Here is a 57671-nt window from a genome sequence, read left to right on the forward strand (position 1 = left end):
CTAGATGACACGACTCTTAAGCTCAGTTTTGGTTTACCCAAAGGGTGTTTTGCCACCGCGTTATTACGTGAGCTGGTGGACTATAAAGATGCAAGTCCCAAAGAGCGAAAAGAAAAGGATGATGGCATAAATGAAAATACTGTTAAGTAACGATGATGGCGTTAATGCTAAAGGCATAGCGGTTTTATATAACGCACTTACGCAAATTGCAGACGTCACTTTGGTGGCACCAGACCGTAATTGCAGTGGTGCGAGTAACTCGCTAACATTAATGAACCCATTGCGGGCAACACCGCTAGAAAACGGATTCATATCGGTCAATGGCACACCTACCGATTGTGTGCATTTAGGTGTTAATCAATTGGTTTCAGAAAAACCAGATTTAGTAGTGGCAGGTATTAACCATGGTGCCAACTTAGGTGACGATACGCTTTACTCTGGCACCGTTGCCGCTGCTACTGAGGGGCGTCATTTAGGGTTGCCTGCAATTGCGGTTTCCCTTTGCTCACACCATGGCGAGCACTTCGAAACAGCTGCAGCGGTCACAGTCAATATTATTAAAGAGCTTGCATCGCACCCATTACCAAAAGATCAAATCATTAATATTAACGTGCCTGATGTTCCGCTAAGCGAGTTAAAAGGTGTGCAGGTTACGCGTTTAGGTGCTCGGCATAAAGCCGAAACCATGACCAAGCAAACCGATCCATGGGGACGAAGTATCTATTGGTATGGCTCGCTTGGCACAGAGAGTGATGCAGGCGAAGGAACAGACTTTTATGCCATTAATAATGGCTTTGCATCTGTAACACCTTTAAGCGTTGATATGACAGCGCACGACAGCATAAATGCCCTTGGAAACTGGTTATCTGATTTGGAAATAAACCGTGCTTGCTAATTACACACGCAGCGCGAAAGTATTATCAGATTTACTTAAACGTGAAGGCGTTGAGGATCAAGGTGTACTTGATGCTATTGCAAATATACCGCGTCATTTATTTATTGATGATGTGTTGCAACATAAAGCTTATGAAAATACTGCGCTACCTATAGGGCAAGGACAAACTATTTCACAGCCCTATATTGTTGCCCGTATGACTGAGCTACTAAGACTTGCGGGTGTGCGCGATAAAGTATTAGAAATTGGCACGGGCTCTGGCTATCAAACAGCGGTGCTTGCTAAAACGTTTACTAAGGTTTACTCGGTAGAGCGTATAAAAGCACTGCAATGGCAAGCAAAACGTCGCTTGCAGCAGCTTGATTTATACAATGTAACAATGAAACATGGAGATGGCTGGCAAGGTTGGCAATCTCAAGCACCATTTAACGGTATTATTGTTACGGCTGCGGCTGCTACCTTACCTCAGGACTTGTTAAGTCAATTAGCCGATGGCGGTGTATTATTAGCGCCGATTGGTGAAGTTGAGCAAAAGTTAACAATGGTTATTCGAAAGGGCGAAAGCTTTACAGAACATGTTATTGCACCAGTAAGATTTGTACCTTTGGTACCTGGTGATATTGAATAGGAATTCACTTTGAAGTTGTTTACTAAGTTGTACGATATGGCCCTAGTATGGGCAAAGCACCGTCATGCGGAGCGTTATTTAGCAGGAATGAGTTTTGCTGAGTCTGTTTTTTTTCCAATCCCACCAGATGTAATGTTAGCGCCAATGTCGCTGGCACAACCTAGCAAGGCGTGGCGTTTTGCAAGCTTTACTACCATTGCTTCTGTCTTGGGCGGTGTAATTGGTTATTTACTTGGGTTTTGGCTTTTTGAACCTGTTGTAGAGCCGCTAATTGCACAAATGCATTGGCAAGAAAAGTTTGATGTAGCGTTAAATTGGTTTAAAGAGTATGGCGTTTGGGTGGTATTTTTAGCTGGCTTTTCACCCATACCTTATAAAGTATTTACAATTGGTGCTGGCGTTTTACAGATGGCATTTTTCCCTTTTTTAATCGCTTCAGCAATTGGGCGCGGCGCCCGATTTTTTCTGGTTGCAGCGCTTATGAAATGGGGTGGAGCGCAAATGGAGAAAAAATTACGTCAATATATTGAAGTGCTTGGCTGGGCATTAGTGGTATTAATTGCTGTTGCGTACTTTTTATTGCGTTAAGCTACATAAAATAGCGTTATTTAAACATGGAGAAAAGTACGATGAATAAACAATTTATACTTTATGTTGCTTTGTTCATTAGTGTTTTTCTCTTTGGTTGTTCATCTCGCCACGTTCCGGCTCCTGTTAGTAGTTTAAATAATAATGTTAATGGCTCAAATCATTTAATTAACATTGCGGGTGGCAAATACACAGTACAAAAAGGCGATACGCTTTATTCTATCGCGTTTAGCGCAGGGAAGGATTTTAGAGAAATTGCTGAAAATAATTTAATTTCAAGCCCTTATGTTATATACCCCGGCCAGTCAATATCCCTGATATCCACGAGCAAAAAAATAAAAGGCTCAAAAAATTATACGAATTTGAGTAAAAAGTCTAGAAAAAACACACAAAATAATAACAAAAAATTAAAGAAAGGACTTGATCAGCCAAAAAAACGAGAGTATGTTCAAAAACAAGCCAGTAATAAAGTTAGTAACCAAAAGCAGTTATCGAGCGGTAAATTAGCGTGGTTTTGGCCAGCAAAGGGCAAAATTACCAAACGCTTTTCTAATAAGGAAAACGGCTATAAAGGCTTACAAATTACTAATAAAATGGGGGCTTCAGTTTTAGCCGCTGCACAAGGAACGGTGGTGTATGCGGGTAACGCGCTTCGAGGGTACGGTAATTTAATCATTTTGAAACATAATGATGATTATCTAAGTGCTTATGCACATAACTCGAAATTACTTGTAAAAGAAAAGCAAAAAGTTAAGGCAGGACAAAAAATAGCAGAAATTGGAAATTCAGAGTCTTCGGTTACCGCGCTTCGCTTTGAAATTCGTTACCGGGGGAAAGCTGTCAACCCTGCTAAATACCTTCCTTAGATTTTAGGTATTGATAATTGCTCTGGAGAAGGCTTATGGCTAATGCAGCAAAAATTGAAAAAAATATTAGCAATGACGACAAGTTTGATGAAAACACCGTTGAAGAAGCAACACCGTTACTTGAAAAAGTAGATGACGAAGACATATTTGCAAAAGAAGAAGTTACTAAAAACCTTGATGCCACACAACTTTACTTAGGTGAAATAGGTTTCTCTCCATTATTAAGCGCAGAAGAAGAAGTATTTTTTGCTCGCAAATCTTTAAAAGGCTGCGAAGCCTCTCGTAAACGCATGATTGAAAGCAATTTACGTTTAGTTGTTAAAATTGCCCGTAGATACAATAACCGTGGACTTGCACTACTCGATTTAATTGAAGAAGGTAACTTAGGGTTAATTCGCGCTGTTGAAAAGTTTGACCCTGAGCGCGGCTTTAGATTTTCAACTTATGCAACATGGTGGATACGTCAAACAATTGAACGTGCCATTATGAACCAAACACGCACCATTCGTTTGCCTATCCATGTAGTGAAAGAGCTTAATGTTTACTTACGTACAGCACGAGAGCTAACCCAAAAGCTCGACCATGAACCAACTGCTGAAGAAATAGCTGAGTGCTTAGATAAGCCAGTTGAAGACGTAACCAAAATGCTACGTTTAAACGAAAAAATAGCCTCGGTTGATATGCCTATTGGTGGCGAAAACGATAGCGTTCTGCTAGATATTTTACCTGACGAAAAAGGCAATGGTCCAGAAGGTGAAGTACAAGACAACGAAATTAATAAGCACATTGTTGATTGGTTAGGAGAGTTAAACCTCAAGCAACGTGAAGTGCTCGCTCGCAGGTTTGGGTTACTCGGCTACGAGCCATCTACACTTGAAGATGTAGGCCGGGAAATAGGCCTAACACGAGAGCGAGTAAGACAAATACAAGTCGAAGCACTACGTCGTTTAAAAGATATTTTGCAACAAGAAGGGTTAAGCACTGATAGCTTATTTAACCAATTTTCTTAATAGTAAATGTAAGGCCTTACTGGGCTGGAATAAAAAAGCCGAAAAAATTAATCTTCGGCTTTTTTATGTTTTTTACAAGGCAAACTTAAAGCAATGTTTTTAATTTATAAAGCAATTCGTGAGCTTGTCTGGGTGTTAAGTTATCTGGATCAATTGACTTTAACTGTTCTTCCACTTGTGAAGGCTCAATAATCGCTTCGTTATTAAATGAAAATGTTTGTTGTTCTGTATTAGGCGCCGTTACACTTTGATGGTTTTCGAGTAGCTTAAGTTTTTGTTTAGCTTGCGCAATTACAGCTTTAGGTACGCCTGCAAGAGCGGCGACTTGTAGACCAAAGCTTTTGCTTGCTGCACCGTCTAGCACGGTATGCATAAATGCGATTGTGTCATTATGCTCTATTGCATCTAGGTGAACGTTTACAAGGCCTTGAGTTTGCTCTGCAAGCTCTGTAAGTTCAAAGTAGTGTGTTGCAAATAGTGTTTTAGCTGAAATTTTTGATGCTAAATGATCGGCCGTGGCATACGCAAGCGAAAGCCCGTCGTAGGTGCTTGTTCCTCGCCCAATTTCATCCATTAACACTAACGACTGCGCTGTCGCATTATTTAAAATAGTGGCGGTTTCGGTCATTTCAACCATGAAGGTTGAGCGGCCAGAGGCTAAATCATCACTTGCACCAATACGCGTAAATATACGGTCTATATTACCTATTTTCGCGCTATCTGCAGGCACATAACTGCCAATGTGTGCCATGAGTACAATAAGCGCTGTTTGGCGCATATAGGTTGATTTACCACCCATATTTGGACCTGTAATAATCAACATTTTGCGCTGGCTATTAAGCTCTACAGGATTTGCAATGAAGGGTTCTTTCATTACTTGCTCTACAACGGGGTGACGGCCTTGTTTAATGCTAATGTTGTCGTTGTCGCATAACTCTGGTTTAGCATAATTAAGCGCAAAGGCGCGCTCTGCTAAGTTGTTTAGCACATCTAAGTCAGCAAGCGATGCGGCCATTATTTGCAGCTGTTCAATGTGAGGGGCTATAAATTCAAATAACTCTTCGTATAGTAGTTTTTCAAGCGCGAGTGCTTTTGATTGGCTGCCAAGTACTTTGTCTTCATGCTCTTTAAGCTCAGGAATAATATAGCGCTCATTATTTTTAAGCGTCTGGCGACGAATGTAATCAGCTGGTACTAAATGAGAATTAGCACGGCTTACTTCTATAAAAAAACCGTGCACTCGGTTATAGCCAATTTTTAATGTGCTAATACCTGTGCGTTCACGCTCGCGTTGTTCAAGCTGCTCAAGTACATCTGTGGCACCTTTACTCAGGTTACGCCACTCATCTAATTCACTATTATAACCAGGTGCAATTACGCCCCCATCACGAATAAGTACTGGTGGATTATCAATAACAGCACGCTCTAGTAATGCTTGTAATTCAGGTAGTTCTGGCGAGTGTTTGATAATACTCGCTATGCGCGGGTCGCTCGCATCATTTAATAAGTTATGTAGTGGTGCAAGTGCCTGTAGTGCACTGCGCAAGCGTGTTAAATCTCTTGGGCGTGCAGTGCATAGTGCTAAACGCGCTATTACACGCTCTATATCACCAATATCTTTTAATGATTCATGTAATTCGCCGTAAAGCTGTACGTCTAAAATTGCGCTAATGGCATTTAAGCGAGAATTAAGCTCATTTTTATTACGAACTGGCGTATGGATTCGGCGTTTTAATAAGCGCGATCCCATTGCTGTAGCGGTTTTATCAAGTACTTGGGCAAGCGTATTTTCAAACCCGCCAGATAGGTTAACAGTAAGCTCTAAGTTTTTACGGGTTGCGGCATCTAAAATAACAGCATGCTCGTTATGTTCAAGCGTAATGGCGCGAATGTGAGGTAAAGCAATTCGTTGTGTATCTTTTACGTATTGCATTAAACAGCCGGCGGCTACGAGTGCAGTATGTGCTTTATCTACACCAAAGCCGACTAAATCTTTTGTACCAAATTGATCGCATAATAAGTGCTGGGCCGTATCTAAGTCGAACTCCCATTCAGGGCGGCGACGAGCGCCTTTGATATGCTCAATCAAATGGGTGTTTTCAAAGCTTTCGCTATATAAAAGTTCTGCTGGTGACAAACGCTGTAGAGTTGAACAAAATGCCTCATCGGTACTTACCTCTACAATGTTAAAACGACCAGAATTTATATCAAGGTAAGCGATTCCGTATTGGCCCTTTTTATTTTGCCAAACACTGGTCAGTAGATTGTCTTGTCGCTCTTGTAGCAGCGCTTCATCCGAAATGGTGCCCGGTGTTACAATACGCACTACTTTTCGCTCAACAGGACCTTTACTGGTTGCGGGGTCGCCAACTTGTTCACAAATAGCAACAGATTCGCCCATTTGTACTAAACGAGCTAGGTAGTTTTCTACGGCATGATAAGGCACACCTGCCATAGGAATTGGGTCGCCACCGGCTTTGCCGCGCTGGGTTTGCGAAATATCGAGTAATTGCGCTGCACGTTTTGCGTCGTCAAAGAAAAGCTCATAAAAATCACCCATACGATAAAACAATAAAATATCGCGATGCTCTGATTTTATTTTTAGATACTGCTGCATCATAGGGGTTTGTTGTTTTATAGTGTGTGGTGCAAAAAGATCAAACGACATGTATTTACCCAAAGGCTGAATATGGAATTACATCAAGAGATTAAAACACTTGCTGCGCAATTAGGTGCTATTTTAACGGATAAATGCTTATGGATCACTACTGCTGAATCATGTACGGGGGGAGGGGTCAGTTATGCCCTCACAGATACCCCCGGTAGCTCTGGATATTTAGGGCGCGCATTTGTCACATATAGTAATGAAGCGAAGCACGAATTACTCAATGTAGCGACGAATACGTTAGAGCAATATGGTGCTGTGAGCGAGCAAACAGTAAAAGAAATGGCGCTGGGTGCAAAAAATATCGCTAATGCTGACGTTGCTATTGCTATATCGGGTATAGCTGGGCCGGGTGGAGCAACACAAGATAAACCTGTAGGTTTTGTATGGTTTTGCCTACAAATTGCAGATAAACAATTTACATTTAAGCATATATTTAGTGGCGACAGGGCAAGTGTAAGAGCTCAAGCTATTGAATTTTCATTAAAAATTGCGATTGAAAAGATAAAGTTATAAATTTTGCTTGATACTGTGATTTCATACAGTATACTTGTTCGCATTAGCCGGATTTGGAGAACAAAATGAACGATAATAAACAAAAAGCGTTAGATGCAGCCCTATCACAAATTGAGCGTCAATTTGGTAAAGGATCAATCATGAAGTTGGGTGACAACAAAGCCCTAAATATTGACGCCGTATCTACAGGTTCACTAGGGATCGACATTGCTTTAGGCATAGGCGGTTTACCAATGGGTCGTATTGTAGAAGTGTACGGTCCTGAATCATCAGGTAAAACTACGCTGACTTTGCAAGTTATCGCACAGGCTCAAAAAGAAGGCAAAACATGTGCCTTTGTTGATGCTGAGCATGCTCTAGATCCAGTATATGCACAAAAACTAGGTGTTAACATTGATGAGCTTTTAGTATCTCAACCAGATACGGGTGAGCAAGCGCTAGAAATTTGTGACATGTTAGTACGTTCAAGTGCGGTTGACGTGGTTATTGTCGATTCTGTTGCTGCACTTACACCAAAAGCTGAAATTGAAGGCGACATGGGCGACTCGCACATGGGCTTACAAGCACGTTTAATGTCGCAAGCATTACGTAAGCTTACGGGTAACATTAAACGTTCTAATACGTTATGTATTTTCATCAACCAAATTCGTATGAAAATTGGTGTAATGTTCGGTAACCCTGAAACAACAACCGGTGGTAACGCACTTAAGTTTTACGCGTCAGTTCGTATTGATATACGCAGAATTGGTTCTGTAAAGGAAGGCGATGAAGTTGTTGGTAATGAAACGCGTGTTAAAATTGTTAAGAATAAGGTAGCGCCTCCGTTTAAACAAGCCGAATTTATCATCATGTATGGTGAAGGTATTTCTAAGCAAGGTGAACTAATTGATTTAGGTGTTAAGCACAAAATTGTTGAAAAAGCAGGTGCTTGGTACAGTTACAATGGCAACAAGGTAGGCCAAGGTAAAAATAATTCGATCAAATTCCTAAAAGAAAATGTAGATATTGCGAACGAAATTGAAGGCAAACTACGCGATATGTTATTGCTTAAAGCGACAATTGAGCCAGAAGACGGTGAAGATGTGCTAGGTGATGAAGGCGACCTTTAAGCTTTACAATGTTCTCTAAGCTTGATTTGACCCGAGCTTTATAAAAACGCTAACCAGTAATGGTTAGCGTTTTTTTATGTTTAAACATCTATTAAATGAATAATAACGATTCGTTTAACTAGCTGAGCTATGTTTGTGAAAGGAAGTCCAAATAGCATCAGGTTGATTTCTTAAATTATTATTGCGGGTGCTATTACAAATTAAAAAAAACGACACAGAGTATGTGTCGTTTAAATTAAGTTATAAAAAGACGTTTAATTTGCTTTATAACTGCCAATTAACCGATAGGGCGTAGTTGCGTGGCGCGCCATAGTAACCTTGCGCCCAATATAGGCTATGTAAGTATTTTTCGTCAGTGGTGTTATTAATGTTAAAAGTAATCCCTACGTTTTGAGTGATTTTGTAGTTAGCCATTAAATCAAGAATACCGTAAGCACCTTGGTTTGTTGTTACAAGCGCTGCCCCCGTTGGATCTGATACTTGCACTCGGCTAACGGAATCTTGCCAGCGGTAGTTTGCGCCAAATGTTAAACCCTCAACAAGCGGTACTTGGTAAGTAGCGGCCACCTTTAATTGGTTCTCTGGGGTGTAGTCTTTTACTAGATCATCACCTTCAATACTCAGGTTACTAAAGCTTATGCTTGCACTTAAGTCTTCGGTAAGTTTCCCACTTAGTTCTATTTCAAAGCCGTCGCTGTTAATACCTTCGGCACCGTAGTAGCGTGTATCACTTGGTAGTGAATCAGGAAGTGCGACTGCAAGCCCTTCTTGCTTAGCATCAAAATACGCTAAAGTTAAAAACACTTGATCGTCTAAAAGCTGTGCTTTTAAACCTATTTCACTACTTTTACCTGTAATTGGCGCAAGTTGTTCTGCGTTTATATCAAGTTCGTTTTGTGGCACGAACGTTTCGGTGTAGCTTGCATAAGCCGAAAGTGACTCAGTAAAGTCGTAAACAGCACCAACATAAGGGATTACTTCGCTGTCATCACGTGTTTGCGCTACACCATATGCTGTGCCTTTTGTTTCCCAGTCTGTATAACGAACGCCCGCAAGTATACTTAGTGGTGCACTTAGTTTTATACGAGTTGAGACATAAGCTGATTGTTGTTTGTTTTCAATGTCACTACCGTTTAAACCGTCTGCAAGTGTTGCCTCTGGGGCTACTCCATCCCATGAATCAAGTGACGGCATGGCAGGAAAGCCATTGCCTGTAGTATAATCGTAGAGTGACTGTTCGGTATAATCCATATTGGCTTGGCTTACCCCAAACGATAGGTCGTGCTCTAAGCCAAATAAATCAAACTTACCACTGGCGTATAAATCAAACAGATCGTGTTTATCTTCGTAATCATAACGACTAGCGTAACCCGTTAAGCCAAGTCCTGTTTCTTTATCTGGTGTACCGTATACATAAAAAAGCTCTGAGTCCTGCTCGTTTTTAATGTGTGCATAACGAGCAGTTGCAACCCATGTAGTCGACAAATTTTGTTCAAGGGTTACATAAACTTGCTCAGCGCTATTGTCCCAGTATGACCAGTCAGAAGCGGTGCTGGTAGATGAATCGTAATCTGTGGCTGAGCCATCAGTATAATAAAGTGGTAATGCTCCCCAAAGTGGGCTGTCGGCATCTTTTTGTTGATTAACGTAGTTAAGGCTAAGCGTTGTGTCATTTGTTATTTTGCCTTCGTAGGCTAAATAACCAATTGTTTTATCTGTTTCGTAACGATCTAAGTATGACTCGGCTTGTTGCTTAGTAAATACAGCGCGTACAGCGTGCTCATCGTTTATAGGTGTTGAAACATCAAGCTCTAAACGCTTGTTATTCCAAGAACCATAAGATGCAGATGCATGAGCTTGTGTTATGTAAGTTGGCTTTTTAAGTACCATATTAACGGTTGCGGACGGGTTTCCTGCTCCCGTCATTAAGCCGTTGGCACCACGAACTATTTCTACACGGTCGTATATAGACGTATCTAAAGTCCCTTGAATTGAACCTGAGCTTTGTGGAATACCTAAACCATCTACCTGAAAGTTAGTTATTTCAAAACCACGAGCTTTGAAGTAAGTTCGGTCTGTTTCTATTTGTTCTACTGTGACACCCGGTGTACTTTCAAGCACAGCGTTAATGTTGTCTAGTGAAAAGTCGTCCATTAATGCACGTGATACAACAGATATGCTTTGTGGTGTTTCTTTGATTGAAAGGCCTAATTTTGTTGCAGACTGTGCTTCTTCGGTAATGTAATTTTTATGATGTTGACCGTATACAGCTATCTTTTCTAGCGGGTCACCTTTTGTATTTTCTTCATCAGCAAATGTATAACCAGACAAAATTAAAGAGGTAACAAGGCTTAATTTTGACAAACGTAAAATAGTAGGGGACGACATAGTGGTTCCAGTGAGTTTAAATTGGAATTCATGTTAATCTAAATGATATTGATTTGCAATTACGTTAATTGCTATTTTTTATTGATACTAACTTACTTAATTTAGTGGCTATTTTGAGCGAGGGGGAGAGATATGCTAGATAGCTAGGCAAAAAACTCTCTATTTAGTTGTTCTCGGTAATTGCTCCTGTATTGCTCTACCTTCTGCATTCATGCAGTCGTAAATGAAAATTTATTAATCTAGGTAGCGACACGTTTAGCCCTTTAAAGTGATTAACTCGTATTGCGGGTTGGTACAAGTTCAATTTTATTTAACCAGGCGGGGGGCTTATGCTTTGAGATTTAATTTACAGCAGCCTGTTTGGTATATGAGTAAATAAGGATGCTAATCCTTAAAAATAAATAGGCTGTAATCGCTTTAACCCTTTATAAATCACTTAAACTGTTATGTAGACGCTTGCTATAAAGACGTAGGTTAAATACATAAAAAAGCGGCCTAGGCCGCTTAATTTATTGAATAAACTTTAAAGTTAAAAAGCGTATTTAACAGAGAATTGCAGGCGGTCTAAATCACCATCAACACCACTTTGGGTTTCTCGTTCAGCATGTTTTAACTCTGCACCAAACGTTAGGCGTTTAACTGGCGAGTATAAGATATTAGCGCTGTAACTTTGAGTCGATTCGGTTGGATCCCCAGAAACACTTAGCAAGTCGGTGTTATTATCTGCAGAAAAGAACGAGTAAAGGAATGTTGAGCGCCATTGGCTGTTCCATTTATGCTGATAAGCCACAAAGCCTGATGTTGAGTCAATGGCGTCTAGTTCATCCCCATTAAGTACGGCACCATGAGCAACATTTAAACCCACATACCGACCTAACCCTTTACCTTGTGTAAGCATAAATTTAATGTTGTCGTCGCTTACTTTAAACATACCCGATGCACTAATACCAAATGACGTTTCATCGGCATCAATACTACCTACTTTATATGTTAATTGGCGAGCTAGCGCGGTAACGACAAGATTACCCCAATCCGCTTTGTGGGTATATCGTGCAGTAAAGTCAGGAAGTGACGCATCATCTGTTGCAACACGTGATCCACCTGCTGTTGTAATCGTGCTTTCAGGGTTTTCTAATGAAAAAGACCATGCGCCAGTTGTGTATTTAATTTGAGCTTGGCGAACGAATACAGTTCCTTCAGCAGGGCCTACAAAGTCTAGCGTTTCAGGAAGGGCACCCACGTTTTGAAAGTTTGACCATGTTTGACCAAATAACCATCCGTCATAGGTGATAAAAGCATGGCGAATACGTGGTGCGAAGGAGTTTGATACGCGTTCATTACCACCCGCTGCTGATGCAAGAAAATCGATTTCAATTTTGCTATTAATTTTTTTGCCGTTATCGAGTAAAGTCGACGTACCAAAATTAAAACGCGATTGACGTGCATGCATATCAAATACTGCATCCGAGCTGTCATCATCACCTACTGTTAGTGTGCTTGGCACATAAAAATCACGACCAACACTTGTACCAGCAGAGGCACCCGCTGAATAATCACTCCACATTGTGTCGAGTTTAATATATCCGCCGTAAGTGAACTCAGTGTCACCGATTTTTGCAGCCGTCGCTGCATAAGAAGTGCTTGATAGTGCACATAAAACAGCGCTTGCTGCGAGTGTTTTTAATGGAGTAAATTTCATACTGGTATCCCTTGTTTAGGCTACTTGTTGTTTATTATTTTTCACTCGTTTTTGCTCAATATTTGCTACAGGTACAAATTACGAATAAAAATAAATGTTGTCAGTGTGTTTAGTGTTTAGTGTTTATAAATATTTTTGTAATTTTTAAACAATGCATGCAATAGGTTTGTTTGCTTAATTGTTCACCACAAATACTTTAGTTATGTGTAGTGTTTACTCAATTACCTATTGGTCTATAAGACTAAGGTTTAACAATTAGGTAGCTTCTTGTTACCTTTATTTAACACCCTGTATTGTTTACGTAAAAATATTTAAGTTTATTAATTATATAGTACAAACACGCAATAAGTAGGTGAGTACAACTAAGGTCTAATACTTAATAAAGCACTGCTGAGTAATCCTTGTTAAGAGCCCAAGGCAAGTAATTAAAACGGAGACTAAGATGTCACAAAGTATCTATCCAGTTCCTAAGCATATAAAAGACACAACACTTGTTGATAAAAATAAATATAATTCGATGTACCAGCAGTCAATTAACGACCCTGAAAGCTTTTGGAAAGAGCATGGGCAACGCCTCGACTGGTCTACTCCTTATTCAATTGTAAAAAATACATCGTTCGATAAGGGCCACATCAGTATAAAATGGTATGAAGATGGTTATTTAAATGCATCTTACAACTGTATCGATCGCCATTTAAAAACCAAAGCCGATAAAGTCGCGCTTATTTGGGAAGGGGATGATCCGTCACAAAGTGAAAACATCACATACCAACAATTACATGACGAAGTTGCCAAATTTGCTAATGGTTTAAAAAAGCTAGGCGTGAAAAAAGGTGACCGAGTTGCTATTTATATGCCTATGACTCCACAGGCTATTTATGCCATGCAGGCGTGTGCACGAATTGGTGCCATTCACTCGGTTGTTTTTGGTGGTTTCTCACCATCAGCAATTGCAGATCGCATAAAAGATTCAGGCGCAAAAGTGGTAATAACGTCAGACGAAGGTCGACGTGCAGGTAACTGCGTGCCATTAAAAGCGAATGTTGATGAAGCTGTGTTACAAGATTCTGTAACCACTATTGAGCATGTGATTGTCCACCAGCTGACCAAAGGTGAAGTTGATTGGCATGATCACGATATTTGGTGGCACGAATTAGTTGCTGGCTTACCAGCACAGTGTGAACCGGAGCCAATGAATGCAGAAGATCCGCTATTTATTTTGTATACATCAGGTTCAACAGGCCAACCTAAGGGTGTTGTTCATACAACTGGCGGTTATTTAGTTTATGCGTCAATGACCCATGAGTACGTGTTTGATTTGCAAGACGACGATGTATATTGGTGTAGCGCCGATGTAGGTTGGATCACAGGGCACAGTTATATTGCATATGGACCGCTAGTCAACGGTTGTACACAAGTTGTATTTGAAGGCGTACCAACATACCCAACGGCAGGAAGAATGGGTGAAGTGGTCGATAAACATGGTGTCACTATTTTATATACCGCGCCGACAGCGATTCGCGCATTAATGGCTAAAGGTGATGAACCCACAGCAACTTCAAACCGCGATAGTTTACGCATTTTGGGTTCTGTAGGAGAACCAATTAACCCAGAAGCATGGAACTGGTATTACGAAAGCATAGGAAAGTCTAATTGCCCAATTGTCGATACTTGGTGGCAAACAGAAACGGGCGGTATTATGATCACGCCATTACCGGGTGCAACAGATACAAAACCCGGATCTGCAACACATCCGTTTTTTGGAATTGCACCGGCACTTTATGATGCTGAAGGAAATACACTAGAAGGTGCGGTTGACGGTAATTTGGTTATTTTAGATAGCTGGCCATCACAAGCGCGAACTGTTTATGGCGATCATGAGCGTTTTGAGCAAACTTACTTTAGCGCATACCCTGGAGTCTACTTTACAGGTGATGGCTGTCGTCGTGATGAAGATGACTATTACTGGATCACAGGGCGTGTTGATGATGTCCTCAATGTATCTGGGCATCGCTTGGGTACTGCCGAAATTGAAAGCGCCTTAGTTGCGCACGAAGCTGTAGCCGAAGCCGCCGTAGTCGGTTATCCACATAATATTAAAGGCCAGGGTATTTATGTTTACATTACGCCCAACGAAGGGGTCACGGTGAGTGACGAGCTTACAAAAGAGGTTCGAAATTGGGTTCGTAAAGAACTTAGCCCAATAGCCTCACCAGATATGATTCAATGGTCGCCGGGTTTGCCTAAAACACGCTCAGGTAAAATAATGCGTCGTATATTGCGTAAAATTGCTGCTAATGAGCACCAGCAGCTAGGTGATACGTCAACACTTGCCGATCCGTCAGTTGTGGATGAGCTTATTGAAAATCGATTAAATCGTTAAATACGCGTTAAAAGCTTGATTACAAGTTAATTCTAAACGTAGTATATCGGCTGTTACTTAGGAATAAGTATCAGCCGAATATTTAGGAGTGAACCATGAGTCAGTTTTTAATAGCGGACGATCATCCGTTATTTCGTGAAGCACTAAAGGGGGCATTGAGCTCTAAATTTGAAGGGCTTGAAGTTTTCGAGTCGTCAGATTTTGACAGTACATTGCAGGTGTTAAGCGAACAAGAAGATCTTGATATATTACTGCTAGACCTTCATATGCCAGGAAATGGTGATTTGTATGGTCTTATTCGTATCCGAGAAGAGCACCCAAGTTTACCCATTGCTGTGGTTTCAGGCAGTGAAGACGTTAATATTGTTTCTAAAGTAATGGGTTATGGCGCTATGGGATTTATTCCCAAATCATCACCATCTGACGATATTGCCAGTGCTATAAACCAAATACTTGAAGGCGATACGTGGCTGCCGAAAGAGCTTAAAAATAAAGTAGCCGAGATTGAAGGTGAAGACAGAGAAATTGCAGCGCAAGTCGCTTCGCTTACACCTCAGCAATACCGCGTTTTACAGTATTTACATGAAGGACTACTCAATAAACAAATTGCTTATGAGTTGCATATTTCAGAAGCAACAGTAAAAGCACACATTACCGCAATTTTTAGAAAACTCGGTGTATATAACCGCACTCAAGCCGTACTTATCGCTGCTAAATTACAACTAGAGCCTATTGAGCCAGCTCAATAATAGTTTTAAGGGTTTTGAAGCGATTTATTACCGTTATATTTTACCCGCTATTTTGAATTGGTATTTTTGCGCAAGCGCATATTGACGGTTATGTTTTGAAACTCGCTAAATTTAGAGCAGGCGTAGGTTAACTCCTCTAGGCAGCGTCTGCTTAGTATTAATGTTTTTTTATCTTTTACTGATGAAAAAACACGCTTAATACCTATTCCTCCTTTTGTGTTATTTGACTTTACTCAGAAACCATTCACCTTTTAAACATGATCTAAATTACAAATAATGCTAGGTTACGGCAATTTTATAACTTTAAGAGCAGGGTATGACAGACTCCACACACTCACCTAGCAACAATCCAAATAAGGGATTATTTAATCGGTTTTTAGCCACCGTCGAATTTTTAGGCAATATGCTGCCTCATCCAATTACACTATTTGCAATATTTGCAGTAGCGATTGTTGTGTTTAGCGGCATTGCAGATTGGTTTGGATTAAGTGCAATAGACCCTCGCCCGGTAGGCGCTCCAGGGCGCGCCGCTGACGGCGTTATTGAAGTCGTAAGCTTATTAAGCGCTGAAGGTTTACAACGCATTATGGCTGGGCTCGTTACCAATTTCACAGGGTTTGCTCCCCTAGGTACCGTGTTGGTTGCATTATTGGGTGTGAGCGTTGCTGAGCACTCGGGTTTGCTCTCTGCGGCTATGCGAGGCATGGTAATGGGCGCCTCTAAACGTTTAGTTACGTTTATGGTCGTGTTTGCCGCTATTATGTCAAATACGGCTTCAGAGCTTGGCTATGTGGTTTTAATTCCGCTCGCAGCGATGATTTTTCATAGCTTAGGGCGTCACCCATTAGCTGGCCTTGCTGCTGCATTTGCAGGTGTGTCGGGGGGCTATAGTGCTAACTTATTATTAGGTACTATTGATCCGCTCCTTGCAGGTATTACAACTCCTGCAGCTCAAATGATCGATCCAACCTATGTTGTTGGCGCAGAAGCAAACTGGTATTTCATGATGATATCGGTGCTTTTAATTTCAGTGCTGGGTACTTTAGTAACTGAAAAAATAGTTGAGCCACGCCTAGGAAAATATAATCCAGATGAAGCCAGTATTGACCTGTCGCAAAATAGCATCGATACCCTTACTCAAAAAGAAAAGTCAGGTTTAAAGTGGGCTGGCATTTCTTTACTCGCAGTTTCTTTATTACTTGCATGGACCATCGTTCCTGACGATGGCATTTTACGAAATCCTGCAACGGGTGAAGTCGCGGGCTCTCCTTTTTTAAAAGGGATTGTGGTTATTATTTTTGTGACATTTAGTATTCCTGGTTTTGTATATGGTCGTGTTGTTGGCACTATGAAAAACGATAAAGATGTTATTAACGCCATGAGTAAAAGTATGAGCTCGATGGGGTTATATATTGTTTTGGTATTTTTTGCGGCTCAGTTTGTAGCATTCTTCAAGTGGACTAATTTAGGCACTATTTTAGCTATAAATGGTGCGGCGCTTTTACAAGCTTTAAACCTGACAGGCCCTGAAGTATTTGTATTGTTTATTTTAATGTGTGCACTAGTAAACCTAAGCTTAGGCTCGTCGTCAGCGCAATGGGCGATTACAGCGCCTATTTTTGTTCCTATGCTTATGCTAATCGGTTACGCGCCAGAAACTATTCAAGCGGCTTACCGTATTGGTGACTCGGTAACAAACTTAATAACTCCAATGATGAGTTACTTTGGTTTAATCCTTGCTGTGGCTGTTAAGTACAAAAAAGATATGGGGATAGGTACTCTAGTTGCCACCATGCTGCCATACAGCATTATATTTTTTATTGGCTGGGTCATTTTGTTTTATGTGTGGGTATTTTTACTTGGCATGCCGGTAGGGCCTGAGTCTCCAACATATTACACGCCATAATTACTTATTATATGCGAACAATAAAAAGCCAGCTAAGCTGGCTTTTTTTATAAAATTAACGCGGGGTAACTACAAAGGTTTATACGCGTTAGCTAAACACCACGGTTTTATTACCATTTATAAATAGCTTGTGCTCTGAAGCAAGTTGCAACGCTTTACAAAAAACTGTTTTTTCAACGTCTTTACCCATTTTTGCCATCATTTCAGCTGTGTTAGCGTGAGTCACACTTGTCACGTCTTGCAAAATAATTGGGCCTTCATCTAATTCATTATTTACAAAGTGAGCCGTGGCACCAATAATTTTTACGCCGCGCTCAAATGCCTGGTGGTACGGCTTTGCACCAATAAATGCAGGTAAAAAAGAGTGGTGTATATTAATGATTTTACCGTCAAACCGGCCTACAAATTCAGGGCTTAAAATACGCATATATTTGGCTAAACCAATTATATCTGGGTTATAACTAGCAATTAAATCACCTACTTGTTGGTCATGTTCACTTCGGCTTAGCCCAACATGCGATACCACATGAAATGGCACACCAAATCCTTTCGCAAGTGGTTCTAAATCAGGGTAGTTAGCAATAACAGCTAGCACTTCAATATTAAGTGTTTGTTCAAACTGTTTTAATAGCATACCACCTAAGCAGTGTGCTTCTTTGGTGGCAAGCAACACTACTTTAGTTTTTGCATCGTCGTGCAGTGCAAGCTTGGCGCCTTCAGGTAATAAAGCGCGTAGCTGCTCTAAAAAGTCACTTTGTGGTTGCCCCGTCAGTTCAGTGCGCATAAAAAAACGTTTCGCGTCTTTATCTACAAATTCGTTATTACGTGTAATGTTCAAGTTATTTTTATGACAAAGCCCGGTAATTTTAGCAATTAAGCCCACATCATCGGCACATTGGGTGGTTAGTATGTAACTCATTTTCCTCATTCTTACCCTGTGATTAATGTTTCATTATTTGTGTTTTAACACATAAAGCAAGGGCTTTGTGGGCTAATCAAATATTAATCATGTTATTGCAAGCTTTTAGTTAAATTTAGACGTTACATAGCGGTGGGACATATTGATCTAAATAAAAAATGCCACCCAAATACACAGGTGGCACTTATTTAAAAATGCTAGGTTTTTGGCTTAGATGCCAAGTCGTCCTCTTGGCGTAAAAAGCCAGCGGCTTCTTCATCGTCTTTAGTTAAAGCAGGTTGCATAGGCATTGCGCGAGTTTGTTGATTTAGCTGATGCAGTTGAGAGGCATTACCTAAATCGCGTTCACTCGTTATTGACGCAATTGATTCGCGGTCTTTCAAAAAGGCGATTACATCTTTTTTGATTGCTTGTAATTGACCTTCATCTTTGTGCATTTCCATAATATGGCGAGGATGTTCAAGGTTTTTCATACCTGTTGCGGCAAAGGTTGTCGAAACAATACGTGAAACAATAACCCAAGGCGTTATGCTGCTGCGTACTAGGGTGTTTTCAGAGCGTGTACTGTCGTGAATCCCTGTACCTGTTGATATTTTGGACTCTGTAAATGTGCCTTCACATTTAAAATACACCAGTAATGATTCAAATTGCATTTCGGCAAAAAACAAATGGGCACTGTTACTTAACAGCTGTGCAAAGGCTTTAATTAATACACCAATCAGTAATAAGTGAACACTTGCCATTAATAGCTCACTAAACTCTATAATATTTTGATTATTAAACGCTTGTTCAATGGTGTTTATATTTGCAGCTTCAATATAGTGGTAAATATTAATAAATGAATAAGCAAGTAATACGGTAAAGCTAAGCGCTGCAATGTAGAGCAAGTTACCGCTAATTAACGCAATTAAACGCGAAAGGCTAAACTGTCTACCTAAATCCATAGTGTGCAGTTTAGGTTGAATTTCTTGAATCATTTCACCTTTAAATCCGCCTTTACCTTCAATTTGCTCTTGTAGCTTAGGGTCTAATTCACGGTAAACCCTATTCGGCACTTCTTTGTAACGACGGTTTGCCATCACTAAATTATCAAGGTTTATAAAAATTTCGTCAGGGTGAACAGACTCTTGCCAGTTTTCTCGAAGTTCTGATACTTCTGCACTGGGGGTCACTACGTTTAAACGTGCTTTAATCATTACAAATACAAGAGCACAACTCAGTGCGGCTAGTATAATAATGGCTGTTAAATACAGCCCTGCATTGAGGCTGGGTAATTGTTCTAGCCAGTTGTCTATTTGTTGTTTACTAATGCGTTGCTCCTGCATTAGCCACGACATAGAAAGGCCTATAGCAATGGGTAATATAAACGATAAAGAAATGATCTTAGCAAGCGCACCCGTGCCCAATGCTTCAATGTTTTTTTCTGCATTACGAGAAATAGGTTTGCCAGACGAACGCCAAGAAAACAGCACATAAAACATCAAAATAGCGCTATATATTGGAAAAGCGAGTTCTCCTGCTTCGCCTGTAAAGCCTGATAATGACACAAACGCAACTAATGCATAAGCAATAAGTGCAACCAGCGTACTAACCCATGAGCCAAATAAACGTTGTGCAACATTACGTATTGGATAGGGCAAAAATAATAGTTTTGGTATTAAGCTGTGCAGTAAGCGAGATAAAAAGCCATTTGGCTCTTTGAAGGTACTGTTTTTGCGCCCAACAAGCATTTCTTCTAGTGTTTGTGCCGTGTAGGCTACTTCGTTTTTTTCTTCTTGTGCAGTCGATGTTTGTGATTTACTAAAGTTAAATGCCAGCGATGTAGGGTGGTTCCTGCCTACAAAGTACTTAAGTGTGGCGTAAATGCCGCCCGATAAGGTACGAATACCGAGTGCGAGTATCAGCATGCCAAATATCATTAAAATCCAACCTGCGGTTGCATCTTCTTTTACTGAGCCAGATGCGGTGACCAAAAGGCCGACACCAACAATAGACTCAATAAGTCCTCTTACGGCCTTTACTTTTCCCTCCAGTTTAAAAGGGTTCTTTAGTCCAAGATCGATTGATCCGTAATCAAAAGCCATTAAATGCTCCTTATAAATAGCATACCCTAAAAAGGGAATATCAGCAGAGTTACAATAACGTATGCACTTTAAACATTATTGCTTAATTTTTGATTGTATATCAATAATATTGTTCAGTTTAAGGTTATTTGAATATGTTAGTTTAAATCTTTTATGGTTGTCATGATCAAATCGGAGTGCAGTGCTTATGAAGTTAATCTATGTGGATGATAATTTACCAGGTATCACTCGAAAGCTTAAAAATAAGCAATGGCAGTATTTCGATCCCATTGGCAAATTAATAAAAGATGAAGCGGTTATTGAGCGTTTGAATGGCTTAGCATTTCCGCCTGCTTACAAAAGTGCATGGTTTTGCCCCGAAGAAAACGGACATATTTTAGCCACAGGTTTTGATAGTAAAGGAAGAAAACAATACCGATACCACCCAGAGTTTAGAGCACAGCAAGAGGCTAAAAAATACCAAGCTTGTGGTGTGTTTGGCCACAAACTTCCTTTATTGAGAGCCCGTTTAGAATCAGATTTACAAGGTAGCGAGCTAAATATAGAGCGAACATTAGCTGCGGTAGTTAGGCTTATGGATTTAGGAGCGCTAAGAGTTGGCAATGAGCGAAACGTAAAACAAAATAAAAGCTTTGGCGCTACAACGTTACGCACACGACACGCAAAACTGACAGGTAAAAATATTCAGTTAAAATACCGGGCAAAATCGGGAAAAGAACGTGAGGTTAATATTACTGACAGAGTGCTAAGCCATGTAATTAAAGACTTACAAGATTTGCCTGGCCAGCATTTATTTCAGTACATAAGTGAAGGTGAGCGTACTAACGTAACATCGAGCGAAATAAACCAATACATACAGCGAATAATGGGAGAGGAGTTTAGTGCAAAACATTTTAGAACTTGGCGAGCAAGCGTAATTGCATTTAAGCAGCTCGCTAAGGCCAAAGGCGCACTTACCTTAAAAAGCATGCTCGATTGTGTGTCTCAACAATTAGGCAATACCCCAGCAATAGCGCGCAAATCTTACGTTCATCCGGCTTTAATTACCCTATGTAAAAAAGATGAAGCAGCACAAAATGCGTGGCGTGAGTCACTTACTTTACCTCGAAAGACAAAATATTTAAGCCGTTACGAACGTGGTTTTTTAGCATTTTTAAATGATTAATCGGGATAGCAACTTTACACACTTGAGTATATTAATTACACAAACAGGTTGTATTATAACGTAGATGAATTAAATTTTATTTTTAAAATTAAGTAATATCAGCGGTTTACTGTATTTTTTGTTATTGGCACTGACGTTGCACCCTTAGTTGATAAATTAACGGCAAGTACAAATTTATTTATCAACACTATTTAGCGAGGGGTACAACGTGAAGGGACTATCTATAAAAAAATGTTTTACTAAAACAAACAAAGCTACTTTTAAGGGGGCTTTGCTTGTGAGTTTAGTAAGTATGTTTGCTTCACCCATACTAGCGAGTGATGATCTAGACGATGCTTTACTTGCCAGCACTTCACTGACCACATACAGCTCACAGCATTACACGCAAACAAGTGATAGTTATTACTTTGATCAATATTCAGCCCAATTAATAAAGCGTACTGAAAAAGCGATTAATTGGTACCAAGAAATAGTGAATCGTGGTGGGTTTATTCCTTTACCAGCCAGCGAGTTGCTAGAACTAGGCAGTAACAGTAGAGCTGTGAGTTTATTAGCAATGCGTTTATTTCAAGAACAAGATTTACACACTAACGTATGCGATGAATCGCCATGCCTTTTTGATAAACATATTGAGCGCGCCGTAAAACAGTTTCAATATCGTCATGGCTTAAACGTTGATGGGCGAGTAGGCCAGAACACGTTTGCCAAGCTTAATATTTCAGCTGAGCAAAAGCTCAATAAATTAAAGTTAAACTTTTATAGAATTACTAACTTTGCCGGTTCGAGCGATGAGCACTACGTGTTTGTAAACATTCCTGAGTATCAACTGCGTTATGTAAAGGTAGGCGATGTAAAGCTTCAAAACAACGTGATTGTTGGTAAACCTAGTTGGGAAACACCGTCGTTTAGTGACGAAATAGAAAAATTTGTAGTTAACCCTGAGTGGCGCATACCTATTTCAATTGCTACTAGAGAAATAGCTCCTAAAGTAGCAGAAGATCCTGATTACCTTGTTAAAAACAATATTGAAATCAGAAAAAACAGCTACATAGACTCACAAACAGTTAACCCCAGTAATATTGATTGGGATTCAATTAAGCCTTATCAGTTTGATCATTTTTTAGTGAAACGTGCGGGTGAAAAAAATCCCCTTGGTGAAGTAAAATATTTGTTCCCTAACCCTGAGGCAATTTATGTACATGATACACCTGCAAAGCAGCGCTTTAGCCAAACAAGACGTGCGCTATCGCATGGCTGTATAAGAATTGAAGACCCTTTTTCACTTGCACAAGAAATAATTAAACACCAAGGTGAAGAACATGCATTGGCACAAGTTAACGATGCACGCAGTGAAGACAGCACACAAACATTTTATTTGGACGAGCCATTACCCATTCATTTAGTTTATTGGACTGCGTGGGTAGATGAAAATAAGCTCGTTAACTTTAGAGATGATATTTACAATCGCGATCAAAAAGCACGCCTTAAAAATGATAACCAGTCAGTTATTGCGGCATTATTAGAAAGTAAATAATGAGAGGTAATATGAAATTAATCGGTTTTTTATTAATCAGTATGTTGGCTACTCTGCTTAGTACGCATTTATCTGCCTCTCAGCCTGATAAAACGGCTCATCAGGTTGTTGATATACAAAACAGGCCTGCTTTTGAGGACGCAGAATTTAGTTTAAAAATTAACGATATTGTCATGCCATACTCGCTTTTTTCGGTGTTTGTAATGCCCAATGAGCAGGTTGAATTTGAAGTGCTCTATGCGCAATCAACTGACGCCTACACATTAATTAGCGATCAAAAGTCCATGCTAACTGATACTAATCGTTGGCAATGGCAGGCCCCGGATACTCCCGGTTTAACATCGGTAATAATTGAATCGCCAAATAAAAAACAACGTATGACCATAAATGTGTTTGTAAAAGTACCTGCCGATAAAGTAGAGGGGGGTAAGTTAAAATATTACCAAATAGGGCACTACCCGAAGCCATCGCAAATTAAAGATTCAAAACATTATATTGTGCCTGATGGGTTTGTTGAAGTGACACCTGAGAATGAAAGTACCAAATTATCGCCTCACTTTTCTTTAAAAGAATTTGTGAGTAAGCAAAAAAGTAATCATCCCAAGTATCTCTTTTTGCAAAGCAAACTGCTGCTTAAGCTAGAAATAATTCGTAAGGAACTAATTTTAGAAGGTATTCCAGTTAGTAATATGGTGGTGATGAGTGGTTACCGAACACCTTATTACAATAAAGCTATTGGGAATGTGAAACTAAGCCGTCATGTGTTTGGAGACGCTGCGGATATTTTTATCGATAACGATGGAAATTACCGTATGGATGATATAAATAAAGATGCCAAATATACTATTGAAGACGCAAAAGTGATGGCAAATATTGTAGAGTCGTTAGCCAGGCGCGAATCATTTAAAGGCTTATTAGGTGGTTTGGGCGTTTATGGCCCTAAAGCGCACCGAGGGGCATTTATTCATGTTGATACACGTGGCTTTAAAGCCCGCTGGGTAAGTAAATAAAGTTTACACCTGATGAATAAGGAATATATTGACGCCTTTTTATCAGGTGTAAGTGTCTTTATTGCAACATAAACGTTTCGTATTCTAGGTCTTCAAACTGCTTTGATAGCCAAAACAAGCCAACTACAGAGGTAATTATTGTAGAGAGAGCAAACCCGTAGCCATAAAACTGTGGCCCAAGTGCAATAGATAAATACGTAAGCACAATGTTTAATGCTAAAAATAGGCCCGAGAGCACTAACACAGTAAAGCGCTTATCAAGATAGAACAATATATTGAGAATAGATAAAAATATTACCTGCACGCCTACGCCCACTACATCAATAAAAAGGAGTGTTTTATAGTTAGGATCAATGCCAATATAGGTAAGGATTTGCTCGCCCCATAATAATAAACACGCAACGGTAATGCCTTGAATTTTAAATATGTCGTACAAGCCGCCTCGCGCTGTCGTGATCATGTTATCTTTTAAAAAGTATATCTCTTCGAGTGAGGAGCCCCCCCTAATTGCAGAATAAAAACGGTCATATTGCTCTACAAAGTCGGTTTCCATTCTTACTAAAAATACAGCCATCCCGGGGATAATCGATAAATAAGCCAAAAATATGGGAAGATCGTAAATTGGGCTAGCCCTCAGGGGACCTATGATATGAATAGATGTGCTTGGTGAAAACCAAAACAAAATTTTGTCAGCCCACACGCCAATATTGTAAAATAACCCGCAAAAAAACAGCATGTAATAGACTTTTTTTCGACTAAGAAAGTCAAAGCTGATTAGCTTATTGCCTGGATAGCGGCGAATAATCATGAATAAAAAACTAAAAAACAGCAGCGCTTCACCAGCAAAAAAAGCAAAAAATAGTCCATCTAGCTGCCAATCTCGTAGTAAAAATGCGAGTAGTACCATGAACGCGTAGCCGCTGAGCATGGTAATTAATATAAGGCGGTACTCCTTCATACCCGATAAAAATATAGCACCTAGCCATTGATTACATAGGCTAACAAAACCACCTAAAATAATAATTTTAGTTACAACGGGTAAAGGCAAAAATGGCCACACAGCAAACCCAACCAGTAATGCACCTATCGTCGTAATAAGTTGCGCACCAAGTAAATTGGGTAATACTGAGTCATCATCTTTTGTAAAAAATAAATCAGCAACAAACCGCGTAAGCATTAGCTGTAAGCCGCCAGTTAATATTAACGAGGCCGCCATCATGTAAGTGATAAGCGTTAAAAACTGAATAATCAGTAATTTAGGTAGTACAATCCCAAGGCTTAAAATACCAATCAGCATCAGTGCAATAATTGATAATAACCAAGGGCCCGAGCCAATTAAACCTGCGTAGCTATAGGCTTTAAATACAGAAAGAAGCGTGTTTTTTTTGAGAATTTTTCGAATCTCAAAACCTATTCCGGCCATGACATTGTATCCTTATACAGCTTGTTGTATCGGGCAAACATGTGGCTTTCGTCATAAAACGCTTTTACACGTTTTAAACCACTGGTTTGATACTCATGCCATTTTTCATTGTTCTTTAGTATGTTTGCTATTTGTAATGCAGTTTCGCTAGGAGATGCAATTGAGACGACTTCACCAGCTTTACCCAGTGCTTTGTCTTGCTCTGTTGATCCTTCAATAATTTCTCGGCATGAACCCACATCACTGGCCAGTGCAGGAACGCCTGCTGCCATTGCTTCTAGTAATACTAAGGGTTGCGCTTCAGAAATAGATGTTAAAGCAACAAGGCCTAATTTAGGGAGTATTTCGGCAATATTTTGCATACCTAAAAATTTAACATGGTGTTCTAAATCAAGGCTTCCCACCAATAATTGACACTCCTTGTAATATTTAGGGTCTTCTTCAAAAGGGCCTATGATCCACCCCTCTATTGTGGGCATGCTTGATTGCACTTCTTTGATGGCACGAATAAAGGTTTTAATATCTTTTATTGGTACTACGCGGCCAATTAATCCGACGGTTAATGGAATAGTTTTAGAACGTGCAGCTAGTGCTTTAGCATAATGAGCGGTTTTAATACCGTTAGGTACGACTAACGCACGCTCCTCACAGGCTCCATCTTTAATTTGGCGTTGCCTATTGCCTTCGTAAAGTGAAATGATTTTATCGGCTTGGTGATAACTTGTGCGGCCTACTTGTTCAAAGAAAGTGATCCACATTCGGCGAATAAAGCCCATTTCGGTATTTAAATTTTTACCTAAAATTGCTTCAGACTCTTTTATCCAATCGGCTTGAATTAAGTCTATTTTTCGCTCTTTTGTATAAATACCATGCTCAGTTAAGAGGTAAGGCGTGTTATTAATTACACTTGCACCAGCACCTAAAAAACCGGCATAACCTGTCGAAATAGAGTGTATGAGTTTAACTTTTGGTAATTGGCGGGCAATATCTGCAATTTTAAACAAAGGTTTATACAAGTTACGATACGACCAAAAAAAATCAATAAAAGATGATTCGTCGCAAAATGTTAAATAGTAATCTGCTAATACTTGCCAAGATGACTCACTATATAAAAAATCAGCCTCGTTTATGCCGTTTTTTTGCCCAAGTTGTTCAAATGCAAATTTAAGTAATTCAGTAGGAATAGGCTCTTTTGAGTCTCTAAAGTAACGTTGTAGTTGCTGCCAAAATTCAAATAACTCTTTTTTATATTTAACGCCGTGCTTTGCTTTTATATCAGTATTATTTTGCTCTACTAAATAGTGAACATGCAATTTTGTGACATTTTTTGGAAGTGTATATTTAATGTCGCCATAATGCTCAGAAGCACCGCCTAAAAAAATAAGCTCAAAGTTATAATGAGGTAGCCCTTCAATAATTTGATGAACCCAACTTGATACGCCCCCACGCACATAGGGATAAGTACCTTCTAACAATAATAATATATCAGCATTGGGTTTAGGCATTCCAATACTCCTGTAATTGGCGAAGCTCGCTTCCTTTAGGTTGTTCAGGTAGCTCACTTAAGTAGCGTTTACAGTCATCATATTTACTCATACAAAAGGCAACTTCGGCTTTGTAGGGTAAAACATGGCGACGCGCCATACCTAATTCAGTTGCTTGTACAAGAAAATCAAGCGCACGTTCGTAATGACCCAGCGCTAAATAAACACGCCCTAAAAATACATAATTAGCTGGTTTTTGCGCGTACTCAATACTTTGTAAACTGAGCGCTTCAGCTTTTTCTAATACATATGTTTTTAGAGCGCCTTGTGCAAGCCCTAAATAACTAAGCTCCCAATACACTTGGGCTAATTGTTGCTGTAAATTACTCAGCTCAGGTTGTTTTGTGGTGCTGGCTATTTGTTGCTGATAAACACTAATTTTTTCGTTTAATTTTGTTTCTTTAGCGTCAAGTGTTGAGTAAGCCAGTAAGCGTATATCGTCTTCTAAATCTTTGAGGGCTAGTTTTAAAATTGGGATTGCTTGGCTGTCGCGCATGTGCCGAGCAGCCATTACCGCGGTTAAGCGTTTATTGGGCTCTGTTGCATACTTTAAAATAGCTTTTACGCCACCAATTGAATAAGTAGGGTTTATTGAAATATCGCGAACTTCAAAGGGGAGCTCTGGAATTTCATGTTCTATTATTTCAGTATCGTCATTTTTAAGTGGCTTACATAGCGCGAACGTAAGCGCCAGCACGACACCTAAAAGACCAAAAACAGGTAGGCTAAACAGTAACAAGAAGAATAATAGCGAGCCATTTATAAGCGTTGTTTTATATTTTTTAGGAATAAAAACGTAGCTTACAAAGGTAAAAAGTATGCTTGCAATACAATGCAGTAAAATAACAATAAGCCAGTTTGGTGTGTCTAGAATCTCTCGCAGTGCAAAATATTCACATAAAAATGCAACTAAGGCGGCTATCACTACTTTAATCATGCAGGGTTACCAGTTTAGATAATTCATCCTTATTGACCGGAAATGCGACTTCTTTCTCAATAATAATATCGAGTTCTGTTAAGGTTTTACCGGTACGCTCTTTACACCAGCTGTTCATTCGCATTACAAAACCGTCTTTTTCAAGTTCATCGGCAAGCGGCATCAGGATTAATAAAACTTGTTTTTCATTATCGTATAAATAAATGTCTAACCCTCGGCGAGCTTCGGTTAAATACTCCATTAGCCTTCGAGATTCATCGTTAATACTTAGCGCGTTTACCTTTAAAAAGTATGAAGGTATTTTATAACGCTTTGCTTCCTTGTTTGCGTGTTTAACTTGGCGCTTAAAGTAGGGCGACTCTTCACGTGTCATTATTGGGTTAGTGATTTCGTGACGCAATAAATCACCAATGTGTCCGGCCATGACTGCAAGTAAAGTAAGGGTGTTTTCTTTGAGAGCAAAAAACTTCACTTTTTCAACTAAAATAGCCCCATAAATTGTGTCGTTAACATCAATCAATGGAATGGCAATATGATACTTGCTATCACCCGATGAAGCTTTTGGGTTTTTAAGTGACACCAGTTCTTTTTCGTCAAACATGGCAGCTATTAACGGGTCTGAATTAGATGGCTCGCTCATTTTACCTATAGAAGCTAGTGCAGGCTCTCGTATTTTATTGTTTTCTACTTTATACAAGCCTGCTTTTTCAATCGAACCATATTCTATAAATAAATTTAAAATAACCTCTGCGGCACTGTCTAAGCGCCTTTCTTTTAACTTTCCAATTGATTCGCGTACGGCTTGTAATGACTCACGTAAACTAAGCGTATGTCCAGCAAGCATTTGTTCAATGCGGTCATGTGATGAGCTAATTAAATGATATTGGCGCGTAAATTTTTCAAGTCGATCAGATACATATGCAAGTTGAATACTTTGCTGTTGATTAGTGCGCTCCCATACATCTCTAAATTCACCTGCCACCATAACCACAATAATGTAGCCAATCATAGCGTTAATATTAAACTCACTTTGAGGGTCTAATATAGTGCTTTGTATTAGCAATAATTGCCCTACGAGTAAGGTTAAAATACTAATAAAACCTTTTGAGAACCCATAGCGAAGAGCCACAAGTAGCGGTCCTAATACCGGCCAAGAAAACCCTCCTTGCGTCCAATAGGGATCCTCAGCGTTAAATAGAACAGGCAGCCCTAAAGCTAAAGCGGTAAAAAAACATACCTCAGCCCATATCTGTAGCTCAGGAACGTCTCTTGGGCGTAAGAAATGTGTTTTCACTCACTAACCTCAATGTAAGACACTAAATCGGCAATGACATCTTGCGCCGTTGCTGCAATGCTATCGCGTCCCCAACCGCTCTTTGCAATGGTGCCGGTCCAAATTGGTGTTGTTTCCCCGTTTTTTGTAAGCGATAAAGTAAGTGCAACCACAGGCTCTCCATCAAGACCTGCTTTATAACGCCATTCTTCAATACTGCCACTAAGTACATAGTCAGCTTGTTGAGTATTGAGCCATTGCATTGCATTGTTTAAACGGTATTGATCGTCTAAAGGTGGGAGGTCTTTACTGCTATTTCTTGGCGCACGAAGTAACTTAGGTAGCTTATTTTGTTGCCAAATACTCGCTAAAATATCTTCAGCGCGTTCACCTGCCAGTGGTGTTTGTGCATGATTAACAAGCGGTAATAAAGCCACGGTTGTTGATGGGCTAATTTCGATGTCATCAGCAATTCGGCTTGTTGTACAAGCTGATAAGAGCAAAACTAAACTAAGTAAAACTAAGCGAAACATATTCTCTCCTAACATTAAAAATGTATGTAATATCCTAATTGTAACTGTGTATCTGAGTTACCGACTTTATTGCTACTTTGGTAACCGAGCTGTAATTTAAATAAATCATCACCAAGGACAGACCACCCGGCGCCACTGGAAACAGACACATCTATTGTATCGTTAAGTGTTTGATAGCCTGTACTTATGTCAAATAGCCAAGACGGGCTGGCACCCAAGTATGGGGGCGTTAATGAGCCTGTTGATGCAAATGAAGTACCTAGGGCAAAGCGCCTAAACGGCTCAATAACTATTCGTCTGGGTCTTCTGTCTGTATTAATCGCAGTATTTACTCGTTCAAAGTCTTGCCATTGCGCACTAAAGTAGGCGTTCCAAATAGGGCGATCTTTTAAAATACTGTATTGGTAGCGTGCGTTATACTCTTGTCCATTAACGAGTGTGCTGTTGTTGTCTCTACGCGTGAACGACATAGCAGCTGCTGATAGCTGCACGCTTTGTCTGTTATCAATATTATAATTTATATAAGCCGTGGCTTTATTAAGTTGCGCATAGCTGAGTAACACTTCAGATTGGCGGTTTTCGGCGTTGTAGTGCAAGTTTACGCCAACTTGAGTACGCGCATCCCACTGATAACGAGAATCTAAACTCAAGCCTTGTCGGCTAACAATATCGCCCTGATGCGTATCAACTTTTGCATTTAAAGCCCACCTGCCAAACGTCATGGTATTTTCTATTGCGAATAGCAGTCCGTTATTCCCAAGGTTTTGCTGATCGCTAAGGCTAAGTTTCCACTGGCCTTTTGCATAAGGGAAATACACATTTATGTCGTATTGCGTACTATTGAGCCCAGCTTGCGGTGATAGGTTTACTTCAAGTGCGCGAAAATAAGCTGTTCGCGTGTTTCTTAAAAAGCCTAGTTGAGCTTCGTTTGGTTCGTTAATTAGCTCTTCATACCAACGTTGCATAGTTGCATAAGGTTGATTTAGGTATAAAAGCGCGCTTAATTGATCGTTTTCGCTAAGCGTATTTGTGTCAACTAATTGTTTAATTTTAATAAATTCACCTTGGGTCATGTACAACTGGAGTGTTTGCCAAGGCTCAAGTTTTTGCGCCGCACGGCGCGATAACCACCAATTTGCTTGTGCTGTGCCTATGGTTTCAGGGGCTAACTCATCGAGTGTGTTTAGCTGCATTAAATGAGGCATAGCCATAGCGCCAGCCCAGCGAAACATAAGTCCTCGGTATGCGTATTTATCTTTCGGTAAATGCTGAAGAAGATAATGATTAAGCTCTGTGGCGTTAGCGTAATAGCCAAGTTGTCTCATTACATCGGCTAAATTTACTAATGTGGTTAAGTCACTGGGCTCAGCTATCGCTAGTTTTCGTAGGTAAAAATAAGCACTGTTATATGACTTTTCATAAATTGATAAACTCGCCAAAAGCTGACCCCACGCATACGTTGGGTTGTTGTCCGCATAGTTATTTAAAATACGTGAAATCATAATGCTGTCATGCATTTGCAGTGCTAACCAGCCTTGTGCAAGCACCACATCGGGGCTGTATTCGCTCAGTTTTGCGGCGCGGTTAAGTGTTGTATAAGCTGAATTCAAATCGCTTTGATTTTCATACCAGTTAGAAATAATTAACCAAGCAGGGTAGAGTGCCTTGTTGTAGCGTTGCTTGTTTAGTTCGTTGTGGATTCGTTCAACGGCGTTTGAATCGTTTATTTGCGTACTTAAGTTAGCAATGTCAATTAGCTGACTTTCGCTCAGTGAAGGTTGCTGCCACAAATACGTCAATAATTCATGTGGGTTGCCTTCAAATCTAAGTTGCTGGTACTGCAATAAATCGCCTGCGCCTAATTTACCCAGTGCTTTGAGTTGCTCAAGGGCATGAAGCTGTTCTTTTTTATTTTTTACCCTGAGCGCCATGTCAACGCGGGCACTCCAAAACTCGTCATCGGTACTTTGCTGCTTTTGCTTTAAAATAGTTAGTGCTGTGTTAAAGTCGTTTTTTAACCAAAACGCGCGAGCTAGCCACATTAAATCTTCTTCGTTTTTGGGACCCTGATAAATAGGCCGCAAATTACGTAAACCGTTTAAGTTGCCTGTGTCATGTAATACTTTTGCTTTCCAATATTGCGATAATACGCTTTTACCGTTTATGCTTTCAAAACGCTCTATGTGTCTGAGCTCTTGTTTGGCATCGCCAATAAATTCGTTAGTTTGCATCCATTTAGTAAAGCCATTGCCTTTTAGTTGCCTATTTTTAGCTTTATAAGCGTAAATGTCGTTAGCGTCTTGGTACAAGTATAAAGCCGTTGCATCGTTAATACTGTCTGTAAGCATTGATGCGGTAACAGCTTTATTTATCATTAACCATTTAAATTCTTTAAGTGCTTCTTTTGGCTTATTAAGCCAGCGCTTTACTTTCCAGTTAAGTAAATGAAGCTCTTTATCGTTAGGCTTTTGTTTTAGTAGTTTTGAAAGCAATATTTCAGCGCCATTAGCATCGCCATTAGCTAAGTGAAGCTGCATTGACTGTGTTAAGTATTTAATATTGTTAGGTTCTTCGCGCAGCAGTTTTGTAGCTGCAATAATTGCATCTTCTTTATTGCCTGCTAAGTCAGCGAGATAAAGTGTGCGCTTTATGTTTGATTGATCCCCATATTGCTTCCACCACGCATAAGCTTGCACCGCTTCGTTTGCCCCGAGAGCGGTTTCAATGGCTTTTTCAGCTATTGTTTCGCTCATGTTATTTTTGTAAAGCAGCAGCGCTTTTGCAGGCTCGCCTGCGGTTAGCCAATAATCAGCGGCAATTAACGGCTTTTTGTGTGTTTGATAATAATGTGCAAGCTTAACATTCAAACCGAGTGCCTTAGCGATGCTAAGAACGTCTTCGTTCCATGGTTTATAGGCACTAACCTTTAATGAAAGCTCTTCAAATCGATCATCTTCATTGGCACCACTTGCAAGCCATAATGAGTAAAGTAACTTTATTTCAAGTTCTGTTTTACGCCGACTTTTTGTTAGTCTTTCTAGCTCATTAGTTGCGTTTGAATATTCACTCAATGCAATATGCAGTTCAACTAATTTAGCGCGCAGTTTTTCATTGTTTGGGTCAGTATTAAGTGCAGCGTGTAAGTATGACTTTTCGAACGTATAGTCTTGTGAAAGTGCATCGTCTTCAAAAAATAAGGTGTGAGGAAATAGCGCATACAACGAAAAACAGCTAACAGCGAGTATTGTTAAAATTGTTTTTATAGAAACTAAATGAGGGCGCTTTTTGGTATTCATTGCTTAGCAACCCCTGTGCAGTTTAAATAACCAAAAAAATCACCTGCAGGCAGTTTAAAGTGGGTTATTTTTCCACGAGTGATACCTTTATACCTTTTTCCCATGTGAGATATAAATTGGCATGAGCGGGCATTCACTAAATCAAGTGTTGCAGGTATCCACGCTTTAAAACTAACAGCGCCATTTACTTGCCATGTATCTATTACTACATTGGCAGAGGCTAAATAAGGGGCATTATCTTTTTGGCTGTGGTCAAAACTAATACGCGAGATACCCTCAATAGTGTGTACGTAGTTGCCTTGTTGCGTTACTCCTAGCAGCCCATCGCTTTGTGATATGTTTGCAATATCAAAGTCGCTGGGTATGCGAAGGGTGCGAATGTTTTTTGAACTAAACAACCAGTCACCTTTACTATTTTTAGCTAAAGCAGAAAAGTAAAAGTCTTTCGCAATTTTTGCATAGTGGCTTAAGTACACCGGTGTATTAGGTCTTTGTAATACATAGTCAATATTATGCTTTAGGGCGTCAAGCCCTGCAGGAACTTCGCCAGAATAAAAATGATAGTAAATAGTATAGGGCTTTAACCTGTATGGCTTTTCGGTTATTTCAAAGGTTTCTGTTAGTCGCTTAAATCCGTAATACGGACCATGCCATAAATTAGTGTATACATTTTCGTTCAGTATTGGCGCGTAAATTTGATACAGTAAATCACCCTCAGGGCGCGCAATCGGCGATATATGTGAAAGGCTAGGGTTATCACTATTTACATCAGTATTGCCGCCATTTACGTTTAGTACACCAGCATTACGCGCTATTTTTAATGCGTCTGGACCGGGTGTAGCATCGCCCGACCACAACATAAGTACTGTTTTTTTTCCTTTAGGTACTAGCCTTTCGTTAATATAATTAATGGTGCCGGTAATTTCTTTTTCTAAGCTAATTGTGTCATAGCCAGGTACATCTAGGTGAAACCCATAGTCTGTATCTTCTTCGTCAATCTCTTTTCGGCCCGAAAGCGCGGTCCAAAAGTAAGGGTGGCTATAAGTATGCGAAGCCACTTCTACATAGGGAAGTTCAAAAATACTGCGCGCAATTTTTTCTAGTTTATTACTGTGTTTAGCATGAATTCCTCCAGGCTCAATATCAGCCTGAATAATGGAAGATGTTATGGGAAGTTTATAAGGTTTAATAATGTCATCGCGAATGACCTCTGCGGCATAAGGACTTCCTTCAAAGTGTGCAATGCTGGTAAAGCCATCACCATCTATATGCATAGTAAGCATTCGTCTGCCACTTTCGGTCGTTGTATCGGGTGCTAATATAGCGGGTAATCCCATTGCTTTTGTAAGCAGTGTAAGTGGGTCAACAACCCAGTTACTGCCTTCCATTGGTAGCGTATCAATTAGCCATGGGGCGACAATAACTGCACCATATTTGGTTTTGGCACTTTGTACAATTGTGCTGCCATCAGCTGCTGTTATATCAATAAGGGTGGTGGCTTCTGGCGCTAATTTTAATAAATAAGGTTTGGTAATGGCAGGCGAAGAACCTGACTCACCTTCTAACCATGGTGTTAAATAGTTAAGTTTATAAGGGCCAGGGGGGGAGCTGTTCAGCGTTTGCACGCCTAATGCTGCTAATAATTTAGCTGATTGTGGTAGCTCACCAACAATTAATTGAGGCACAACGCCTAAGTTGCTCTCAAGCCAGTTTATAACCGTCGCAGAGTAGAAGCCGGCCATGTTGGTCCACGAAATAATTCCAGCATGTAAACTTGGGTCAACTAATGGCAGATCTCGCTTGGCCATATCAATATAGTCAGGAATATAACCTAGATATTCAATAAGAGTAGCCAGCTTTAAGTGAACCGTAGAATAAATAAGAGGTTTTAAGTCACTATTGTACGGAATAAGCACACGCCTAGGTACGGGGCTAATAGCTGATGTTCCCCAGGTTTGTAAATGCCCATCGGTGACCCAAGCATTAAACCCTGAAGCAATAATTTTTTCAGCCATTACAAGACGTTTATCAGGTTTTGCATAATCAATAACTTGCACGTTAAAACCTAAACTTTGCGCTTTTTTAAGTTGGGCAGCTAACCATGCTTGATCGCTCTCAGTGGTAAATTTGTAGCTATTATCAAGCGGATTAAAATGGCTAAATAACCCCTCAGCGACTAAATCGGTTGCAAGGTTTTGTAGGCTAGGAAGTAACTCAAAGCCACGATTGAGCACTAATTGCTTGTTAAATACTAAAGAAAGATCTTTTATTATTGAAACTAATCCAGCCTGCTGCGCTGATTTATCGTAGCGTGCGTTGTCTAATAATTGATAGCTATCAAGGGTGTCTAAAAACAACCCACTAAAGCCACGTTTTTTTAACGTAACAGCCGAGCTATTTAATTGTTGTTGCCATTGTGTTGAAGTTAAATCGGAAATATAGCTATTCCAACTTGGGTTTGTGGTGAGTGAATAATCACTTTCATTATATGATTCGCCAATGCTTAAATAAGCATAAACTGAAATGTTACGTTCTTTAAACCAATTTAGTTCGTGCTCAGTCACTAACTCAGGTTGCACAACAACGCGCGAGTAAAAAGTCATTTCAGCTAGGGGCATTGGGGCTGAGTAGTAAAATGCGATGCTGTTATTAACGGGTTTTGCTAGTAACTGCGCTGATACTAAAAGCAAAAGCCATAAAATATATTTCATTAATGATTCGTTATATTAATTTTAAACTATTGCTCAAAGGAAGGCGTTCCGAGGCTATTCTAGTTATTTTGTATTAATTATTAAGTATTATTATATGTTAACAAAAATAAAAGGTCTATCATGTTGTTTTAAATTCATACTAACTTAACTTGTTATTTAGGCTGTCTTATTATTGCAAGTTTATGAATTTAAATAAATAAAACCGTTAATAAAGGCTTGGGTTTTAAACGGAATTTGTAAAGAAATGTAAATATTTATTGTCGGTTATGGATAAATTTAAAAGCCACTTCACTTATAAAATGGCTTTTATAAAGTTCATTGTTTTAAATAGTAATCATTACCTGATACAAATCATGTTTCTTCCTTCCGACTTAGCTCTATACAAAGCGCTATCGGCCGCACACATTAATGCTTCAGATGTTCTATATTGGTTATTGTATTCACACGCTAAGCCTTGGCTAACGCTAATTTTAACGTTGTCAGGTAGGCCTATTTCTCTAAAATTTAAATTTAAAATTCTATCTTGGATACGCTTTGCTATCATTTCAGCGTTCGAAATATGAGACCGTGGTAATATCACGGCAAACTCTTCTCCACCGTATCGGGCAACTAAGCTGTCTTTTGACGGTAGGCATTCTTCAATTGTTTTTGCTACTTTTTGTAAACACTTGTCACCTTTTACATGCCCAAAGTTATCGTTAAATAGTTTAAAATAATCAATATCAATCAATATAAAACTTAATGGCTGCTTGTTCATTAGGCATGTTTGCCAATCTTTGTGGATTGTTTTTTCTAGCGTGCCACGATTTGCAATACCCGTTAGGTGATCGAGCTTTGAAAGTGTTTCGAGTACTTTATACTTTTTTATATGTTTAGAAATGTCATGCATGATGCAAATAAATAAAGGAGTATTATTGGTTGTGGCTGGTGGAATGCACGAAACCGACAGTTCTACATCTAAAAAATTACCATTGGCTTTAATTATTTTTACTTCTTTGGGGCCATGATTAAGGGGCGTTTGATAATTGTTTTTCCAACTTTCAAACATGTATTCATAATCGTTACGGTATTGCTCTTGTAAAAAATGCTGCCACTTTTTACCAATTAGTATATCTGAAGGAACATTAAAAAATCGTGCAGCTACTGGGTTTACCGATTCAAACACACCGTGTGCATTTACAATAAAAATAGCATCGGCCATCACATTAGTAACATTAATAATCGCGCTTATTTTTTCATTGTTAACGGTATTAGAAATGCTGCTCATTAATGCAGATACAGCGTTGTCGGTGTTATTTGCTCTGCTATTTTCATTATTGTTAGACATGGTGTTGCTCATTTTTATTGTTAATGAATCTTGATGTCTAGCAGTTTATTCAATTTATGATTTTTAAACCTTTCGGTAACCTTCTGGTTTAACTTATTGATTTTTATTTGCTTGTTTTCTTTTTTAGGTGCTAATAGTTTGGCTTCTTAGTTTTCAGAGTAGTTGGGAAGGTGCCTAAAGTATCAAATGTTGCACAGGAATAAACCAGCCCTGTGCAATTTAGTAATTAAACGTTGTTAATTACTTTTCTTCTTTATTTTCAATTTGTGGATCGGCACTTTTATACGCTTTGCCATTGCACTCAACGTTAAATACTAAACAGGCAGTACCTGGGTTTTCATCGGTATCGATAATAGTAATTGTGCGGCCGTTATCGCTTACTTTAAAGCTAAAGTCTTGGGCGCAAGGCGTTTCTTTATCTACATCAGTAATAGTAGCGCCGGTGAATAAAAAGCCTTTAGCAAGTGTGGCTTCATCTAAACTATAAATGCCCGCGGTTTCGGTTCTTACAACTCCGCCGCCTGTCACTTCTTTACCATCTATAGAGTATGTAAAGTTAGCCTCGTCGTCACTGCCCAGTACAATGTTAACTGTAAAGTGAATTTGTTCTTGAGTGCTATTCATATTATTTCCTTTGTATTCATAGTTATAGTTTAAAGTCAGTAATACCAAGCTTTACTAGGCTTGCTTTTATTTTTGGGATTTCGTTAGCTCGGTTTAAGCAGGTGTAAGCCTGTACTAGCGGGTACGTAATGCGAACACTTTGATTTGTTTCTGCTGTTTTAGCAATGGCTTGAAGCGCATTTAAGCAAAATTGTTCTCGCTGCTTGCTGGTTGAAGTTAACTTAGCTTTAAGTAAATTTATTCGTGTGGGCGCTAAATTATCGCCACTTGCTATTAGATTGCCTCTATGCTGTTTATAGTTTTTATCACTTTCAAGTGCCGTCAATAACTCCTGTGCTTTAAGCGGTGACTGTTTATCAATAAAGTACTGTATAAGGCTCAATTGTGTATTAACAGTAAGGTTATTTATAAAGCCTTGATCTTTCATAAATTTGATAATTTTGGTAATTCGCTTATCAACTTTTTTATTAGGTGAAAGCACTAACTGGTGGGCCAAAAAACGATAATAAGAATGTTGAATTTCTTTACTTTTTGGATCTTGCAATCGTGCGCTATTAACTGTTTTTGTAGCTTGCTGTGCTTTTTTGTAGGCTAGCTTTTTATTAGATAAATAGCTTAATAGATAGCTTTGTTGAATATAAGTATAAGCTAAACTGCTTGCTAAACTTGCATCATCTGGGTATTCAATTAATAAACTTTTTAACTCATTAGAGGCATTTGCATACATGGTTAATGCTGCGTTAAAATCACCCAATCTTTCTTCTGTTTTAGCAAGCCAGCTGATAGTATCGGCTTTATCGCGTAATAGGTTTTTATTATTGGGTTTAAGCTCAAGCGCTTCATTTTTAAGGGCGAGCGACTCTGCAAAGCGCTGTTTAGCGCCAGTGTAGTTAAATCGCTGTAAATATAAAGACCCCAGCGAATTGTGTGAATATGATAACTCCATAATGGCATTAAAATCATTCGGTGCTAATGAATACATTTTTTTACTGTAGATATGATATTTTTTTAAGAAAGGCTCAGTGGCTGCGTAATCGCTTTTATCGTAATGAAGCTGGCCGAGCCAAAAAGCATTGACACCGGCAAGCGCTAGTAACTCTAAGTTGCTTGGCTGAATTTTTAATAATGCTTCAAGGCGAATGCGGGCGTTTTCAAAGGCGGTGAAGGCCTCAATGGTTTTCCCGCGGGAATAGGCCACTTCCCCCATGGCTTCCAGAGTTTGTGCGAACTGAAAGCGACTTTTAAACTCGGCTTGTTGACTGCTAAAGTTAAATAGCGAGCTTGGCTCCTCGACTTGATTGGTAAAATACTCAAGTGCTTTATTACTAATGCCATCAAGTAAGTCCATACGCTTTACGCTGCGTAATTTATCGGCAAAATCACCTACCATAAACCCTAGTAAGCTTTCGGCCTCATGGCGTTTCTGCTGTGCAAGTTGCTGCGCTTGGAAGCTGGTAACACTCATAAATAGGGCAACACAGGTAAGTAAACAAAGCAGAGCGACGGTGCCACGTTTCAGGGTGGCTTTTGTCTTACTATGCTTAAGAGAGCTGGTTATAAGGGCGTGTTCGTCATCGCCTAGTTCGAATGTGTTGTCGTTTAATAAGGTAACGGCCTCTTGCAGCGGTTTTCCTGTCGCAAGGAGGTAAGCATTACTTTTGCCTTCATCTATCCAATTTTGTGCTTGGTGTTGTAAACGGCTTTTTATTGCTAATGCATCTTTGTGATCGCTTATCCACTGTTTTGCGCGCGGCCATTGACGCAATAATGCTTCGTGCGCAAGGCTAAAACAGGCTTCGCCATTTTGTAAGTGCGATACAAATAAGCGGCTATCGACCATGGCTTGTACAAGTTCTATTTGGCTGGTGTTGGTTAACGCTTGCAAGCGGGCTGCGCGGCTAGTAATAGTTTTACCATCAGGGTTTAGCGTTATTAATTGTGATAACACGCTTTTTAGTTGCAGTTGTTGTTTGTTGCTAAGGCCAATAAATACATCTTCTGCCTTTTTGCCTATGGCGCCCTCAATACCGCCAAGTTTTTTATACACACTGTGTAACAACTCATTATTATCACTGCGCTGTAAATACAGCTCTTGCAGTGTGTATTGCAGCATGGGCAGTGCATCTGGATTATTGGCGGTATCGGCGCAAAGTATTTCATCAAGAGGTGTTTGGGTTTGCGGGTCATGTGAAAACGTTAAATTAGCGGTTAACGCTGGCAAGCGAATAATTTGTTGTAGTTCATGGCGATTTGGCGGGGTTAAATCGTAATGCGCGCCATGAGCCTTGCCCACCATAAGACTTGGTTGCTCAACCACTAAAGGGTAAAAATCGTTTCTGCACGCACTAAATACAATCACCGCTTTAGACGTTGCTAAGCGCTCAATAACTGATAAAAATTGGCTACGTGTTTCATCATCAAACAAAGGTGATGAAAGAAGTACTTCTAAGCGATCTATGAACAAAAATAATTGCGGTTTGTTAAGTGTTGGTACTGATTGATTTAGTGCATTAGTTAAAGTATGGATAACATTATTGGTGTTCTGCGTTAATTGCTGGGCAAGTGTTTCGGCACTCAAACCATCAAAGACAGGCAGGTTATTTATATCCCAATCAAGCATGGCTGACGCTAAATCTAAATAAAGCCGACTGTGGTCAATATCTGCGAAATCTAGTTGAGTATACGAAACCACACCAATCCCATTGTAGCCGCGTTTATCAAGCAATTTAGGCAAAATGCCCGCGTTCACTAAGGATGATTTACCTGTACCACTTGGGCCTAAAATTAAGCAAAAAGCGCGACCAAAATGCACTTGGCTAGCCACTCTTTCCAATAAAGTGGCAATAGCCTGATTTCGGCCAAAAAACAGGTGGTTATCGGTTGTATTATAAGCGCTTAATCCTAAGAAGGGCGATCCACCTTGCCAGCTTGTTACTTTGGGGGCTTCTTCACTTAAAGGAAAGTCTAACTTTGCAATAATACGGTAGCCACGTTTTCTTATTGTTTCTATGTATTGTGGTGCACTTGCTTTATCGCCAAGAGCTTTGCGCAACTGTGTAATTATTTTATGTAGCGGGTTATCGCCTACTTCAATATTTTTCCAACAGTGGTTAAGTAGTTCGTCACTGCTAACAAGCTCCCCTTTTTTTAAGCATAAATAGATTAAAACATCCATGGCTTTTGGTTCTAGCTGCTTGTTTTTACCAGCATGTTGAATGCTGTTTGATAGGGGGCTTACCTGCCAATCGCCTAAATAAAATGGGCTGAGGTTCATAGTGACTCATTATTGTTTTTGTGGTTCTAAAAATGTATCGGCTTTTTAAGCTGTAACTTAATAGTACAGAAAAAATAACAAACCAATATGACTTTTAGTCAGTGGTGTTGAGTTATTTTAACGCCAGCCCTTGGCTAGACCAGCGTTATATTTAAAGTTATGAGTCGTTTTTATTTATAGTAACAACACGTTGCGGGAAAGGTATTTCGATATTAGCGTCGTTAATGGCTTTGTATACACCGCCGTTTATAGCTAACTTTGTTTCTATAATTTTCGTAGTAGGTACCCAGTATCGGTAACTAATGGTAACGCCGCTATCGGCAAATTGCTCAATACCTATTTGCGATGTGGGGTTTTTAGCAACGCCTTCGTGTGCATTTAAAACACCTTCTATTAGGCTAATAGCGGTATTTGAACAGGCGCTATAGGCAATATCAATCTCACCTTTTACTAAAGAATAACTAAATGAGTTATGAATAATTTCACCCACAATGTGTTTGTTTGGGATTGTTATTTCAACTTTCTCTTCGTTGATGAGTATGGTGTAACCAAGCTCTATTGTTTTTACTTGCCCGCTGACGCCTTTTACTTCAATGGTGTCACTAACCACAAATGGGCGAGTGGCTATAATTGCAAGGCCAGCCCCGTAGTTTGATAGCATGCCTTGTAGTGCTAAGCCCGCGCCCAAAGAGGCAGCACCAATGGCGGCAACAAATGGCGTTACACTAATGCCTATTTTGCCGAGCACAATAACAATTACCATCACAATAAGCAGTACTTTTACAACGCTGCTGACAAAGTTTGTTAGTGTTATGTCTATATTGTGGCGTGTCATTATGTTGGCGACTATTTTAGATAGCTTTTGTGCTACCCACAGGCCTACCAACAATATAAAAACAGCTCCTACAATTTGCATGCTGTAGGTAACTAAATACTCAGTGAGCATGGTGTAATATTTTTCAAATTGTTCGATTTCAGAACTGATCATTATGGGCTTTTAGCTCGTGTAATTAAATTTTTGTAAACTATAGCAAACTGTTTACTAAAAAAGGATAGAGAAGTGGGACTATTATGGCAGTTAATAACGCACTGAGTGCCATAGCGACCGATGAAAATGCGCCTACTTTAGCGTGTTCAGCAAGCGCCGCTGCTGTACCAATAGCGTGACAGGCCGTACCCATTGCAACACCTTGGGATTCATGACTGCCTATTTTTACCAGTCTAAACAGCATGAAACCAAATAATGCCCCTAGTAAGCCAATAAAAATAACCATAGCGGCGGCTAAAGAGCTGATCCCTCCCAGTGAATCCGTAACAATTAACGAAATAGGCGTGGTAACGCTAAGCGCTGCTACTGAGGCACTAAGCTCTGAAGGGACCTTAAAAAATACACTTAATAAAAAAGCCACAAAGGTGGCATTTACTATACCTAAACTGCAAGTGCCTAATATGAGTAATAGATTTTTACGAACATGAATAAATTGCTGATATAAAGGCAGTGCTAAAGCCACTATGGCGGGTTCTAAAAGCCAGCTTAGCAGTTGGCTATGATGGGCAAATTCAGAATAAGGTAGGTTAAAGTTAATCAATAGCAAAGCAATAACGGCAATACTTAAAAAAACAGGGTTTGTAATTGACCTTAAAGCACTGTTTTCCATGCGTGTATTAAACGCCCTAAGCAGTAAAAACAAAGCAATAATGATAGGCACACACAACCACCAAAGGTCAGGTTTTAATTCAGTCATTGTTTTTTCTACTTTTGAAAAAAACCATTACTGAGCTAACTAACAATAATGTACTTGCTGGCACAATAAAAATAACAGACATTAAAAAAGGCCAGTTAGATTTTATAAGGTTTAGATGTTCAATAAAGCCAACGCCAGCGGGAATAAAAAAAATAGGCATCACATTTAAAATTGGAGAGGCGCAGGGTTTTAAATGTTCCTCTTTTACTATACCTGCTAGCAGTAACACTAATAAAATAACCATAGCGAGTAAAGGGGCAGGGAAGCTGCCTCCTGTAAAATGCATAATAAGTTTAGCACAGGCTAAACACAGCAAAATGATTGCGCTACTTAACAGGTATTTCATCATTATTACTCAATTTTATAGAGGGCTTTTAGTTTAACAACCAATAACAATGTGTACATTGTCCCTTAGTATTAACGTCGTTTTAGTATTAACGCCGATTTAATTACCACCGCTTAGCGTTGTTGTATTCTATATCGGATTTACCCTTTGCTTTTGCGATGGCTTTTTTTGTATTTGGGTTTGTTAGTAAACGAATTTGACTCCAAGTTTCTTTTGCGAGTATTTTTCGTTGCTGTGACTGATAGCTTAATTGAGTAATACGCTTAATAGCAGCTAGGGTATCGGGTGAGCGCTCAAGTAATGTACTTAGCAGTGTTTGGGTAGCAAGTTCTGTGTTGTTTGTTAGCTGTGTGACGAGCCCTAGCTCGTTTGCTTGCTCTGCGGTTATAGGGGTTGCATGGCTTGCAAGAAAAAGTGCTTGGTCGCGTTTAACAAGTCCGCCCATCATTACATTTGCCCCCATGTCAGGGCAAAGCCCCCAGCGAGCTTCCATGATGGCTAGCTTGGCGTCATTGTGTACAATTCTGTAATCTGCTCCTAACGCTATTTGTAACCCCCCCCCTAAGCAGTTGCCATTGATTTGTGCAATAACAGGTACGCTTAACGATTGCCACCCTAGTACAACTTTTTGCGCTAAGTTTTGGTTGCCGGGTAACCATTTAAACAGTAATTTTATTATATTTACAGGTGAGGCCATAACCGCGGTAATATCAAGCCCTGAACAAAAATGTTCGCCATCACCTTTTATAATTACTGCACGAATAGTACGATCCTTTTTTATGTTTTTAATCGTGTTATTTAACGACACAAACATGGCAAAGTTTAATGCGTTTTGTTTGTCGGCACGACTCAAGGTAACCGTTGCAATACCGTCTTGTTTTTCTAGTTTTATCATTATCAACTCCTCTGACCTGTTGTTTGAGCTTATGCGGTTACAAAAGGGAAGTAAAGTGATGTGGTTTTTAAAATAGATTGAATTTATTTGCAAATGGGCAGTCTGAATTACTTGGTTTTATTTTGATAATACATAAAGTGTGGTTTGAGGTTAAAAAAGTCAGGTTTTTAAACGCTTTTTTATCAAATAGGTAATCAGATTTGATAACATAGCGCCAATTATTAAGGTTAAGGTTACGCAGATATGTCGGGTCCACGTTTATTCACAATCGAAGAAGCAACACATCAAGCTTATGATATTTTTTTAGAGTTAGCACCGAGTAACTTAAGTGATGATGACATTGAAAACTTTAATGAGTACCGAGAAGATCTTGGCTTTATTGAAGAAGATGAACCGGACGATCAGTGGCAAGATTTTGTTGCGCTTGAAATTGAGCCAGAACACTTTATCCAAGTGCTAGTGGGTTTAGAGTTTGATAATGAAGATGTACTATTTGCAAAAATTTTAATTAGCCGTGATAAAGACGCCCCGTTTTGCCATATTTTATGGAAAGAAAGTGAATAAGCCCTGCTGTTTGTTTATTTTTGATTAAGTGGCGAGATAGAATTTTGCGTAAGTATTTATTTTTAATTTTTATTTTAATTAGTGGCTCTTGCTGGGCTGTTGATCCATTTGAAGATTTTCATGAGTATGGGCAGCTTTCTGACGAAGAAATTCATGATTTACACAAAGGCGAAATGCTTTACGGCGATACTGAGTTTGGGTTTATTTTGTCTCGGGGTAATATCAATTCAACCAGCTTTAAGCTCAAAGGTAACCTTTACCAAGATTTTGAAAAGTGGCGAAACCAATTCAAAATTGACTCCCTTTATAAGCGCGACGAAAATGACGACACTGGAGACAGCGACGTAACTGCAAACCGTGTGTTTGTATCTGCACAAGGTAACTACAAAGTAGGCGTTAAAAATTCATCGTTTTTTATTTATGGCGATTACGAGGAAGATCAGTTTAGTGGCCTTAAATTTAAAAGCACCATTGCAACAGGGTATGGTGCGCGTGTTTATCAGGGCACCAAGAACAAAGTAGATATTGATATCGGGCCTGGTTTGTACCGTTCGGTAGCAGATGAAGACTCAACGGTAAGTGAAAGCGAAGAAAATAAAACCGGTTACTTACTTCGTGTTGCTATGCAATGGGAGCGACTGGTTTCAAAACGAACACGTTTTAATCAAGATGTGAGTATAGAGCAGTCATTGTCAGGGTTAAATTCACGATTAAAATCTGAAACTGCGCTGATTAGCCAGGTTATAGGGGCGGTGTCTCTTAAGTTTGCTTATATGTATCGTTATAATTCAAAACCAGAAGATGATAAACTTAAGTTTGATTCTGAGCTCAGTGCTACTTTGGTGTATAGCTTTTAAGTATTTTATTTAATTAGAGAATAATATGTATCAGCATAAACAGTATGCGGTGTTTATCTTTTTTGTTTTGACCTGGATTGGTGGCTTTGTTGCTTTAGCGTGGAATTTAATTGGGGCAGATTGGCCGTTAATTATTTTTGCAGGTGTATTGGTACTGGTGGGCTTTTTGTTTCATGGCTTAACAGTTAAAGTAAACGATAAAACAATTAGCTGGGGATTTGGCCCTGGTGTGGCAGGCCAGCAAATTACGCTTAGCGATATTTCTGAGGCGAAAGCAGTTCAAAACTCTTACAGGCATGGTATTGGTATTCGCATAACTCACGATGGGTGGGTTTATACTGTGTCTGGATTTAGTGCTGTTCAGCTAACGCTTAACGATGGCACCTTGTATAGAGTGGGTACAAACGACCAACAAGGGTTACTAGACGCACTTAAAAAACAGAACGTACCAGTGGCACAGCCTAAAAAGCAACAAAGTGACCCCAAGGTGGTTAAACGTAATAATATGATATAAAAAAAGCGCCTTAGGCGCTTTTTTTATAAGAGGTTTTATTAGTGGTCGTGACCACAACCACCTTCGCCATGCACATGGCCATGGGTAAGCTCATCAGCTGTTGCATCTCTTACTTCAAGTATTTCAACATCGAAGTTTAGTGTAATACCTGCAAGCGGGTTATTGCCATCAACAATGACCTCTTCATCTTGGATATCAATAATCATTACTGATTGGTCGCCATCATCTGTTGATGCACGAAATTGCATACCCACTTCAATTTCCATTCCATCGAACATCGACTTTGGTACAGCTTGCATTAGGTTGTCATGGCGTTCACCGTAACCATCTTCAGGTTCTACTTTTACGCTTAGCGTGTCACCAGGTTGCTTACCTAGTAGTGCGTTTTCAAGGCCTGAAATTAGATAACCAGTACCCACAATAAAATGTAGCGGCTCACCACCGAACGAGTTATCAATGCTGTTACCATCATTATCCATCACTGAATAATGCATTTTTACCACTTTGTTTGCCGCAACGGTCATAGTCATTCCTATTTATTCATCGTCTAAAGAGTAGGGCAGAGGCAGAATGTTTAGCTCTACCTGAGGCGCGTGTTTTGCACGAAGTACTTGCGTTGTCTCAGTATCGTTTGGCAACACAACAAGGCCAGTTAAGATCTTTGTTTTTTCATCAAAGCTTTGCGCAATAAGCTTACCAGCACGACGCCAGTTTTCACCCAGTTGTACTTCAAGTTCGGGTTCGTCCAGCATACTTTCACTTTGGCCTGATACGATGTACATGGCTCGCTTATTTTTACCAAGGTATTTCATACGGGCTACAGTTTCTTGCCCTGTATAGCAGCCTTTTTTAAAGCTGATTCCACCAATGGCTTGTAAGTTAACCATTTGCGGCACATATTCACCAATTGCATCACTGTTAAGTTGTGGCTCGCCAGCTAAAATTGCTGCTTGTTGCCATGGGGTATCATTATCCAGCGTAGAAACAGTGTCAGGTACTGCAAACTGGTTATCGACCATAAGCAGAACTCGGTTATTAGCCAGTTTTAATGCCTTACCGCTTGCAAAATCGCATGCTGAAGTGCTTTCGTTAAAGGTAATATTTAGCTCATCTAATGTAGCGGATAAGTCATCACCAATAAGACCAATGAGGCGCTTTGAAGAGGCGCTTATGTCTACTTTTGCAAATACAGCGTATTTTTTTAGCTCAACTAATGATTGCTCTACCTCGGCACTGCTGCCAGATAAGTAATAACTGTCTTGGTGAGAAAAGAGCTTAAATACACCCCAAAGTTTTCCTTTGGCACTACAATGACCGGTCCATAAAAAATTGCTGGTGGTTAATTTATTTAGATCTTGAGTAATTTGCCCGTGCAGATAAGATAATTTATCAGCACCCGTAAGGCTAATAAGTTGGTGAGATAACGGACATGCGTAAACGCTAGACATAAAAACCTTCTTTGCAATACAAATGAAGTGACATAATAACGCAGTTGTTACGTATGGTACAGACAAGCACCCGCAGGGGGGTATTTATTTTATAGTTGATTAATAGCTGCTAAACCGGCTTGTGTTTGTTAAACTCGAGTCAATTCAGTATGAGGTTTAAAATGGTTGAAATTCATAGTAAAGCACGTATTCGTTGGGCTTGTCGTCGTGGCATGTTAGAGCTAGATGTTTTGTTTATGCCGTTTGTAGAAGAAGCATACGATTCTTTAAATGCAGAGCAACAAGCTATATTTCAGCGCTTGTTAACACAAGAAGACCCTGATTTATTTGCATGGTTTATGGGGCATGAAAAATGTAAAGACGAGCAACTAAATAGCATGGTTCAACTTATATTAAACAGAGTTCGTGTATAGGTTCACAGTAAAAAATAATAAAGCAGACCACAAACCCATTGTGGTCTTTTTTTGTGTGCTTACATTAATAATGTGCTTATTTTTAAGTTCTGTCCTGTCTATTATAATTTGTGTTATTGCCAATCTAATCGCTGGGGTTTTAGTAGGGCGTAAAATAACTGTATGCCAACCGCTCATGGGCGTGATTATTTTGGAGCCCAACTTGTTTAGATTCGAAAATCACGCTTATAAAGTAGAAGGGCAAATAAGTACCAAAAGCAGAGTGTTCACGGGCAGTGTGTGGCTATTCATAAAAGGATTTAGTAACAACCATTGGCTTATTATTTCAGCCAATGGTGTTGATAAGCAAAGCTATGCCCGATTAAAACGAGCTGTTTTGAGCGCTGTTAATGGCGCTCAGGAGTCAAAATAGTGGGAGTTGGGTTTTCGTTTTGATCAGGGTAATCAATTGTGTAATGAAGCCCTCTACTTTCTTTTCTTTGCATGGCACTTCTAATTATTAACTCTGCCACTTGTACTAAATTACGTAGTTCTAGCAAGTTGTTACTTACTCTAAAGTTAGCATAATAATCGTGTATTTCTTGTTGCAGCAGCTCAACGCGATGCAATGCGCGCTCTAAGCGTTTAGTTGAACGAACAATACCAACATAATCCCACATAAACAGACGTAGCTCATGCCAATTATGAGTGATGACAATTTCTTCGTCAGAGTTAGTTACGCGGCTTTCATCCCATTGTGGCAAGGTCATTGGCTCTGGCGCATGTTCAATTTTGCTTAAAATATCTTTTGCTGCGGCGTGGGCAAACACTATGCATTCTAACAATGAGTTGCTTGCCATTCGGTTTGCACCGTGTAAACCGGTGTAGGCAACTTCACCCACGGCATAAAGATTATCTAAATCTGTTTTACCGTTGAAGTCGGTCATTACACCACCGCAAGTATAGTGTGCGGCAGGGACAACCGGAATCGCTTCTTTTGTAATATCTAACCCAACACTTAAGCATTTTGCATAAATGGTAGGGAAGTGCTCAATAATAAACTCTTTATCTTTGTGGCTAATATCTAAATAAACACAATTTGCACCTAAGCGTTTCATTTCAAAATCAATTGCACGAGCCACTATGTCACGAGGAGCTAACTCTTCGCGCTCGTCAAAGTCTTTCATAAAGCGGGTGCCGTCGGGGCGTTTTAAATAAGCGCCTTCACCGCGCATTGCTTCGGTAATTAAAAAGTTTTGTAATTCTGGATGATATAAGCTGGTGGGGTGAAATTGGTTAAACTCCATATTAGCCACTTTACAGCCAGCTCGCCAAGCCATCGCAATACCGTCACCGCTCGATACATCAGGGTTAGATGTATATAAGTACACCTTACTAGCTCCACCGGTGGCAAGCGCTACAAATTTAGCTGATATAGTTTCGACTTTTTTAGCTTTTTTGTTCCACACATACATACCCTCTACGTGTGTACCTGTTCGGCCTGTATTTTTATCAGTGATTAAATCAATTGCATTATATTGCTCAAGTAGGGTGATATTTTTATGTAATTTTACTTGGCTTATTAACGTTGTTTGAACGGCTTTACCTGTAGCATCGGCGGCATGTAAAATTCGACGATGGCTATGTCCGCCTTCTCGCGTTAAGTGAAAACGTTCTTTGCCTTTGCTGTCAAACTCCATGTCAAAAGGCACGCCTTGGTCAATTAGCCATTGTAGGCAATCGTGTGCATTACTTGCTGTATAATGAACTGCTTTACGGTCACATAGGCCGCCGCCAGCATCGAGGGTATCTTCAACATGCGATTCAATACTGTCATTTTGTTTATCAAATACTGCGGCTATGCCACCTTGTGCATAAAGTGTAGAGCCTTCGGTAAGCGCACCTTTACTAATAACGGTCACGTTACAATAATTAGCTAAAGATAAGGCAAGAGATAAGCCAGCCGCGCCGCTTCCGATAATAGCGACATCTGCGATGTGATGTTTATTTTGGTTCATGTCAGGGGTACTTTGCGGTTACAATGCTTAAATAAAGCAGTATTTGTTTTTAATATCCGTAGTTGTATCATATTTGCCATACCACTACGTAGTGATTTTAATGGCTTAGCGCCGTTATTTATGAACTATTTTATATAAAAATAATATTAAGCAGAACTTTTTATTCATGTCGGGGTCAGAGTATTTGTGAACAATGGCGATAATATGAATAACAAGCAAAAATCAGACATAGGAGTACCGGCTCGAATGAGCGAGCAGGAATTGGATTTAGTGCTAGTAAGAAGAGTGCAGCAGGGCGATAAAAATGCCTTCAATCTATTAGTAAAGAAGTATCAAAACAAGATTGCAGGTTTGATCTCTCGTTATGTATCAAACCAAGGTGATATTGCTGATGTAGCGCAAGAGGCTTTTATAAAAGCTTACCGTGCACTTCCCAACTTTAGAGGCGATAGCGCTTTCTATACTTGGTTATACCGTATTGCCGTTAATTGTGCTAAAAATTATCTAGTTGCACAGGGGCGTAAGCCGCCAGCCAATGATATTGACGCCGAAGAAGCTGAATTTTATGATTGTGGTGACTCCATGCGTTCAAACGCATCACCTGAGAACCTTTTATTAAGTGAAGAGGTTCGCGCTGTAATTTTTAATACAATTGATAGTTTGCCTGAAGACCTTAAAACCGCAATAACTCTCAGAGAAATTGAGGGTATGAGCTATGAGGAAATAGCTGTGGTAATGGATTGCCCTGTAGGTACAGTACGTTCGCGTATATTTCGTGCCCGTGAAGCAATTGATAACAAATTAAACCCATTAATAGGCGAGTCTTAGTATGACAAAAGCACACCTTAACAAGTTAGATAACGAATCGTTATCTGCATTACTTGATGGCGAGCAGCACCTAGCTGATGCAAAAATTGCAGAGCAAGATGTTTCTACGTTTGGTCGTTATGCGTTAATTGGTGATGCAATGCGTGCTCAAAAAAATAACCACGACATCCATATTGATATTAGCGAACGCGTTGCATTAGCACTAGAAAGCGAGCCTGTTTACGCTGACTTTACTCAGTCAAAAGGACAATCTCAAGTAGCTGATAAAAAAGAACAAAATAACGTAGTGTCATTTAACTGGCGTAAACCTGTTGCGCAGCTTGCAATAGCTGCAAGCGTGGCAATGTTTGCGATTGTGGGAGTGAGTACTTTGCCGCAAAGTGATCCACAGCAAAATGAAATTCCATTACTTCAAACCACACCGTTAACAGGCATGGCGTCACCAGTGAGCTACTCATCAGCGCCAGCCCTTGAAAACGCAGAGCAAGGTTTGCGTGATTTACAACAACAACGCATTGGTGCGTTAGTGTTAGAGCATCAGCGTCAAGCACGTGTTGCTAACTCTCTTCAAACAGCGCAAAATGAAACAAAAGCGCAAGAGGAAAAAAACTAATTAAATGAAAGTAATTACTTTTGTTCTGTCGTTGGTACTAAGCTTTACTGCCGTTGCCAACGACACAAACCCTGCCAAAACGCTATTATTAGAAATGGCCAATGCTGTCCATAATCGTAACTTTGACGCCTCATTTGTTGTTGTTAAAGGTAAATCAATGGAACCCTACCGATGGGTGCACGCCAAACAAGGTGAAACCGAGCTCGAACACTTAAGTTTGCTCAATGGCGCTGGCCTTGAAATGATTAGAGTTAACGACCAGGTAACTTATTTTGAGCCACAGTCTGAGCCTTACTCGCTTAAAACAGATTCAATTGCAGGCCCTATCCCTGAAGTTCTTTTTAAAGATATACAGCAATTAAGTGAACACTATGATTTTGTATTAGGCGGAAAAGGCCGTATTGCAGGTAGGGCAGCGCAGTTAGTGCGCATAGAGTCAAAAGACGAGCACAAGTATAACTACTGGATTTGGCTTGATATGGAGTCTGCGCTGCTATTAAAAGCTGCGTATGTTAACCATCAGGGTGAAGCACTTGAACAGCTTCAGTTAACCCATATTAGTGTGACTGAGCAACCAGCACCAATGCTACTTGAAGTATTAAATCGAAACTTCCCTACACCACTACCTGAAAACGAATTGGAAGGAGTTGATAGTTCTTCAACTAATTGGGAGATAAGCTGGTTACCAGCTGGTTTTGAATTACTTAAGTCTGACAGGCATAAACTCGATTTAAACAATGAGTTAACGGATTACTACCTTTATTCAGATGGGTTTGTTGAGATATCTGTGTTTATTCAGCGACCACTACCAGGCAAGCGCTTAAGTGGTGCACTCACCTCTGGCGCCACTACGGTTTATGTGCATAATGGCGGTAATTTTGATGTATCGGTTGTTGGTAATGTGCCAAGTTTAACCGCTAAGGCTATAGCCGAATCTGTTACGCGCGCATTATAAACGATTCGCAAGGATTGTTATGATTGAACAAACTCTTACTGTTGTGGCCCTTAGTGGCCACACAGCGCATTTAGAAGCCGAGCAAAAGCAAGCTTGCGCTGGCTGCAACGGTCGTTGTGGCTCTCAGGTATTTAGTAAATTATTTGGTACTGCAAAAAAAACACTTCCTTATAAATTTGAGTCTCCTGTCGAAATAGGGCAGAAGGTCACTTTATCCCTTGATGATAGCCATATGGTAAAACATGCGTTTGCTGTTTATATGTTGCCGCTGTTTTTAAGTCTTATTTTTGCACTTGTAACGTCTGAGTTATTAATAATGGGCGAAGGTTGGCAAATACTAGCAGCTGTTTTGGGGGGGCTTTTGGGGTTTTATATTGCTAAAACACGGGTTAAATCGCTGAAACACGATATAAAAGTAGTAAAAATTCATCCAATTAGTATCCCTTTAACTCAAATAGATGGTGATTGACGCCAATTAAATGTAAAATTGGCGCTTTATACCCAAGTAACTTGGAAATACAGGAAGTCGTGATTTAAAGCAGTGTAATAAAAGTTAACCAGAGCAGTTGTTGTGTTATCAGTTATTGATTGTTTGTATCATTTTTCGTCATTATGTATGTTGTTAAATTAATTAACAAAAACATGCTAAAGCAAGTATTTGCAAGTCACTTAGGTATCCATATTTAGTCCTTTAATTAAGAAGTATTGAACTCAGTTTATGAAGCATATCCGTAATTTTTCGATAATCGCCCATATTGACCACGGTAAATCGACCCTTTCAGATCGTTTGATTCAAGTTTGTGGCGGTTTAACCGACCGTGAAATGCAAAAACAAGTTTTAGATTCAATGGATATTGAGCGCGAACGTGGTATTACCATTAAAGCGCAAAGTGTAACGTTGAACTACAAAGCAAATGACGGCGAAACATACCAACTTAATTTCATTGATACACCAGGACACGTTGACTTTACCTATGAAGTATCGCGTTCTTTAGCTGCATGTGAAGGCGCATTATTAGTTGTTGATGCAGGACAAGGCGTTGAAGCGCAAACTTTAGCAAACTGTTACACCGCGATAGAAATGGACTTGGAAGTAATTCCAGTATTAAACAAAATTGATTTACCGCAAGCAGATCCACTGCGTGTTGCTGAAGAAATTGAAGAAATTATTGGTATTGATGCCCTAGACGCTGTTCAGTGTAGTGCTAAAACCGGGGTTGGTATTGCCGAAGTGCTCGAAATGATCGTTAAGGACATTCCGCCACCAGTCGGCGAAAAAGACGAGCCTCTTCAAGCGCTAATTATTGATTCATGGTTTGACCCATACCAAGGTGTTGTATCGCTTGTGCGCATTAAGCACGGTGAGCTACGTACGGGCGACAAAATTAAAATCATGTCTAACGAGCACATTCATACAGCCGATCAAGTGGGTATATTTACACCTAAGCAAACCAATACAGGGATTTTACGTACCGGTGAAGTAGGCTTTGTTATTGCGGGCATTAAAGAAATTCACGGTGCACCAGTTGGTGATACGATTACGCATCAAAGAAACGCAGCGCCACAGCGTTTACCTGGCTTTCAAAAAATTAAACCGCAAGTTTATGCAGGTATGTTCCCAATAGCGTCTGACGAGTATGAATCATTCCGCGATGCCCTTAACAAGCTAAGCTTGAACGATGCGTCGTTATTCTTTGAGCCAGAAAACTCAACGGCACTTGGCTTTGGTTTTCGTTGTGGCTTTTTGGGTATGCTCCATATGGAAATTATTCAAGAGCGTTTAGAGCGTGAATACGATATTGACTTGATTACAACTGCTCCAACGGTAATTTACGAAATCGTAACAAAAGACGAGCGCACTTTCCAAATCGATAATCCGTCTGATTTACCTGCAGTTAATGACATTGTAGAAATTCGTGAGCCGATTGTTGAGGCAAATATATTAGTGCCGCAAGAATACTTAGGTAATGTCATTACTCTATGTATAGAAAAGCGCGGTAGTCAAACTAAAATGACTTATCATGGTAAGCAAGTTGCAGTAACGTATGAGTTACCAATGGCTGAAGTGGTAATGGATTTCTTTGATAAGCTTAAATCTACTAGCCGTGGTTTTGCATCACTTGATTATAACTTTAAGCACTTTCAAACATCAGACATGGTTCGCGTTGACATTTTAATTAATGGTGAACGTGTTGATGCGCTAGCAATTATTGCACACAGAGACAGTGCGCAATCACGTGGTCGTCAGCTTGCTGATGCGCTTAAAGAGCTTATTCCACGTCAAATGTTTGATATCGCAATTCAAGCCGCGATTGGTCAGCATGTTATTGCGCGTACAACTGTAAAACAACTACGTAAAAACGTAATTGCTAAATGTTACGGTGGTGATGTGAGTCGTAAGAAAAAGCTACTCAAAAAACAAAAAGATGGTAAAAAACGCATGAAACAAGTAGGTAATGTTGAAGTACCTCAAGAGGCGTTTTTAGCTATTCTGAAAGTTGGCAAATAACAACAAAGGATTATAAATGGCTGGTTACTTTTCAATTTTATTGGTGCTGTTAACCTTAGGCTCAGGCTTAATATGGTTAATAGACCACTTACTGTATGCACCAAAAAGGCAAGAGCGTTTAGCGTTAGCGCAAACGTCTGCTGGCGCTAAGTTAGATGATGAAACAGCAGCATTAATTGCACCAGAGCCAGTATTAACTGAAACTGCAAAATCGATTTTTCCGATGATTGCTGCTATTACTATTTTCAGATCGTTTATATTTGAACCTTTTCAAATTCCGTCAGGTTCGATGATGCCAACACTATTGGTGGGCGATTTTATTTTAGTACAAAAGTATTCATACGGTATAAAAGACCCTGTTTGGCGCACTCAATTAGTTGAGATGGACGAGCCTGAACGTGGTGATATTGTTGTTTTTAAGTTTCCTGGTAATGAAACAATTGACTACATTAAAAGAACAATAGGGCTACCTGGCGATAAGGTTGTATACCGCGATAAACACCTATACATTCAGCCAAAGTGTGCTGAGGGTGAAGTAAGCCGCAGTAACTTACAATGTGGTGAGTACAACAAGATTGACATGGAAGTGAAAAACCGAGGCGAATTTATGCTAAAAGGCATGGAATCGGTTCGAATAAATGAGTCGCTTACAGAAGATGGTCACGATATTTTAATTTACCCTGAGGTTCCAGAGAAAAAAGGTCGCTACTTCAGACAAGCTGGTACTCGCACCGATGAGTGGGTTGTACCCGCAGACCACTATTTTATGATGGGTGACAACCGAGATAATAGTGAAGATGGTCGATTTTGGGGATTTGTACCAAAAGAAAACTTGGTGGGGAAAGCTGTCTTTATATGGATGAGTTTTGAATTTGAGAATGGCCCTGATGATGTTTTACCAGGATGGGTTCCAACTGGTGTTCGCTTTGAACGCCTAGGTAATATTCAGTAACAATGAAAAAAAATGTAACAGAGTTATACAACAAAATCGGCTACGAGTTTTCTGATCAAGGTTTACTTGAACAGGCAATGACACACCGTAGCCACAAAGGTCAACATAATGAGCGCTTAGAGTTTTTAGGCGACTCAATTTTGAGTTTTGTTATTGCCAATGCACTTTATGCCAAATTTCCAAAGGCACGAGAAGGCGACTTAAGCCGCATGCGTTCAACACTGGTACGTGGTCAAACACTTGCTGAGTTTGGTGTTGAATTTGGTTTAGGTGATTACTTACGTTTAGGTCCCGGTGAGCTAAAAAGTGGTGGGTTCCGCCGCGAATCAACACTTGCCGATGCAGTAGAAGCCATCATTGGTGCTGCGTTTTTAGATTCAGGTATTGAGCGATGCAGCGAGCTTATTTTATCGTGGTACGAATCACGCTTAGATGCTATTTCACCAGGGCTTAACCAAAAAGATCCGAAGACCCTGCTGCAAGAGCATCTACAAGGTCGCAAACTGCCTTTACCAGGTTACACTGTGGTTGATACAAAAGGCCAAGCGCACAATCAAACATTCACGGTTGAATGTATTGTTGATGGAATGGATAGCATAATTTCTGTTGGTAGCTCACGCCGTAAGGCTGAACAAAAAGCTGCTGAAAAAGCATTGAAGATAATTAAAAATGAATCTTGATACCCTAATACAACCTCATGAAGGCGATGTTGATACATTTTGTGGCATGATTGCCATTGTAGGACGTCCTAACGTAGGTAAATCGACTTTACTCAATGAGATTATTGAGCAAAAAGTAAGTATTACCTCTCGTAAGCCGCAAACAACGCGCCACCGTATTATGGGTATTCATACAGAAGGTAAGTATCAAGCTGTTTATGTTGATACGCCGGGACTTCACATAGAAGAAAAGCGCGCAATTAACCGTTTAATGAACCGTGCTGCATCTAGTTCAATTGGTGACGTAGAACTGATTATTTTTGTGGTTGAAGGAACGCACTGGACTGCTGATGATGAAATGGTACTAAATAAAGTATCGCAAAGCGGTAAACCAGTGATGTTGGTCATTAATAAAATTGACCAAGTAAAAGACCGTGATTTAGTGCTTCCTCATATGAAGTTATTAGGCGATAAGTTTGACTTTGTAAGCATTATGCCGGTTTCGGCAAAGCAAGGTAAAAATATCGACCTTATTAAAGATGAAGTAACAAAGCGTCTTCCGCCATGTGAGTTTTATTTTCCAGATGACTACGTAACCGATCGCTCGATGCGTTTTATGGCTGCCGAAGTGATCCGTGAAAAGCTAATGCGTTTTATGGGTGAAGAACTACCTTACTCGGTCACTGTTGAAATAGAACAGTTTAAATGGCAAGAAAACGGTGTTTGGCATATCAACGGGTTAATTTTAGTTGAACGTGAAACACAAAAGCGCATGGTTATTGGTAACAAAGGCGAAAAGCTAAAAGTGATTGGCCGTGAAGCTCGGAAAGATCTAGAAGAAATGCTCGATAATAAAGTATTTTTAGAGCTTTGGGTAAAGGTTAAATCTGGTTGGGCTGATGATGAACGTGCCCTTAGAAGCCTAGGCTACGGTGAAGACTAAGACAATAAGTAGCCTACTTTATGGATAGTGACTTCTATACCGCATATTTATTACACCGACGTCCTTATAGTGACTCACAAGTAATGCTTGATATGCTAGTAGAAGGAGTCGGTCAGCTTAGAATGATCGCAAGAATTAGTGGCCGCCAGGCCACTAAACACAAAGCGCAATTACAGCCTTTTCAACCTCTACTTGTTCACTACAGTGGTAAGTACGATTTAAAATACATTAATAAATTTGAGCTGCAAGGCGCACCGCTTTTTCTATCAGGTGATGAGCTTTATTGTGGTTTTTATTTAAACGAGTTAACAAACAGAATAGTGCCTGTTAATGAGCCAATAGAACAAGCTTATGAGCTTTATAAATCTCATTTAGAA

The 57671-nt window shown here is 39.8% G+C and carries 50 protein-coding genes (2 of these 50 running past the window's edge); 28 read left to right on the plus strand and 22 right to left on the minus strand.

Annotated features, from left to right (window positions below):
• The 6 genes in view from truD to rpoS are tightly spaced (at most 41 nt apart) and all read left to right on the plus strand, a layout consistent with a single transcriptional unit that may run on beyond the window.
• Positions 1-150, plus strand: partial view of a tRNA pseudouridine(13) synthase TruD gene (gene truD, locus AC27I2_RS02355; protein WP_058403027.1) — the 3' end only. It extends 903 nt beyond the left edge of the window; only the last 150 of its 1053 coding nucleotides appear in the window; its start codon lies off the left edge, out of view; it ends in the stop codon at positions 148-150.
• The gene (surE, locus tag AC27I2_RS02360) at positions 131-895 is read left to right on the plus strand and encodes a 5'/3'-nucleotidase SurE (protein WP_058403026.1); all 765 of its coding nucleotides are present in this window, start codon (positions 131-133) and stop codon (positions 893-895) included. Before truD ends, surE begins: the two co-directional genes overlap by 20 nt.
• Positions 885-1523, plus strand: coding sequence for a protein-L-isoaspartate(D-aspartate) O-methyltransferase (locus AC27I2_RS02365; protein ID WP_058403025.1), 639 nt, complete (start codon positions 885-887; stop codon positions 1521-1523). Before surE ends, AC27I2_RS02365 begins: the two co-directional genes overlap by 11 nt.
• 9 nt (positions 1524-1532) lie before the next feature.
• Positions 1533-2111, plus strand: coding sequence for a YqaA family protein (locus AC27I2_RS02370; RefSeq protein WP_058403024.1), 579 nt, complete (start codon positions 1533-1535; stop codon positions 2109-2111).
• A gap of 41 nt (positions 2112-2152) precedes the next feature.
• Positions 2153-2977 carry a peptidoglycan DD-metalloendopeptidase family protein gene (locus tag AC27I2_RS02375; protein WP_058403023.1) on the plus strand — a complete coding sequence of 275 codons (825 nt, stop codon included), beginning with the start codon at positions 2153-2155 and terminating at the stop codon, positions 2975-2977.
• A 35-nt stretch (positions 2978-3012) separates the two neighbouring features.
• A complete protein-coding gene (gene rpoS / locus AC27I2_RS02380; RefSeq protein WP_058403022.1) occupies positions 3013-3987 on the plus strand; it encodes an RNA polymerase sigma factor RpoS in 975 nt (324 codons plus the stop codon).
• Between the two features lie 85 nt (positions 3988-4072).
• Here rpoS and mutS read toward each other — a convergent pair whose 3' ends face one another.
• On the minus strand, positions 4073-6655 hold the full coding sequence (gene mutS, locus AC27I2_RS02385; RefSeq protein WP_487203419.1) for a DNA mismatch repair protein MutS: 2583 nt from the start codon (positions 6653-6655) through the stop codon (positions 4073-4075).
• A gap of 21 nt (positions 6656-6676) precedes the next feature.
• On the opposite strand from mutS, the gene AC27I2_RS02390 reads away from it, so the two are divergent.
• Positions 6677-7168, plus strand: a complete 492-nt coding sequence (locus AC27I2_RS02390) for a CinA family protein (RefSeq protein WP_058403020.1) — start codon at positions 6677-6679, stop codon at positions 7166-7168.
• A 65-nt stretch (positions 7169-7233) separates the two neighbouring features.
• Positions 7234-8277, plus strand: a complete 1044-nt coding sequence (gene recA, locus AC27I2_RS02395) for a recombinase RecA (protein WP_487203420.1) — start codon at positions 7234-7236, stop codon at positions 8275-8277.
• 264 nt (positions 8278-8541) lie between these two features.
• On the opposite strand, the gene AC27I2_RS02400 is transcribed toward recA, so the two are convergent.
• Positions 8542-10665, minus strand: a complete 2124-nt coding sequence (locus AC27I2_RS02400) for a TonB-dependent siderophore receptor (RefSeq protein ID WP_058403018.1) — start codon at positions 10663-10665, stop codon at positions 8542-8544.
• 529 nt (positions 10666-11194) lie between these two features.
• A complete protein-coding gene (locus AC27I2_RS02405; RefSeq protein ID WP_219421549.1) occupies positions 11195-12364 on the minus strand; it encodes a DcaP family trimeric outer membrane transporter in 1170 nt (389 codons plus the stop codon).
• Between the two features lie 442 nt (positions 12365-12806).
• On the opposite strand from AC27I2_RS02405, the gene acs reads away from it, so the two are divergent.
• The 3 genes from acs to AC27I2_RS02420 all read left to right on the plus strand — a co-directional run bounded on the left by acs (position 12807) and on the right by AC27I2_RS02420 (position 17402).
• The gene (gene acs, locus AC27I2_RS02410) at positions 12807-14747 is read left to right on the plus strand and encodes an acetate--CoA ligase (protein ID WP_487203421.1); all 1941 of its coding nucleotides are present in this window, start codon (positions 12807-12809) and stop codon (positions 14745-14747) included.
• A 95-nt stretch (positions 14748-14842) separates the two neighbouring features.
• Positions 14843-15496, plus strand: a complete 654-nt coding sequence (locus tag AC27I2_RS02415) for a response regulator transcription factor (RefSeq protein WP_058403015.1) — start codon at positions 14843-14845, stop codon at positions 15494-15496.
• Positions 15497-15812: 316 nt separating this feature from the next.
• Entirely contained in the window at positions 15813-17402 is a 1590-nt protein-coding gene (locus AC27I2_RS02420; RefSeq protein WP_058403014.1) for an AbgT family transporter, read from the plus strand.
• An 88-nt stretch (positions 17403-17490) separates the two neighbouring features.
• Here AC27I2_RS02420 and purU read toward each other — a convergent pair whose 3' ends face one another.
• Positions 17491-18321 (minus strand): formyltetrahydrofolate deformylase, encoded by an 831-nt coding sequence (purU, locus tag AC27I2_RS02425; RefSeq protein WP_138528856.1) that lies wholly within the window; start codon positions 18319-18321, stop codon positions 17491-17493.
• A 197-nt stretch (positions 18322-18518) separates the two neighbouring features.
• A complete protein-coding gene (locus AC27I2_RS02430) occupies positions 18519-20405 on the minus strand; it encodes a hypothetical protein (protein ID WP_058403012.1) in 1887 nt (628 codons plus the stop codon).
• A 187-nt stretch (positions 20406-20592) separates the two neighbouring features.
• Here AC27I2_RS02430 and AC27I2_RS02435 point away from each other — a divergent pair, with 187 nt between their 5' ends.
• The 3 genes from AC27I2_RS02435 (at position 20593) to AC27I2_RS02445 (ending at position 24114) form a co-directional block, all read left to right on the plus strand.
• Positions 20593-21570 (plus strand): DNA topoisomerase IB, encoded by a 978-nt coding sequence (locus tag AC27I2_RS02435; protein ID WP_487203422.1) that lies wholly within the window; start codon positions 20593-20595, stop codon positions 21568-21570.
• 277 nt (positions 21571-21847) lie between these two features.
• Positions 21848-23104 carry a L,D-transpeptidase family protein gene (locus tag AC27I2_RS02440; protein ID WP_487203423.1) on the plus strand — a complete coding sequence of 419 codons (1257 nt, stop codon included), beginning with the start codon at positions 21848-21850 and terminating at the stop codon, positions 23102-23104.
• An 11-nt stretch (positions 23105-23115) separates the two neighbouring features.
• On the plus strand, positions 23116-24114 hold the full coding sequence (locus tag AC27I2_RS02445; RefSeq protein WP_487203424.1) for a D-Ala-D-Ala carboxypeptidase family metallohydrolase: 999 nt from the start codon (positions 23116-23118) through the stop codon (positions 24112-24114).
• A gap of 58 nt (positions 24115-24172) precedes the next feature.
• On the opposite strand, the gene pelG is transcribed toward AC27I2_RS02445, so the two are convergent.
• The 14 genes from pelG to AC27I2_RS02515 all read right to left on the minus strand — a co-directional run bounded on the left by pelG (position 24173) and on the right by AC27I2_RS02515 (position 44042).
• Positions 24173-25537, minus strand: coding sequence for an exopolysaccharide Pel transporter PelG (gene pelG / locus AC27I2_RS02450; protein ID WP_487203425.1), 1365 nt, complete (start codon positions 25535-25537; stop codon positions 24173-24175).
• Positions 25525-27042 carry a GT4 family glycosyltransferase PelF gene (pelF, locus tag AC27I2_RS02455; RefSeq protein WP_487203426.1) on the minus strand — a complete coding sequence of 506 codons (1518 nt, stop codon included), beginning with the start codon at positions 27040-27042 and terminating at the stop codon, positions 25525-25527. The genes pelG and pelF overlap by 13 nt, the downstream gene beginning before the upstream one ends.
• Positions 27035-28018 carry a tetratricopeptide repeat protein gene (locus AC27I2_RS02460; RefSeq protein WP_058403007.1) on the minus strand — a complete coding sequence of 328 codons (984 nt, stop codon included), beginning with the start codon at positions 28016-28018 and terminating at the stop codon, positions 27035-27037. The genes pelF and AC27I2_RS02460 overlap by 8 nt, the downstream gene beginning before the upstream one ends.
• The gene (locus AC27I2_RS02465) at positions 28011-29312 is read right to left on the minus strand and encodes a PelD GGDEF domain-containing protein (protein WP_138528844.1); all 1302 of its coding nucleotides are present in this window, start codon (positions 29310-29312) and stop codon (positions 28011-28013) included. Before AC27I2_RS02465 ends, AC27I2_RS02460 begins: the two co-directional genes overlap by 8 nt.
• Positions 29309-29824, minus strand: a complete 516-nt coding sequence (locus tag AC27I2_RS02470; RefSeq protein ID WP_058403005.1) for a hypothetical protein — start codon at positions 29822-29824, stop codon at positions 29309-29311. The genes AC27I2_RS02465 and AC27I2_RS02470 overlap by 4 nt, the downstream gene beginning before the upstream one ends.
• A gap of 14 nt (positions 29825-29838) precedes the next feature.
• A complete protein-coding gene (locus AC27I2_RS02475) occupies positions 29839-33120 on the minus strand; it encodes a tetratricopeptide repeat protein (protein ID WP_487203427.1) in 3282 nt (1093 codons plus the stop codon).
• Entirely contained in the window at positions 33117-35831 is a 2715-nt protein-coding gene (locus AC27I2_RS02480; protein WP_487203428.1) for a bifunctional glycoside hydrolase/polysaccharide deacetylase family protein, read from the minus strand. Before AC27I2_RS02480 ends, AC27I2_RS02475 begins: the two co-directional genes overlap by 4 nt.
• A 337-nt stretch (positions 35832-36168) precedes the next feature.
• Positions 36169-37158 (minus strand): GGDEF domain-containing protein, encoded by a 990-nt coding sequence (locus AC27I2_RS02485; protein WP_487203429.1) that lies wholly within the window; start codon positions 37156-37158, stop codon positions 36169-36171.
• A 240-nt stretch (positions 37159-37398) separates the two neighbouring features.
• Positions 37399-37782: a DP-EP family protein gene (locus AC27I2_RS02490; protein ID WP_058403002.1), complete on the minus strand. Its 384-nt coding sequence runs from the start codon at positions 37780-37782 to the stop codon at positions 37399-37401.
• Positions 37783-37804: 22 nt separating this feature from the next.
• Positions 37805-41056, minus strand: a complete 3252-nt coding sequence (locus AC27I2_RS02495) for an nSTAND1 domain-containing NTPase (RefSeq protein ID WP_487203430.1) — start codon at positions 41054-41056, stop codon at positions 37805-37807.
• A 157-nt stretch (positions 41057-41213) separates the two neighbouring features.
• Positions 41214-42044 carry a mechanosensitive ion channel family protein gene (locus AC27I2_RS02500; protein ID WP_487203431.1) on the minus strand — a complete coding sequence of 277 codons (831 nt, stop codon included), beginning with the start codon at positions 42042-42044 and terminating at the stop codon, positions 41214-41216.
• A gap of 37 nt (positions 42045-42081) precedes the next feature.
• Positions 42082-42801, minus strand: coding sequence for an LrgB family protein (locus AC27I2_RS02505; protein ID WP_058402999.1), 720 nt, complete (start codon positions 42799-42801; stop codon positions 42082-42084).
• Complete coding sequence (locus tag AC27I2_RS02510) at positions 42794-43147, minus strand: CidA/LrgA family protein (RefSeq protein WP_058402998.1); 354 nt, start codon at positions 43145-43147, stop codon at positions 42794-42796. The genes AC27I2_RS02505 and AC27I2_RS02510 overlap by 8 nt, the downstream gene beginning before the upstream one ends.
• A gap of 103 nt (positions 43148-43250) precedes the next feature.
• Positions 43251-44042: a crotonase/enoyl-CoA hydratase family protein gene (locus AC27I2_RS02515; protein WP_058402997.1), complete on the minus strand. Its 792-nt coding sequence runs from the start codon at positions 44040-44042 to the stop codon at positions 43251-43253.
• A 243-nt stretch (positions 44043-44285) separates the two neighbouring features.
• Here AC27I2_RS02515 and AC27I2_RS02520 point away from each other — a divergent pair, with 243 nt between their 5' ends.
• Genes AC27I2_RS02520 through AC27I2_RS02530 form a run of 3 tightly spaced genes read left to right on the plus strand, consistent with a single transcriptional unit; the run spans position 44286 to position 45977 of the window.
• Entirely contained in the window at positions 44286-44606 is a 321-nt protein-coding gene (locus AC27I2_RS02520; protein ID WP_058402996.1) for an HI1450 family dsDNA-mimic protein, read from the plus strand.
• A 44-nt stretch (positions 44607-44650) separates the two neighbouring features.
• The gene (locus AC27I2_RS02525) at positions 44651-45463 is read left to right on the plus strand and encodes a DUF481 domain-containing protein (RefSeq protein WP_058403321.1); all 813 of its coding nucleotides are present in this window, start codon (positions 44651-44653) and stop codon (positions 45461-45463) included.
• Positions 45464-45488: 25 nt separating this feature from the next.
• Complete coding sequence (locus AC27I2_RS02530) at positions 45489-45977, plus strand: hypothetical protein (protein ID WP_058550905.1); 489 nt, start codon at positions 45489-45491, stop codon at positions 45975-45977.
• Between the two features lie 38 nt (positions 45978-46015).
• On the opposite strand, the gene AC27I2_RS02535 is transcribed toward AC27I2_RS02530, so the two are convergent.
• Positions 46016-46501, minus strand: a complete 486-nt coding sequence (locus tag AC27I2_RS02535) for an FKBP-type peptidyl-prolyl cis-trans isomerase (protein ID WP_058402994.1) — start codon at positions 46499-46501, stop codon at positions 46016-46018.
• A gap of 12 nt (positions 46502-46513) precedes the next feature.
• Positions 46514-47425: a tRNA-modifying protein YgfZ gene (gene ygfZ, locus AC27I2_RS02540; RefSeq protein ID WP_058550906.1), complete on the minus strand. Its 912-nt coding sequence runs from the start codon at positions 47423-47425 to the stop codon at positions 46514-46516.
• A 161-nt stretch (positions 47426-47586) separates the two neighbouring features.
• Here ygfZ and AC27I2_RS02545 point away from each other — a divergent pair, with 161 nt between their 5' ends.
• Both AC27I2_RS02545 and AC27I2_RS02550 read left to right on the plus strand, forming a co-directional pair.
• Positions 47587-47838, plus strand: coding sequence for an FAD assembly factor SdhE (locus AC27I2_RS02545; RefSeq protein ID WP_006794140.1), 252 nt, complete (start codon positions 47587-47589; stop codon positions 47836-47838).
• Positions 47839-47893: 55 nt separating this feature from the next.
• Positions 47894-48250: a hypothetical protein gene (locus tag AC27I2_RS02550; RefSeq protein ID WP_058403320.1), complete on the plus strand. Its 357-nt coding sequence runs from the start codon at positions 47894-47896 to the stop codon at positions 48248-48250.
• Here AC27I2_RS02550 and nadB read toward each other — a convergent pair.
• Positions 48225-49835, minus strand: coding sequence for an L-aspartate oxidase (gene nadB / locus AC27I2_RS02555; RefSeq protein ID WP_058402992.1), 1611 nt, complete (start codon positions 49833-49835; stop codon positions 48225-48227). The two genes, AC27I2_RS02550 and nadB, sit on opposite strands and share 26 nt — an antisense overlap.
• Before the next feature lie 246 nt (positions 49836-50081).
• On the opposite strand from nadB, the gene rpoE reads away from it, so the two are divergent.
• The 9 genes from rpoE to recO form a co-directional block, all read left to right on the plus strand.
• Complete coding sequence (gene rpoE / locus AC27I2_RS02560; protein ID WP_006794143.1) at positions 50082-50663, plus strand: RNA polymerase sigma factor RpoE; 582 nt, start codon at positions 50082-50084, stop codon at positions 50661-50663.
• Between the two features lies 1 nt (position 50664).
• Entirely contained in the window at positions 50665-51276 is a 612-nt protein-coding gene (locus AC27I2_RS02565; protein WP_058402991.1) for a sigma-E factor negative regulatory protein, read from the plus strand.
• 4 nt (positions 51277-51280) lie between these two features.
• Positions 51281-52231, plus strand: coding sequence for a MucB/RseB C-terminal domain-containing protein (locus AC27I2_RS02570; RefSeq protein WP_058402990.1), 951 nt, complete (start codon positions 51281-51283; stop codon positions 52229-52231).
• A 19-nt stretch (positions 52232-52250) separates the two neighbouring features.
• Positions 52251-52700: a SoxR reducing system RseC family protein gene (locus AC27I2_RS02575; RefSeq protein ID WP_138528820.1), complete on the plus strand. Its 450-nt coding sequence runs from the start codon at positions 52251-52253 to the stop codon at positions 52698-52700.
• Positions 52701-52949: 249 nt separating this feature from the next.
• Positions 52950-54740, plus strand: coding sequence for a translation elongation factor 4 (gene lepA, locus AC27I2_RS02580; protein ID WP_138528818.1), 1791 nt, complete (start codon positions 52950-52952; stop codon positions 54738-54740).
• 16 nt (positions 54741-54756) lie between these two features.
• Entirely contained in the window at positions 54757-55692 is a 936-nt protein-coding gene (gene lepB / locus AC27I2_RS02585; protein WP_487203432.1) for a signal peptidase I, read from the plus strand.
• A gap of 2 nt (positions 55693-55694) precedes the next feature.
• Positions 55695-56372 carry a ribonuclease III gene (gene rnc / locus AC27I2_RS02590; RefSeq protein WP_006794149.1) on the plus strand — a complete coding sequence of 226 codons (678 nt, stop codon included), beginning with the start codon at positions 55695-55697 and terminating at the stop codon, positions 56370-56372.
• A complete protein-coding gene (era, locus tag AC27I2_RS02595) occupies positions 56362-57294 on the plus strand; it encodes a GTPase Era (protein ID WP_058402986.1) in 933 nt (310 codons plus the stop codon). Before rnc ends, era begins: the two co-directional genes overlap by 11 nt.
• Positions 57295-57314: 20 nt before the next feature.
• Positions 57315-57671, plus strand: partial view of a DNA repair protein RecO gene (gene recO, locus AC27I2_RS02600; protein WP_487203433.1) — the 5' portion only. It continues 336 nt past the right edge of the window; only the first 357 of its 693 coding nucleotides appear in the window; its start codon is at positions 57315-57317; its stop codon lies off the right edge, out of view.

Source organism: Pseudoalteromonas sp. NH0006-46, from assembly GCF_057547735.1.

Coding starts and splice junctions, on each gene's coding strand:
- AC27I2_RS02520 (WP_058402996.1), top strand. CDS start 44,286: ATGTCGGGTCCACGTTTATTCACAATCGAAGAAGCAACACATCAAGCT.
- AC27I2_RS02390 (WP_058403020.1), top strand. CDS start 6,677: ATGGAATTACATCAAGAGATTAAAACACTTGCTGCGCAATTAGGTGCT.
- AC27I2_RS02405 (WP_219421549.1), bottom strand. CDS start 12,364: ATGAAATTTACTCCATTAAAAACACTCGCAGCAAGCGCTGTTTTATGT.
- AC27I2_RS02545 (WP_006794140.1), top strand. CDS start 47,587: ATGGTTGAAATTCATAGTAAAGCACGTATTCGTTGGGCTTGTCGTCGT.
- AC27I2_RS02495 (WP_487203430.1), bottom strand. CDS start 41,056: ATGAACCTCAGCCCATTTTATTTAGGCGATTGGCAGGTAAGCCCCCTA.
- AC27I2_RS02445 (WP_487203424.1), top strand. CDS start 23,116: ATGAAATTAATCGGTTTTTTATTAATCAGTATGTTGGCTACTCTGCTT.
- AC27I2_RS02475 (WP_487203427.1), bottom strand. CDS start 33,120: ATGAATACCAAAAAGCGCCCTCATTTAGTTTCTATAAAAACAATTTTA.
- purU (WP_138528856.1), bottom strand. CDS start 18,321: ATGAGTTACATACTAACCACCCAATGTGCCGATGATGTGGGCTTAATT.
- recA (WP_487203420.1), top strand. CDS start 7,234: ATGAACGATAATAAACAAAAAGCGTTAGATGCAGCCCTATCACAAATT.
- lepB (WP_487203432.1), top strand. CDS start 54,757: ATGGCTGGTTACTTTTCAATTTTATTGGTGCTGTTAACCTTAGGCTCA.
- acs (WP_487203421.1), top strand. CDS start 12,807: ATGTCACAAAGTATCTATCCAGTTCCTAAGCATATAAAAGACACAACA.
- AC27I2_RS02535 (WP_058402994.1), bottom strand. CDS start 46,501: ATGACCGTTGCGGCAAACAAAGTGGTAAAAATGCATTATTCAGTGATG.
- AC27I2_RS02485 (WP_487203429.1), bottom strand. CDS start 37,158: ATGTCTAACAATAATGAAAATAGCAGAGCAAATAACACCGACAACGCT.
- AC27I2_RS02510 (WP_058402998.1), bottom strand. CDS start 43,147: ATGAAATACCTGTTAAGTAGCGCAATCATTTTGCTGTGTTTAGCCTGT.
- nadB (WP_058402992.1), bottom strand. CDS start 49,835: ATGAACCAAAATAAACATCACATCGCAGATGTCGCTATTATCGGAAGC.
- AC27I2_RS02500 (WP_487203431.1), bottom strand. CDS start 42,044: ATGATCAGTTCTGAAATCGAACAATTTGAAAAATATTACACCATGCTC.
- AC27I2_RS02565 (WP_058402991.1), top strand. CDS start 50,665: ATGACAAAAGCACACCTTAACAAGTTAGATAACGAATCGTTATCTGCA.
- AC27I2_RS02415 (WP_058403015.1), top strand. CDS start 14,843: ATGAGTCAGTTTTTAATAGCGGACGATCATCCGTTATTTCGTGAAGCA.
- rpoE (WP_006794143.1), top strand. CDS start 50,082: ATGAGCGAGCAGGAATTGGATTTAGTGCTAGTAAGAAGAGTGCAGCAG.
- rpoS (WP_058403022.1), top strand. CDS start 3,013: ATGGCTAATGCAGCAAAAATTGAAAAAAATATTAGCAATGACGACAAG.
- AC27I2_RS02420 (WP_058403014.1), top strand. CDS start 15,813: ATGACAGACTCCACACACTCACCTAGCAACAATCCAAATAAGGGATTA.
- AC27I2_RS02460 (WP_058403007.1), bottom strand. CDS start 28,018: ATGATTAAAGTAGTGATAGCCGCCTTAGTTGCATTTTTATGTGAATAT.
- AC27I2_RS02480 (WP_487203428.1), bottom strand. CDS start 35,831: ATGAAATATATTTTATGGCTTTTGCTTTTAGTATCAGCGCAGTTACTA.
- AC27I2_RS02570 (WP_058402990.1), top strand. CDS start 51,281: ATGAAAGTAATTACTTTTGTTCTGTCGTTGGTACTAAGCTTTACTGCC.
- pelG (WP_487203425.1), bottom strand. CDS start 25,537: ATGGCCGGAATAGGTTTTGAGATTCGAAAAATTCTCAAAAAAAACACG.
- AC27I2_RS02515 (WP_058402997.1), bottom strand. CDS start 44,042: ATGATAAAACTAGAAAAACAAGACGGTATTGCAACGGTTACCTTGAGT.
- ygfZ (WP_058550906.1), bottom strand. CDS start 47,425: ATGTCTAGCGTTTACGCATGTCCGTTATCTCACCAACTTATTAGCCTT.
- AC27I2_RS02435 (WP_487203422.1), top strand. CDS start 20,593: ATGAAGTTAATCTATGTGGATGATAATTTACCAGGTATCACTCGAAAG.
- AC27I2_RS02470 (WP_058403005.1), bottom strand. CDS start 29,824: ATGTTTCGCTTAGTTTTACTTAGTTTAGTTTTGCTCTTATCAGCTTGT.
- surE (WP_058403026.1), top strand. CDS start 131: ATGAAAATACTGTTAAGTAACGATGATGGCGTTAATGCTAAAGGCATA.
- AC27I2_RS02505 (WP_058402999.1), bottom strand. CDS start 42,801: ATGACTGAATTAAAACCTGACCTTTGGTGGTTGTGTGTGCCTATCATT.
- AC27I2_RS02490 (WP_058403002.1), bottom strand. CDS start 37,782: ATGAATAGCACTCAAGAACAAATTCACTTTACAGTTAACATTGTACTG.
- AC27I2_RS02530 (WP_058550905.1), top strand. CDS start 45,489: ATGTATCAGCATAAACAGTATGCGGTGTTTATCTTTTTTGTTTTGACC.
- era (WP_058402986.1), top strand. CDS start 56,362: ATGAATCTTGATACCCTAATACAACCTCATGAAGGCGATGTTGATACA.
- AC27I2_RS02430 (WP_058403012.1), bottom strand. CDS start 20,405: ATGGCTTTTGATTACGGATCAATCGATCTTGGACTAAAGAACCCTTTT.
- pelF (WP_487203426.1), bottom strand. CDS start 27,042: ATGCCTAAACCCAATGCTGATATATTATTATTGTTAGAAGGTACTTAT.
- rnc (WP_006794149.1), top strand. CDS start 55,695: ATGAAAAAAAATGTAACAGAGTTATACAACAAAATCGGCTACGAGTTT.
- AC27I2_RS02575 (WP_138528820.1), top strand. CDS start 52,251: ATGATTGAACAAACTCTTACTGTTGTGGCCCTTAGTGGCCACACAGCG.
- AC27I2_RS02400 (WP_058403018.1), bottom strand. CDS start 10,665: ATGTCGTCCCCTACTATTTTACGTTTGTCAAAATTAAGCCTTGTTACC.
- AC27I2_RS02375 (WP_058403023.1), top strand. CDS start 2,153: ATGAATAAACAATTTATACTTTATGTTGCTTTGTTCATTAGTGTTTTT.
- lepA (WP_138528818.1), top strand. CDS start 52,950: ATGAAGCATATCCGTAATTTTTCGATAATCGCCCATATTGACCACGGT.
- mutS (WP_487203419.1), bottom strand. CDS start 6,655: ATGTCGTTTGATCTTTTTGCACCACACACTATAAAACAACAAACCCCT.